Annotated in this window: 49 protein-coding genes and 1 tRNA gene (2 of these 50 cut by a window edge); 25 read left to right on the plus strand and 25 right to left on the minus strand. The window is 45.9% G+C overall.

Translation table 11 applies throughout. The annotated features are described in order from the left end of the window. Together L0659_RS00490 and L0659_RS00495 are read right to left on the minus strand one after the other, a co-directional pair. Positions 1 to 2763, minus strand: partial view of an efflux RND transporter permease subunit gene (locus L0659_RS00490; RefSeq protein WP_310590674.1) — the 5' portion only. Its footprint begins 1596 nt before the window's first position; 2763 of the gene's 4359 nt are visible here — the first part of the coding sequence; the start codon lies at positions 2761 to 2763; its stop codon lies off the left edge, out of view. Positions 2764 to 2777: 14 nt separating this feature from the next. Continuing rightward, positions 2778 to 4232 carry a TolC family protein gene (locus L0659_RS00495; protein WP_235123552.1) on the minus strand — a complete coding sequence of 485 codons (1455 nt, stop codon included), beginning with the start codon at positions 4230 to 4232 and terminating at the stop codon, positions 2778 to 2780. Positions 4233 to 4395: 163 nt separating this feature from the next. On the opposite strand from L0659_RS00495, the gene L0659_RS00500 reads away from it, so the two are divergent. After that, on the plus strand, positions 4396 to 5073 hold the full coding sequence (locus tag L0659_RS00500) for a response regulator transcription factor (protein ID WP_233797495.1): 678 nt from the start codon (positions 4396 to 4398) through the stop codon (positions 5071 to 5073). Next, positions 5070 to 6329: a HAMP domain-containing sensor histidine kinase gene (locus tag L0659_RS00505; RefSeq protein WP_235123553.1), complete on the plus strand. Its 1260-nt coding sequence runs from the start codon at positions 5070 to 5072 to the stop codon at positions 6327 to 6329. Before L0659_RS00500 ends, L0659_RS00505 begins: the two co-directional genes overlap by 4 nt. 42 nt (positions 6330 to 6371) lie before the next feature. On the opposite strand, the gene L0659_RS00510 is transcribed toward L0659_RS00505, so the two are convergent. Then, a complete protein-coding gene (locus tag L0659_RS00510) occupies positions 6372 to 7829 on the minus strand; it encodes a hypothetical protein (RefSeq protein ID WP_235123554.1) in 1458 nt (485 codons plus the stop codon). Between the two features lie 123 nt (positions 7830 to 7952). Here L0659_RS00510 and L0659_RS00515 point away from each other — a divergent pair, with 123 nt between their 5' ends. Continuing rightward, on the plus strand, positions 7953 to 10934 hold the full coding sequence (locus tag L0659_RS00515; RefSeq protein ID WP_235123555.1) for an FAD-binding and (Fe-S)-binding domain-containing protein: 2982 nt from the start codon (positions 7953 to 7955) through the stop codon (positions 10932 to 10934). Between the two features lie 14 nt (positions 10935 to 10948). On the opposite strand, the gene L0659_RS00520 is transcribed toward L0659_RS00515, so the two are convergent. Then, positions 10949 to 11197 (minus strand): YrdB family protein, encoded by a 249-nt coding sequence (locus L0659_RS00520; RefSeq protein ID WP_235123556.1) that lies wholly within the window; start codon positions 11195 to 11197, stop codon positions 10949 to 10951. Positions 11198 to 11409: 212 nt separating this feature from the next. On the opposite strand from L0659_RS00520, the gene L0659_RS00525 reads away from it, so the two are divergent. The 5 genes from L0659_RS00525 (at position 11410) to L0659_RS00545 (ending at position 17149) form a co-directional block, all read left to right on the plus strand. Continuing rightward, positions 11410 to 12150, plus strand: a complete 741-nt coding sequence (locus tag L0659_RS00525) for a hypothetical protein (RefSeq protein ID WP_235123557.1) — start codon at positions 11410 to 11412, stop codon at positions 12148 to 12150. Between the two features lie 127 nt (positions 12151 to 12277). Beyond that, positions 12278 to 14734: a bifunctional aspartate kinase/homoserine dehydrogenase I gene (gene thrA / locus L0659_RS00530; RefSeq protein WP_235123558.1), complete on the plus strand. Its 2457-nt coding sequence runs from the start codon at positions 12278 to 12280 to the stop codon at positions 14732 to 14734. 18 nt (positions 14735 to 14752) lie between these two features. After that, positions 14753 to 15682, plus strand: a complete 930-nt coding sequence (locus L0659_RS00535; protein ID WP_235123559.1) for a homoserine kinase — start codon at positions 14753 to 14755, stop codon at positions 15680 to 15682. A gap of 119 nt (positions 15683 to 15801) precedes the next feature. Further along, on the plus strand, positions 15802 to 16128 hold the full coding sequence (locus L0659_RS00540) for an iron-sulfur cluster assembly accessory protein (protein ID WP_235123560.1): 327 nt from the start codon (positions 15802 to 15804) through the stop codon (positions 16126 to 16128). A 124-nt stretch (positions 16129 to 16252) separates the two neighbouring features. Continuing rightward, positions 16253 to 17149, plus strand: a complete 897-nt coding sequence (locus L0659_RS00545; protein ID WP_235123561.1) for a sugar phosphate nucleotidyltransferase — start codon at positions 16253 to 16255, stop codon at positions 17147 to 17149. 83 nt (positions 17150 to 17232) lie between these two features. Here the strand turns inward: L0659_RS00545 and L0659_RS00550 are convergent, their stop codons facing one another. From L0659_RS00550 to modA, 5 genes are all read right to left on the minus strand, one after another. Continuing rightward, the gene (locus L0659_RS00550) at positions 17233 to 21315 is read right to left on the minus strand and encodes an FG-GAP-like repeat-containing protein (RefSeq protein ID WP_235123562.1); all 4083 of its coding nucleotides are present in this window, start codon (positions 21313 to 21315) and stop codon (positions 17233 to 17235) included. 195 nt (positions 21316 to 21510) lie between these two features. Then, on the minus strand, positions 21511 to 22188 hold the full coding sequence (locus L0659_RS00555) for an SGNH/GDSL hydrolase family protein (RefSeq protein WP_235123563.1): 678 nt from the start codon (positions 22186 to 22188) through the stop codon (positions 21511 to 21513). A gap of 75 nt (positions 22189 to 22263) precedes the next feature. Continuing rightward, the gene (locus L0659_RS00560; protein WP_235123564.1) at positions 22264 to 23157 is read right to left on the minus strand and encodes a sulfate/molybdate ABC transporter ATP-binding protein; all 894 of its coding nucleotides are present in this window, start codon (positions 23155 to 23157) and stop codon (positions 22264 to 22266) included. Further along, positions 23138 to 23812, minus strand: a complete 675-nt coding sequence (gene modB, locus L0659_RS00565; protein WP_235123565.1) for a molybdate ABC transporter permease subunit — start codon at positions 23810 to 23812, stop codon at positions 23138 to 23140. Before modB ends, L0659_RS00560 begins: the two co-directional genes overlap by 20 nt. Positions 23813 to 23875: 63 nt before the next feature. Continuing rightward, a complete protein-coding gene (gene modA, locus L0659_RS00570; protein ID WP_235123566.1) occupies positions 23876 to 24628 on the minus strand; it encodes a molybdate ABC transporter substrate-binding protein in 753 nt (250 codons plus the stop codon). Positions 24629 to 24768: 140 nt separating this feature from the next. On the opposite strand from modA, the gene L0659_RS00575 reads away from it, so the two are divergent. The 3 genes from L0659_RS00575 to L0659_RS00585 all read left to right on the plus strand — a co-directional run bounded on the left by L0659_RS00575 (position 24769) and on the right by L0659_RS00585 (position 27764). Next, on the plus strand, positions 24769 to 25926 hold the full coding sequence (locus L0659_RS00575; RefSeq protein ID WP_235123567.1) for a pyridoxal phosphate-dependent aminotransferase: 1158 nt from the start codon (positions 24769 to 24771) through the stop codon (positions 25924 to 25926). 37 nt (positions 25927 to 25963) lie between these two features. Beyond that, positions 25964 to 26821 (plus strand): prephenate dehydrogenase, encoded by an 858-nt coding sequence (locus tag L0659_RS00580; protein WP_235123568.1) that lies wholly within the window; start codon positions 25964 to 25966, stop codon positions 26819 to 26821. A gap of 166 nt (positions 26822 to 26987) precedes the next feature. Next, the gene (locus L0659_RS00585) at positions 26988 to 27764 is read left to right on the plus strand and encodes a murein L,D-transpeptidase catalytic domain family protein (RefSeq protein ID WP_235123569.1); all 777 of its coding nucleotides are present in this window, start codon (positions 26988 to 26990) and stop codon (positions 27762 to 27764) included. On the opposite strand, the gene L0659_RS00590 is transcribed toward L0659_RS00585, so the two are convergent. From L0659_RS00590 to hflX, 3 genes are all read right to left on the minus strand, one after another. Further along, positions 27722 to 28918, minus strand: coding sequence for a L,D-transpeptidase family protein (locus L0659_RS00590; RefSeq protein ID WP_235123570.1), 1197 nt, complete (start codon positions 28916 to 28918; stop codon positions 27722 to 27724). The genes L0659_RS00585 and L0659_RS00590 overlap by 43 nt on opposite strands. A gap of 329 nt (positions 28919 to 29247) precedes the next feature. Beyond that, positions 29248 to 29319, minus strand: a tRNA-Arg gene (locus L0659_RS00595). Between the two features lie 183 nt (positions 29320 to 29502). Beyond that, positions 29503 to 30738 carry a GTPase HflX gene (hflX, locus tag L0659_RS00600; RefSeq protein ID WP_235123571.1) on the minus strand — a complete coding sequence of 412 codons (1236 nt, stop codon included), beginning with the start codon at positions 30736 to 30738 and terminating at the stop codon, positions 29503 to 29505. Positions 30739 to 31068: 330 nt separating this feature from the next. Between hflX and L0659_RS00605 the strand changes: the two genes are divergently transcribed. From L0659_RS00605 to L0659_RS00630, 6 genes are all read left to right on the plus strand, one after another. Next, on the plus strand, positions 31069 to 32454 hold the full coding sequence (locus tag L0659_RS00605) for an MATE family efflux transporter (protein WP_235123572.1): 1386 nt from the start codon (positions 31069 to 31071) through the stop codon (positions 32452 to 32454). A gap of 97 nt (positions 32455 to 32551) precedes the next feature. After that, complete coding sequence (locus L0659_RS00610; protein WP_235123573.1) at positions 32552 to 33943, plus strand: rhodanese-like domain-containing protein; 1392 nt, start codon at positions 32552 to 32554, stop codon at positions 33941 to 33943. A 45-nt stretch (positions 33944 to 33988) separates the two neighbouring features. Next, positions 33989 to 34198 (plus strand): hypothetical protein, encoded by a 210-nt coding sequence (locus tag L0659_RS00615; protein ID WP_235123574.1) that lies wholly within the window; start codon positions 33989 to 33991, stop codon positions 34196 to 34198. Next, positions 34183 to 34560 carry a type II toxin-antitoxin system VapC family toxin gene (locus tag L0659_RS00620; protein WP_235123575.1) on the plus strand — a complete coding sequence of 126 codons (378 nt, stop codon included), beginning with the start codon at positions 34183 to 34185 and terminating at the stop codon, positions 34558 to 34560. Before L0659_RS00615 ends, L0659_RS00620 begins: the two co-directional genes overlap by 16 nt. A gap of 60 nt (positions 34561 to 34620) precedes the next feature. After that, on the plus strand, positions 34621 to 35196 hold the full coding sequence (locus L0659_RS00625; RefSeq protein ID WP_235123576.1) for a YeeE/YedE family protein: 576 nt from the start codon (positions 34621 to 34623) through the stop codon (positions 35194 to 35196). A gap of 13 nt (positions 35197 to 35209) precedes the next feature. Continuing rightward, on the plus strand, positions 35210 to 35701 hold the full coding sequence (locus tag L0659_RS00630) for a DUF6691 family protein (RefSeq protein ID WP_235123577.1): 492 nt from the start codon (positions 35210 to 35212) through the stop codon (positions 35699 to 35701). 1 nt (position 35702) lies between these two features. On the opposite strand, the gene L0659_RS00635 is transcribed toward L0659_RS00630, so the two are convergent. The 8 genes from L0659_RS00635 to L0659_RS00670 all read right to left on the minus strand — a co-directional run bounded on the left by L0659_RS00635 (position 35703) and on the right by L0659_RS00670 (position 42210). After that, entirely contained in the window at positions 35703 to 36446 is a 744-nt protein-coding gene (locus L0659_RS00635) for a class I SAM-dependent methyltransferase (protein ID WP_235123578.1), read from the minus strand. A gap of 93 nt (positions 36447 to 36539) precedes the next feature. Beyond that, entirely contained in the window at positions 36540 to 37976 is a 1437-nt protein-coding gene (locus tag L0659_RS00640) for a hypothetical protein (protein WP_235123579.1), read from the minus strand. A 17-nt stretch (positions 37977 to 37993) separates the two neighbouring features. Continuing rightward, positions 37994 to 38335, minus strand: a complete 342-nt coding sequence (locus tag L0659_RS00645; protein WP_235123580.1) for a heavy-metal-associated domain-containing protein — start codon at positions 38333 to 38335, stop codon at positions 37994 to 37996. 20 nt (positions 38336 to 38355) lie between these two features. Then, a complete protein-coding gene (locus L0659_RS00650; RefSeq protein WP_235123581.1) occupies positions 38356 to 38586 on the minus strand; it encodes a heavy metal-binding domain-containing protein in 231 nt (76 codons plus the stop codon). Positions 38587 to 38616: 30 nt separating this feature from the next. Continuing rightward, positions 38617 to 39186 carry a response regulator transcription factor gene (locus L0659_RS00655; RefSeq protein WP_235123582.1) on the minus strand — a complete coding sequence of 190 codons (570 nt, stop codon included), beginning with the start codon at positions 39184 to 39186 and terminating at the stop codon, positions 38617 to 38619. Between the two features lie 12 nt (positions 39187 to 39198). Continuing rightward, a complete protein-coding gene (locus tag L0659_RS00660; RefSeq protein WP_235123583.1) occupies positions 39199 to 41424 on the minus strand; it encodes a TonB-dependent receptor in 2226 nt (741 codons plus the stop codon). A gap of 90 nt (positions 41425 to 41514) precedes the next feature. Beyond that, on the minus strand, positions 41515 to 41979 hold the full coding sequence (locus L0659_RS00665; protein WP_235123584.1) for an HYC_CC_PP family protein: 465 nt from the start codon (positions 41977 to 41979) through the stop codon (positions 41515 to 41517). A gap of 21 nt (positions 41980 to 42000) precedes the next feature. Then, positions 42001 to 42210, minus strand: a complete 210-nt coding sequence (locus L0659_RS00670) for a heavy-metal-associated domain-containing protein (protein ID WP_235123585.1) — start codon at positions 42208 to 42210, stop codon at positions 42001 to 42003. A 237-nt stretch (positions 42211 to 42447) separates the two neighbouring features. On the opposite strand from L0659_RS00670, the gene L0659_RS00675 reads away from it, so the two are divergent. Further along, on the plus strand, positions 42448 to 43551 hold the full coding sequence (locus tag L0659_RS00675; RefSeq protein ID WP_235123586.1) for a lactonase family protein: 1104 nt from the start codon (positions 42448 to 42450) through the stop codon (positions 43549 to 43551). Here the strand turns inward: L0659_RS00675 and L0659_RS00680 are convergent. Continuing rightward, positions 43546 to 44949, minus strand: coding sequence for a TlpA family protein disulfide reductase (locus tag L0659_RS00680; RefSeq protein ID WP_235123587.1), 1404 nt, complete (start codon positions 44947 to 44949; stop codon positions 43546 to 43548). The two genes, L0659_RS00675 and L0659_RS00680, sit on opposite strands and share 6 nt — an antisense overlap. 107 nt (positions 44950 to 45056) lie before the next feature. Here L0659_RS00680 and L0659_RS00685 point away from each other — a divergent pair, with 107 nt between their 5' ends. Next, complete coding sequence (locus L0659_RS00685; protein WP_235123588.1) at positions 45057 to 45830, plus strand: YdcF family protein; 774 nt, start codon at positions 45057 to 45059, stop codon at positions 45828 to 45830. Between the two features lie 13 nt (positions 45831 to 45843). On the opposite strand, the gene pfkA is transcribed toward L0659_RS00685, so the two are convergent. Continuing rightward, positions 45844 to 46818, minus strand: coding sequence for a 6-phosphofructokinase (gene pfkA, locus L0659_RS00690; protein WP_234615831.1), 975 nt, complete (start codon positions 46816 to 46818; stop codon positions 45844 to 45846). Positions 46819 to 47034: 216 nt separating this feature from the next. On the opposite strand from pfkA, the gene L0659_RS00695 reads away from it, so the two are divergent. The 5 genes from L0659_RS00695 (at position 47035) to L0659_RS00715 (ending at position 54666) form a co-directional block, all read left to right on the plus strand. Further along, complete coding sequence (locus tag L0659_RS00695; protein ID WP_235123589.1) at positions 47035 to 49533, plus strand: YfhO family protein; 2499 nt, start codon at positions 47035 to 47037, stop codon at positions 49531 to 49533. Positions 49534 to 49535: 2 nt separating this feature from the next. Next, on the plus strand, positions 49536 to 50057 hold the full coding sequence (locus L0659_RS00700; RefSeq protein WP_235123590.1) for a DinB family protein: 522 nt from the start codon (positions 49536 to 49538) through the stop codon (positions 50055 to 50057). Between the two features lie 45 nt (positions 50058 to 50102). Further along, positions 50103 to 50771 (plus strand): hypothetical protein, encoded by a 669-nt coding sequence (locus tag L0659_RS00705; protein WP_235123591.1) that lies wholly within the window; start codon positions 50103 to 50105, stop codon positions 50769 to 50771. An 89-nt stretch (positions 50772 to 50860) separates the two neighbouring features. Then, entirely contained in the window at positions 50861 to 52456 is a 1596-nt protein-coding gene (locus L0659_RS00710; RefSeq protein ID WP_235123592.1) for an McrB family protein, read from the plus strand. Next, positions 52456 to 54666 (plus strand): DUF2357 domain-containing protein, encoded by a 2211-nt coding sequence (locus L0659_RS00715; RefSeq protein WP_235123593.1) that lies wholly within the window; start codon positions 52456 to 52458, stop codon positions 54664 to 54666. Before L0659_RS00710 ends, L0659_RS00715 begins: the two co-directional genes overlap by 1 nt. Positions 54667 to 54675: 9 nt before the next feature. On the opposite strand, the gene L0659_RS00720 is transcribed toward L0659_RS00715, so the two are convergent. Genes L0659_RS00720 through L0659_RS00730 form a run of 3 tightly spaced genes read right to left on the minus strand, consistent with a single transcriptional unit; the run spans position 54676 to position 56666 of the window. Beyond that, the gene (locus L0659_RS00720; protein ID WP_235123594.1) at positions 54676 to 55038 is read right to left on the minus strand and encodes a DUF983 domain-containing protein; all 363 of its coding nucleotides are present in this window, start codon (positions 55036 to 55038) and stop codon (positions 54676 to 54678) included. Between the two features lie 15 nt (positions 55039 to 55053). Next, entirely contained in the window at positions 55054 to 55554 is a 501-nt protein-coding gene (locus L0659_RS00725) for a hypothetical protein (protein ID WP_235123595.1), read from the minus strand. Next, a complete protein-coding gene (locus L0659_RS00730) occupies positions 55551 to 56666 on the minus strand; it encodes a Fic family protein (protein WP_235123596.1) in 1116 nt (371 codons plus the stop codon). Before L0659_RS00730 ends, L0659_RS00725 begins: the two co-directional genes overlap by 4 nt. 229 nt (positions 56667 to 56895) lie before the next feature. Between L0659_RS00730 and L0659_RS00735 the strand changes: the two genes are divergently transcribed. Continuing rightward, positions 56896 to 57671, plus strand: the 5' portion of a protein-coding gene (locus tag L0659_RS00735; protein ID WP_235123597.1) for an EamA family transporter. 181 nt of this gene lie beyond the right edge of the window; the window shows 776 of its 957 coding nt (coding positions 1-776); it begins with the start codon at positions 56896 to 56898; its stop codon lies beyond the right edge, outside the window.

Consider the following 57671-nt stretch of genomic DNA (forward strand, 5'->3'; position numbering starts at 1 on the left):
TGAAAGTACAACAAGTGACAATTTGAAGGATTGGTAAGTCGCAGAAAGCAACAAGAACATGATGACAATGGCGATCACCAAACCCACCTGCAAGCTGCCCAATGTCTCGGTAAGCAAATCAGATTGCCCTTTCAGCTCAACCAAAACACCACGCGGAGGTTCACCGGCATTTTTAATAGCAGTTTGAACGGCTTTCGTAGCTGCACCCAGATCTTTTTTGTGAATGTTCGCGGTTACAGTCACCAGTCGGTTCGGACCGGCGCGGTCGTATTCTCCAGGCGCTGTTTTTTGTGAGAATGTTGCCACATCGGCCAATAGGGGATTGCTAACGCCGGTTTTTAATGGAATTGTCCCAATGTCTTCCACGGAAGTCATCTGATACTCAGGAATCTGAACCTGGACCTGATATGCCAATCCTTTCGCATCGTCCAGCCATAGGTTTTTATCTGTAAAACGGCTTGATGAAGTGGCAGCAACCATGGATCTGGCAACCTGCGTCGACGTTATACCAAGTTGACCCGCTCTCTCACGGTTAATCTCAACATTGAGCACCGGATATTCCAGCGGCTGCGCGATTTGAACATCCCTCAGAAACGCAATGTGCTGCATTTCTTTCTGGATCTTTTTCGCAAATCTTCCTGCTTCTTCCACATCCTTCGCAGCAACACTCACCTCGATCGGCGTGGAAGCGCCCTGGCTCATGATCTTATCCACCAGTTCAATCGGCTCAAATGAAATCTTTAATGCGGGAATTTCCTTACCAATCCGCTCACGCAGTTTTTCCTTTAAAGCATCCATTTTTACCGGAAAATCTTCATGCAAGGAAACCTGCAAAACGGCTTCATGCGGCCCGCTGTTGAACACGAAAATGTTGGAAGTTCCATAACTGGAAGGCACCGTGCCGACATACGCCGACGAGATCTCGACATGTTCCTTACCCACTTCCGACTTGATCAGATTGAGGACTTTTAATGTGGCCTCCTCGGTGCGTTCTACGCGCGTTCCGTCTGCAATGCGCAGGCGCATCTGAAACTGGTGACTGTTGGCTTTGGGTAGAATATCAGTCCCGATCAGGAAAAATCCGCCAACGATCAATGCAACCGCACCAACGAGATAAACCGGAACCACCAGTTTCCCTTTCCGCATAATGCCACTCAGGAAATCAATGTATTTTAATTTAAATTTTTCAAAACCCTTCGGTGGCAATGATGGATGCACACCTTCTTCAATTACGTCCTTAACTTCCTGATCGTCCAATGCTAATGTTGGCGCCTCATGTTTCGGGTGGTCTTTCAAAAGCCAGTTGGCCAAAACCGGAACCAATGTTTGGGATAATAAAAATGACGCGATCATAGCAAAACCAACGGCTAGCGACAGCGGCAAAAACATTGATCTGGGAATGCCGCTCATGACGAATGACGGTGCGAAAACGGCCAGAATCGCTAGTAGGATCAGGAATTCAGGGAAAGCAATCTCCTTACAGGCATCCCAAATGGCCTGTTCCTTCGGTTTGCCCATCTCCTGATGCTGGTGAATATTCTCAATCGTAACCGTCGCCTGATCCACCAAAACACCGATGGCTAATGCTAGGCCGCTCAATGTCATAATGTTAATGGTTTGACCAAATAAATTCATCAGGATCACAGCAGACAGAATCGAAATTGGAATGGTAACAATCACAATGATCACACTTCGCCAGTCGCGAAGGAATAGGAGCACCATTAAACCGGTTAGTAACGCACCTAAAATCCCTTCTGTGATCAAGCTTTTCAGCGAGTTGGTCACATAAACCGATTGGTCAAACTCATAGGAGATCTTCACGTCCTCCGGAACAGCATTCCGTAATTGCGGCAATGCTGCGCGGATATTATTGACTACGTCCAATGTAGACGCATCTGATTTTTTTACAACAGGAATATAAACTGCCCTGCGACCATTGATCAACGCATAACTCACCGTCACGTCGGCGCCATCCTCCACCGTTCCCACATCGCGGACGAAAACGGTCGGTCCTGCGCCAATGCGGATTGGAATGTTAAGAAAGTCTTCCGGTTTCTTAATCAATGAGTTAACCGGTGTCATAAGGGTTTTGTCGCCCATGCGGATGTTACCCGCGGGTGACGGCTGGTTGTTGGTAATGATGGATTTAATGATTTCTTCCGGCGTCAAATGATAACTTCTGATGCGCTCAGGATCGACGCGGATTACGATGGTGCGCTGGTTCCCACCAAACGGCGGCGGACTGGAAACGCCTTCAATGCGGCTGAACATGGGCCGTACACGCGAAGAGGCAAAATCCTGGATCTCATTTAACGACCGCGATGAGCTTTCAAAAACCATTTGCCCAATGGGAACTGAACTGGCATCAAAACGCACAACCTGCGGCGGAACCGTTCCTTCGGGCATGTACGCTTTTGCCCGCGAAACATTGTTGGCGACTTCGGCGGCGGCTTGCGCCATATCAGTTCCGGGATAAAAAGAAAGCTTGATCAGAGAAAGCCCCTGAATGGTCTTCACATCCACATCCCGTATCCCGGAAACATACAGAAAGTGGTCCTGGTAACGCGTCGCAATGAAGCCGTCCATCTGATCGGGAGCCATACCACCGTATGGCTGCACCACGTAAATTGTGGGCAAATCAAGGTTTGGGAAAATGTCGACAGGGATGCTGCGAATGGAGAGAACGGAAAAAAACAGGATCCCGATCACCACCACCACAATGGAAATTGGCTGTCGCAGCGCAGTTCTAATGAGTTGATACATAATGAATTGATTATTTACTTAGCCACTTGATTAAGGAAAATAGACAGGTCTCCGGCAGCCGCAGCCTGCATAAGCAATGCGCGCCAGACATTGCCGTTTGTAACGAATTTGTCGACCTCGGCGCGGTTCAATGCATTGACGCTTTGGGCCAATGTGAAAAGGTCGGTTAGGCCGCTTTGGTAACGGGCTTGTGCCTGATTGAAAGCACGTTGCGCTGCATTTAACTGAACCGGAGTAAGCCGGGCCTGTTCCATGGAAAGCTGGAATTGCATATCCGCCTCGCGCGATTGGCGGTCCAGCTGCAATTTTTGTGTTTGATAAAGTTCTTTGAAACGCTCAACCTGAAACTGCTCGGTTTTGTAATCGTTCCGGACACGCAAAATGTTGGTCAGGTTCCAGCGTGTTGAAACACCGAATAGATAATTGTAAACCTGGTAACCAACCCCGCTTGAAAAGCCGGTGTGAAACGAATCGTCTTTATTAGAAACCCCTGAACCACGCGCCCATCCCGAGCCGATAATGGAGATTGACGGCAGGTAAGATTTACGAACAGCGGCGCTTCGGGCATAGGAAGCGTCAATCTGGGTTTGGGAAAAACGCAATGCAGGATTTTTCAAAAACGAATCTGTTGATGCTGTCCCGACGGGCAATTGTGAATAAAATTGCATCGTATCCACCTGAATGCTGTCGCGCAACTGGCCGGTAAGTTCTGCCAGGCGTAATGCCTGGGCTTTGGTAGAACGCTGGCTTTCGAGCACCAACAATTTTGCTTTGGCATATTCGGCACTTGCGAGCGAGCTATCCACGCCCGGCCGCATTCCCGAACCTACTGCCGCATCCGTTACCCGCTTGAAAATCGAAGCTCTTTCCAGATTTTGCTGCTGTGCTTCAACCAGTTTTTGATTGATTAACAGAACAAGATATGCGTCGACAATGCGGATCTGATGCTGGAATAATTCATTTTCAAAATCCGCCTGACTTCGTGTGAGCTCGGCTTTGGCTGTGTTGACATTGGCCTTCACCTTACCGAAATTGAAAACCCGCCAATCCACCAGCGCGCTTGTAAAGCTTCCGAATGTCCCGGTGTAAATGTTATCCGGCCGGATGCCGCCTGAGGGAGAAATCACACTTCCTTCATTGCCCCAAAACGAGCCAGCAACGCTGTTATTGGTTGAAAACGTGTATTGATCCTGCACCACAAGCGTCGGGAGATAATCGGTTTTTACAGATTTTACCCTGCTTTCTGCGCCCCGGATTTCAGCTTGTTTTGATTTGAGAAATGGATAATTCTCAGTGCCTTCCTGCAATATTTCCTGCAAATTCACTTGTTGGGCAAACAAGCTGCCAGCCGGAGCAAGCAGGAACAATGCAAACAGCAATGCATATTTTTTAGAAACCAATGACCGTCTGGCCGGGTCCGGAGTCTTATGCTTTATGGGAAAAAGCGATTTTACGATGGTTATAAACATGGAATGACTATTTGATCCAACAATATTTTGGGACGAAACTAGGAGCCAATTCTGGAAACATTTGGGAGAAATGTCCATTTCAAGCCATTGGAGGACAAAATATTATCTCCTAAATTTTTCCAGATTCACCCTTTACCTTTGTCCGTTATCTTGCAGCCTATCCATGAAAGTATTAGTAGTAGAAGATGAAAAGGGCCTCGCAGAAAGCATCGTTGAATATCTGACGCGCGAGGGATTTATATGTGAAGTAGCCAACACATTCTGGCAAGCCGATGAAAAAATCAGCTTGTACCAATATGATTGCACCATTGTGGACCTTACATTGCCTGATGGCGATGGGTTTGACATTGTTCAGACATTGAAAAAGATAGCCGCAGCCACGGGAATTATTATTATATCAGCTCGTAACACGCTGGAAGACAAGATTAAGGGTCTCGAAATCGGTTCGGATGATTATATGACCAAACCATTTCACCTTTCCGAGTTGAATGCGCGGGTAAAGTCGCTCATTCGCCGACGTAGTTTTGGGGGGAACAATGATATGATCTGGAAGGAAATCCGCGTGCAATTGCAATCCAGGAAGGTTTTTATTGGTGAAAAAGAGGCGATCTTATCCAAAAAAGAATACGATCTTTTGCTTTATTTCCTGGCAAATACGGACGTGGCCCTGACCAAAGAATCCATTGCGGAACATCTCTGGGGCGATCATATGGATTCTTACGATTCGCTGGACATGGTTTATTCACACATTAAAAACCTCCGGAAAAAAATCCTGGAAAGGGGAGGGAAGGACTACATTCAATCCATTTACGGCATTGGCTATAAATTCACAGCACCTTGAAATTACTCCAAAAAACCAGCCGGATTTACCTTTTTGCATCACTCACAATCTATGTGGCTGTGGGCATTGCTTTCTTCTGGAGTATCAAATACATGATCTACGATGAAGTCGAAAGCAGGCTTAAAGTCGAGAAGCGTGATTTTGAAGCCTATGTAGAGGAGCACGACGAGTGGCTCGATGATGCGTATTTTGTAGAAAATAAAATCGAAGTAACTCCCACCCATGGCAACATTTCGGATGAGGTGATTTTCAAGGATACAGTGATCCTGAATCGGTATGAAGGAACACTTGATCCGTTCAGGCAGGTCACTTTTTACGCTTCGATAGACGGGGATCCGCATCGGGTTGTGATCAGGAAGTCGATGATCCAGTCCTATAAGCTAATTGAGGCGATCTCAGGGATTATGATTGCTTTTCTCGCTTTGTTAATGGTGGGAATGTTCTTTTTCCAGCGGCGATTGTCGGGTAAAATATGGCAGCCGTTTTATGAATCGCTGGCCAATATCAAGGATTTTGACTGGACAAAAAATAAGAAGCTGGAACTGCCTAAAAGTGAGATTACTGAATTTAATGAGCTGGAAGACGTCATGGTGAAAATGGCCTCAAAAATGCAGCACGACTACAAAAGCCTCAAAGAATTCACCGAAAATGCTTCCCACGAAATGCAGACGCCGCTGGCCCTCATCAATGCGCGTGTTGAGCAGTTCATTCAAACGGGCGATTTAGGCAAAGAGCAAACTTATTGGATTGAAGAAATTTACCATGCATCCAGAAGGATTTCAAGGCTAAATCAAGGTCTGTTACTTCTTGCCAAAATTGAAAATCAACAATTTACGGACCATGAAAATACAGATCTTTCGGAACTGGCCGCGGCAAAGCTGAAAGATTTCGAAGACATTATCTCTCACCGCAATATCCAGGTGAATCTGCATTGCGATGAAAAATTCATTGTAAATATGTCGCCTGCCCTGGCGGAGATCCTGATCGTTAACCTGGTTAATAATGCCATTCGTCACAACCATCAAAATGGGGAGCTCAGCATCAAAACCGGGACTGGTTTTTTGGAAGTAAGTAACACAGGAAATGCGCTTAGGGCCGATCCTGCGAGCCTTTTTAATCGCTTTAAGAAAGAGTCAGCAAGCGGCGAATCGCTCGGATTAGGGCTAGCGATTGTAAAGCAGATCTGCGATAATTACGGCTTGCAGATTGCGTATCATAACCACGAATCGCTTCATAAGATCCAAATCAGCGTTTAGTTGATTCGGATCTTATGAAGCGATTTTACGCGCCAATATGCGTTAGCGAGCTACTTTATCTAATTCGGCTGCCAGGGTTTTGTTATCAGGGAATTCCTGCGGGATCCAGCGGTTTACGATTTTGCCGGATGCATCTGTAACCAGGAATGGATAGCGGATATCGATCGCATATTTTTCCTTCAGGATTTCGATGTTGTCGTCAGAAGCCCAAAGGTGCTTCGCATTCGGTCTGTCCTTCGCATACTGCTTCCAGGTGCCGAACGGGATCCCAGGTGCAACGGAAACATAAACGAATGTTGCTTTCTCACCTAATTTGTCTTCCAATGCCTTCATACCAGGCTCATGCTGGCCAATGCTGAATGAAAATACCATACAAACAGGCTTTCCTGTAAGCGAAGACACCGTAACCGCAGTGCTATCCACATTCAATAAGGTCACATCTGCAAGCGCAGCGCCCGGCTGCAATGTTTCTTTCGTTGCTATAAGCTTTGAAATGTATTCTGAATTTGGTGATTGCGGGAATGTTGCTTTATAATCTTCCAAAAGCGCCTTGCTGGTTTCAATGCCAGGAATGGCCGTAGCGGCGTAGTTGAGCCAGTAAGTCAATAAATATTCTTTTTGTTTGGGATAATTGGCCAGCTTTTCCTTGCTGAATGCATACACATCCTTCAATGCTTCCGGACTGATCTCATATCTCGATTCGGACGCCAACGGGAATTTTCTGGTCGCAGGAATCAATGCCCAGTTCCGGAGCTCATCGCGATACGACTGGCTTAGTAATGCTTCGTCGGACATGATTTTGAAATCGGCCAATGTAACTTCTTCAAGTTCCTTCCGTTGCGCATCGTCCAGCTTCATAACGCGGTTGCCCCGCATAATTTTTTCCTGGATTAAACGCCTCATTAAGGAAGGCTCCGTTGCCGTTGTGGCCAGCACATAGGCCTCAAAACCTGGAACAACCGGATTGGCTGCCTTAAATTTTGCAAAACCATCCAAACGTGCTTTCTCCAAGCTATCGCTCTGTTGGACAACGGCTTTATTATCAATTTGCGATGGTTTATAACCGAATACAGGTAAATACTGAAACTGGTTTTCGAGGAAATAATTTTTCAGGAATGTCTGATAATTGGCATTCTTTCCTGAGAATGTTACGTCACCATTATCGGCGAATGCAATGGTCAGATCGTCGCCCGGCTGGACAAACAGCATCCAGGTTTTATTCACGCTTCCGCCGCCATATTGCAGGCGCATCATGCGTGGTTCCGGCAGTTGGATTACCGCTTTTTCAGTCGTTTTATCTTTAAAATCAGTTGATGCGACGGGTTCCAGTTTTACATCGGCAAGGCCAATGCCCAGATTGGGGTGGAAGTGAACATCTTCCTGAACCAAAGTTACGGTTACGGGGCCTTGTTTTGAGTTAGTGAGCGTTATAGTGGCAGTATTTTGGGCTTTTACCAATATGCTGGTAAATAATAGTATCAGTAGTGTTACTTTTTTCATTTTGTGTATAATAAGATTTTGAGGTCACTTTCCAAGTGTAAAAAGTGTGCCAATATACGTAAGATCGTGCGGCATTTGCCCCGTACTTCCTTTAACTTAGCTTCTTAATTCCTGATTCTCCGAATGAGCCTTGTTTCAATCTTACAATTCAATGACCTCCGTTCCCGGTTTGAAGGGGAGCTTTATTTTGACAATTCAACATTGCATGCGGCCCAAAAGTCCATCTATGCAACGGACGCTTCCGTTTACCAGGAAATGCCGCTGGCCGTCGCTTTGCCGCGAACGGTGCAAGATACTCGCAGCCTGATTGAATTTGCAGTGAAAAATAAAGTAACGCTCATTCCACGCGCAGCCGGCACATCGCTGGCCGGACAAGTGGTCGGAAGCGGGATCGTAGTGGATATTTCAAAGCATTTTGGAAAGATAATTGAGGTAAATGAAGCTGAAAAGTGGGTTCGGGTGCAGCCCGGCGTGATCCGGGACGATCTCAACAAGCATTTGGCACAGTATGGCCTCCTTTTTGGGCCGGAAACGTCCACTGCAAGCCGTGCTATGATCGGTGGAATGATCGGTAATAATTCATGCGGTTTGCATTCGATCACCTGGGGAGCGACGCGGGATCATTTGCTGGAAGTGAAAGCATTGCTTTCGGATGGCTCGGAAACGACATTTACTAACCAGTCTGTTTCTGATTTTACGAATGTTATCATCGGCAAAAAGGCCAACAGCCCGAGGGAACAGTCCATTCTTGCAGGAATGATGGGGCTGGTTTCCAATCCTGTGGATCAGGAATTGATCAAAAAGCAATTTGCCAAACCAACCGTAACACGCAGAAATTCAGGTTATGCATTGGATGCATTGGTTAGGGGCTTCGAAAAGAATGAAATCAATCTCTGTAACCTGATTGCGGGTTCAGAGGGAACATTATGCTTTGTTACTGAGGCGAAACTGGCTTTGGTGGATGCGCCGCCAGCCTCCGTGGGCGTCGTTTGCGTTCATGCCGACTCGCTCGCCGAATCGCTGCATGCGAACCGCGTGGCCATGCAGTTCGATCCAAAAGCCTCGGAGCTTGTGGACCGCTATATCATGGATTTTACCAAAGACCACACCGTTTATTCACAGAACAGGTTCTTCATGCAAGGCGATCCTGCGGCTTTGTTGCTGGTCGAATTTTGGGGAAATACAAATGCAGAGGTTGAATTTCAGGCGGCTCGGCTCGTTGATGCGCTCAAAGCAGAAAACCTGGGTTATGCCTATCCGCTTTTGTTTGGAGAAGATGCAAATAAGGCTTGGGACATCAGAAAGGCCGGTTTAGGTCTGATCCGAAACTTGCCGGGAGACACGCAGCCCGTTAACCTGATCGAAGACTGCGCTGTGGCAGTGGAAGATCTACCGGAATACATTGCTGAACTGGAAATCCTCCTGAAAAATCATGGCTTGCATGCGTCCTATTATGCGCATGCCGGTGCGGGGGAATTGCACGTAGAGCCAATGATCAATCTAAAAACGGAAGCAGGCAAGCAGCTTTTCAGGCAGGTTTTGGCGGATACGGCTGTATTAGTAAAAAAATACAACGGTTCGCTGTCCGGAGAACATGGCGACGGGCGGTTAAGGGGTGAATTTATTCCTTATATGATGGGCAGCGAGGTGTATGAAATGTTCCGGCAAGTGAAGCGTATTTGGGATCCTGATGGGATTTTTAATGCCAATAAAATCGTCGATACGCCGCCGATGAACGAATTCCTGCGCTATGAGCAGGATAAGCCGCAGCCTGAAATCAAGACAATTTTTGATTTTTCAAAACAGGAAGGAATGCTTCGCCTGGCCGAAAAATGCAGTGGTTCAGGAGATTGCAGGAAAACAGAATTGACCGGCGGCACCATGTGCCCCAGTTATATGGCAACCCGCAGGGAACGCGATACAACTCGCGCACGCGCCAACATTCTGAGGCAATATCTGACGCCTGTAAATAACAAGCAATATAATGGTGCGGCACCCGTCGGTGCGGCACCCGTTGGTGCGACACAAGAGATGGTGAAGGAAGTGCTGGACCTTTGTCTGTCGTGCAAAGGCTGCAAGTCAGAATGTCCATCCAGTGTTGATGTAGGCAAGATGAAAGCGGAATTTACGCAGCAATATTACGAGACGCACGGAATTCCGATGCGGAGCAAGCTGATCGCCAATTTTTCTAAACAAATGAAACTGGCTTCTATCGCTCCCTGGGCGTTTAATGGTGTTTTTGCAACCCCTTCACTGAGAAAAATAGCCAATAAGATGGTCGGTTTTCATCCCGAACGTTCCATGCCGCACCTGCATGCGGAGACATTGGAAAAGTGGTGGAAAAAAAGGCCGAAGTCTAAACCAGGCAATGCCCGCAAGGTTTATTTGTTCTGTGACGAATTTACAAATTATAATGATGTAGAGGTCGGTAAGAAAGCAATTGAGCTGTTAGAAGCGATTGGTTATGAAGTGGTTATTCCAAAACACGACGAATCCGGCCGTTCTTATTTGTCCAAAGGTTTTGTAAAGGAAGCGCAAAAACTGGCCATTAAAAATGTGGCCCAACTAAAAGACCTGATCACCTATGAAACGCCGCTAATCGGCATCGAGCCATCTGCAATTCTGTCATTCAGGGATGAATACATTGATCTGGTTCCGGCGGAGCAGCGGGAAGACGCTGTGAGGATATCGGAGCATGCATTGCTTTTTGAAGAATTCATCGCTCGGGAAATTGATGCGAAAAGGCTTAATAAGAGTGTATTTACACAAAAAAAGCAACTGATCAAGTTGCATGGGCATTGTCATCAAAAAGCATTATCCACATTATCTGCTTCTAAAAAAGCATTGTCGCTTCCGGAAAATTATCATGTTCAGCTTATTCCCTCGGGATGTTGCGGGATGGCAGGATCATTCGGTTATGAAGAGGAACATTATGCAGTCTCGATGCAAATCGGTGAGCTTGTGCTTTTTCCAACCGTCCGCCAGCAGCCTGATGAAGTGTTGGTTGCTGCTGCCGGAACCAGTTGCCGCCATCAGATAAAAGACGGAACAGGACGTCGTTCCCAACATCCTGCCGAAATTTTATGGGATGCACTTGTTAAATAGTATCCTCAGGAGTCCTACTTGTTATCGCGGACGCTTTCCATAATGGTGTCTGCATTGGTTTTAGAGTCCGTTGCAATCGTGTCTGTATTTTGCGTGGCAGTTTCGGTTGCGTTTTCAGACTCGGTGAAATTTTCGTTGTGGTTAAAAAATCCACCCCAAAATGCGATTGCCATCAATACAATTCCGACACCCAAAATCCATTTCCATACATTCTTGGTATTTTTCGTTGCTTTGGCTTCCTTATCAGTTTCTCGCCTGTCCATGGTTCAATGATTTAGTTTGAAAATATCAGTACCAAAGTTGTACCAACCCCTCAAAAATGGATTTTAAAGCCATTTATATAACATTGTGTTGATAAAATTTCCCCAAACAAAGTCATTTGTTAAAAATGTAATAAAACTGGTATGTTTGATGTTAGTTTAAATGAAAAATAGATACTCAGACAACGAACTTATTACAATACTCAGCCATTTTTATGAAAATTTCCCTCAATTACTTTGCTTCTCTGATTGTACTTTTCTTATTATGCAGCATGGAGAGCCAGGCGCAGAACACCCGGAGTTTTTTCTCAATTGCAGGTGGATATAGCTTGCCGGTGGGGGAACTTGCACGTGAAAAGCTCGACGATCCATTTGCAGGATTAACGGGCTCAGGCGTTTTTGGGCAGGCTAACTATGATTTCCGGATTGCGCGCTGGATTGGGCTCCGGGCCTCGGGAAGTATGAACATTAACAGGACGAATTCCCAGCCTATTTTGGACAAAGCCAATAGCTATGCAACATTCCTGAATGAGCGGTTCACTTGGCAAAGTGATGTTTCAAACTGGAAACTGAATGCCTTAATGATTGGCCCGGCTTTGTACATTAACATGAATAGGGTGCAGCTCGAACTTCACGCACAAGCGGGGAAAGTCTGGGCAAATTCGCCAACGGTTGATCTTATAGGAACCTCAGAACTGGGCGGGGAGCCGATCACTGTGAACCTGAAACCGGCTTCAACCACTGCTTTCGGGCTTGCTGGCGGTGCAAGTTTGCGCCTGCCGTTATCGGGAGCCTTGTTTTTTCAGCTCAGTGCGGATGTGATCGGTGCAGAGGCGGAAATTAATGATGTTACTATTCGCGCCGTTCGCGGGTCGTTTGATTTTTCTGAAAAGGTCAGCGAAAAACGTTTCATAGGCGTTGTGAATGTGGGTGCGGGCTTTGGGGTAGCGTTCTAAATCGCTTACGTATATCTCATTTCGGGGTGTAGTTGAAGTATAGGGCGTCTGAATTGTTATATTTGCACCGGTTCAAACCCGGTGGCAGCGAACTATTGATCATCTGCGTATTCGAATATAGCTTTAAATGAAGGTTCTTAAATTTGGCGGCACCTCTGTCGGTTCGGTAGACAGCATTAAAACAGTAATCAGTATCCTTGAAAAAAACCTGGCAGAAGGGGAGCGTATTGCGGTCGTTTTTTCTGCCATGGGCGGTGTTACCAACAGGCTGATCGAGATCGGTAAAATGGCTGCGGCAGGAAATCCTGAATATATGGAATTCCTGAAAGTGGTCGAAGAAAGGCACTTTGCAGTAGTACGCGGGCTGATCCCGGTTAAGAACCAAAGCAGCACATTTGCAGCAGTAAGGGGACTTTTTAATGAACTGGAAGATATATTAAGAGGCGTTTCCTGGATCAAAGAGCTTTCCGAACGTACACTCGACCTGATCATGAGCTTCGGCGAACGTCTATCCACACTGGTGATCACCGAAATCCTGAAAAGCAAAGGCATAACAGCCGAATTCTGCGACGCCCGGCAGATCATTCATACCAATGCCACCTACGGAATGGGCGATGTGAACTTTGAGATCACAAACCGCCAGATCCTCGAATATTTTGCTAAAACATCCGCTTTACAATGTGTAACGGGCTTTATTGCCTCTACAGCGGAGGGCGTTACGACTACATTGGGACGTGGTGGTTCCGATTATACAGCTTCCATCATTGCCGCAGCATTGGATGCCAATTCCATCGAAATATGGACGGACGTGGACGGCATGATGACCGCCGACCCGCGTAAGGTTGCTAATGCATTTACCATTCCTTCCATATCTTATTCGGAGGCCATGGAGCTTTCTCATTTCGGTGCGAAGGTCATTTACCCTCCAAGTTTGCAGCCAGCATTTGCCAAGAATATTACATTGAAAGTGTTGAACACATTCAATGTTGATTTTGAAGGGACTTATGTGCAAAAAGCCGCGAATGGAAAAGATTACGCAATAACCGGGATTTCGTCGATTGACGAGATTGCTTTGGTAAACATTCAGGGAAGCGGAATGATAGGCGTTGCAGGGATTTCCGGACGACTTTTTACAGCGCTCTCCAACAATGCAATCAGCGTAATCCTGATCTCACAGGCATCGTCCGAACATTCGATCTGTTTTTCCATTGATCCAAAAAATGCGCAGCGCGCAACGGAAGTTCTTGAAAGAGAGTTTGCAACAGAAATTTCATTGGGTCATATCGACAGCATTGCCATTGAAAAAAGCCTGTCCATCATCGCCATTGTGGGAGAAGGAATGAAAAAAAGCACGGGTGTCTCCGGGAAGCTTTTTTCTGTTTTAGGTAAAAATGGTATCAATGTTGTGGCCACCGCGCAGGGCTCTTCGGAGCTGAATATTTCTGTGGTAATCGCCAAAAGTGACCTTTCCAAAGCACTTAATGCCATCCACGGCGTGTTTTTCCAATCAGAAACGCGCTCGCTTAATTTGTTTATTGTAGGAATGGGATTGATCGGCGGGACTTTATTAAACCAGATCAAAAACCAGACAAAATATTTAAGAGAAGAAAAATTATTAAACCTGAACATAGCAGGTTTGACCAATACAAAAAAAATGCTGCTTGACCCGGATGGGATCAGCCCGGAGAACTGGCGTGATCGCGTGATGGATGAGGGCGTGAAAACGAGTCTGCCTGCATTCGTGCAACGCATGATCGAGCTCAACTTGCCAAACAGCGTTTTTGTGGACTGCACGTCGGACAAGGACATTGTTCAGTATTATCATATGTTGCTGGATGCAAGCATCTCCGTGGTGACGCCTAACAAGGTGGCCAATTCCGGCACTTACTCGGAGTATGTTTCGTTGCAGCGGACCGCATTGCAGCGGGGGGTTAAGTTTTTGTATGAGACCAATGTAGGCGCAGGTTTGCCGATCATTAACACCATTCAGGGCTTAATGGCCAGCGGCGACAAGTTTCTGAAAATCGAGGCGATCCTTTCGGGAACGCTATCTTACATTTTCAACAATTTTGGTCCGGGAATACGTTTCGCGGATGTGGTTAGGGAAGCCAAAGTTAAAGGTTTTACAGAACCCGATCCGCGTGAAGATTTGAGCGGAGCGGATGTGGGCCGTAAGATATTAATTCTTGCAAGGGAAGTAGGTGTGCCGTTGGAAGCCGAGGAAATTACCATCAAAGCCATTCTGCCAGGAAACTGCCTGAACGCGCCCACGGTAGACGCCTTTTTCCAGGAGCTCGAAATCTCAGACAATTTCTTCGCAAGCATGCAGGCGGCGGCAGAAGCAAAGCAGGAAAAGCTGCGTTTCATCGCTACACTGGAAAACGGAAAAGCCAGCATTGAGCTCAAAACCGTTGACGCCCAGCATCCATTTTATACATTATCAGGAAGCGACAACATCGTTTCCTTCACCACCGAACGTTACAAAGACCGCCCGCTCGTCATCAAAGGCCCGGGCGCCGGCGCCGAAGTAACCGCCTCCGGCGTATTTGCGGATATCATGAGTATTAGTAGTTATTTAGGGTAAGCAAAACAATCATTTACAGTGAATTCAATAAGAGCTTTTGCGCCGGCTACGGTGGCTAATGTTGCGTGTGGTTTTGATATTTTTGGGTTTGCTATTGAGGCGCCGGGGGATGTGGTGGAGATCAGGAAGCGGGACGAGCCGGGCGTTGTGATCACTGAAATTACGGGAGATGAGGGCCGGTTGCCGCGTAATGCTGAAAAAAATGCAGTAACGGTTGTTATGCTGCATTTATTGAAACATTTGGGCATCAAAGACTTTGGTTGTGAGGTTGTTTTGCACAAAAATATGCCCTTAGGCAGCGGAATGGGTTCCAGCGCAGCAAGCGCCGTGGCGGGTGTTGTAGCTATGAATGAATTGCTTGGTAACCCGTTAACGCGCCAGGAATTGCTACCTTTTGCGATGGAAGGTGAAAAAATTGCTTCCGGTTCGGCGCATGCGGATAATGTCGGGCCGTCGCTTTTGGGCGGTTTTGTGGTGATCAGAAGTTATAATCCGCTGGACATTTTTACGATTCCAATCCCGGACGACTTATACTGCACATTGGTTCACCCTGATATTGAGATTAATACAAAAGATGCGCGTTTTATTCTCCGTAACGAAGTTTCGCTCAAAAACACAATTGCACAAATGGGCAACGTTGCCGGGCTGGTGGCTGGTTTGATGAAATCGGATTATGAGTTGATCGGGAGGTCTATGGTCGATGTCATTATTGAGCCGGTGAGGTCTATCCTGATCCCTGAATTCAAAGAAGTTAAAAAAGCGGCCATTGCAAACGGAGCATTGGGATGCAGCATTTCGGGGTCGGGACCATCCATGTTTGCTTTGAGTAAAGGAAAGGCGCATGCCGAAATTGCCGGACTGGCCATGCAGCAGAAATTTGCAGATGTCGGAATTGAGGCCAGCATGCATGTTTCTGCCATCAATAAAAATGGCGCAACCATCTTATAACGTTTCCAAAACCCGATCAAAGGCAGATTGCCAGATTTGAAAAGAACTCTGAGAAATTAGTGAACTTTATTATTTGTTTCAGACGTTAAATATTCACGAATACAAAACTTAGAAATAGCATGGTTACTGTAAGTGATACCGCCAAAGATAAAATTGTTGAGCTCCGCAATGCTGACGGGCATATTGAGGATTATCAGATCCGCGTTGGTGTTTTGGGAGGAGGCTGTTCGGGCTTGACGTATAATCTGGAATTCAACTCCGAAACCAAGCCTACTGACATGGTTTTTGAGGATAAAGGGGTCAAAATTATAGTGGATAAAAAGAGCATTCTTTACCTGGCCGGGACAGTACTTGATTTCTCGGATGGCTTAAATGGGAAAGGCTTTCAATTTGTAAACCCCAATGCAACGCGCACCTGTGGATGCGGCGAAAGCTTTGCGGTATAACAATATTCTTAAAATATTTTATTTTCAAAACGCGCTCCGAAAATTCCGGGCGCGTTTTTTTTTAGTCCTGAATGGCCTTAATTTGCCGCTTCAAGAAGCAGACATACACATTAAAACAATTTGAATGAAACCAACTCTTTTGATTTTAGCTGCCGGGATTGGCAGCCGTTACGGAGGCATCAAGCAGCTAGACCAGTTTGGGCCAAATGGGGAGACAATCATCGATTATTCACTATATGACGCAATTCGCAGCGGTTTTGGTAAAGTAGTTTTTATCGTTCGGCAGGAAATTAAAGACAGTGCGGAAGCGATTTTTGCGCCAAAACTGAAAGGTAAAATTGATTACGATTTCGCTATTCAGGGGATTCAGTCATATGTTCCTGAGGATTTGGGGAGAGTGGAACGCGTAAAACCGTGGGGAACCGGACATGCCACATTATGCGCCTGGCCACAGACCGAAACACCCTTTGCAGTAATCAATGCAGATGATTTTTACGGTCGCGATGCTTTCGCCACCATGGCCGATTTCCTGACCAACGACACCAATGACAAGCAGCACGCCATGATCGGTTATGAGCTGAAACGCACATTATCCGAAAATGGCACCGTTTCCCGCGGCATTTGCGTAGAAAGGGCTGATCACAACCTTGAATCGGTTGTGGAACGCACCAAAATTTTCGAAGAAGGCAGAACAATTTATTTCGAAGAAAATGATATCAAAACAGAAGTGGCACCGGAAACCCCCGTTTCCATGAACTTCTGGGGTTTCAAACCAGGCATGTTCCCGATCACGAAAGACTTGTTTGAAACATATGCAAGGGAGAATATCAACACCCCCAAAGCCGAGTTTTACATCCCGACCGTTATGACCCACATCATCAAAAACGGCCTGGGCGACTGCCGCGTCTTCCGCATCGCCTCCGACTGGTTCGGCGTCACTTACCCGGAAGACAAGCCGCTGGTTCAGGCTTCGCTGCATGCGTTGCACGAGTCGGGGGTTTATCCTGAGAAGCTCTGGTAATTTAGTTTTTGACCAGTTTGATAAGCAAAAAAGACCTCTTTGAAGGTCTTTATTGCTTATATACATTTGACAGAAATCTCTATTTAGTTCTTGATAGCAACTTTTTGAGAAGTCTGGGAGCCATCTTTTCGGCTGATAACAAGAATGTAAATTCCAGGCTCAATGCCCCTAACATTCATACTGTTTTTGACCGATTTGATAATAAGCTTGCCATTTGCTGTGAAGAGCTGCAGATGACTTATCGCATCAGGATTCTTTGTGTCAATAAATAGTTGCTCAGAGACCGGATTGGGATAAATGCGAACATCAGCATCTCTGGATAACTCGGAAAATGCCATTTTTCTTTTCACCGTCTCCGACATATCATCCACCACATCCTCCGGCGCAGGAGCACTGCTATTGCCTAGAAGATAGGCCGGCAAGTAACGCCAAGGACCATAAAGCTGACCAGTCAAAGCCAACGCAGGATCATACTTCACCCGAACCCGGACTTTCGTAGAAGGTCCCTGCTTAGCAATAACACTCTTCAACTCAGTCCCAGTCAGCCCCAGACTCGCATAAGCATTCTGAGAACCAGATGACATCGTGCTATTCGTAATCACATTATTAGCCCCCTTCGAAAACCCCTGCCCCTTAGCCTTCGTCTCCCAAACCATTTTCCCCTTATTTTTCCCGAGAAATGACTTTGCATAAAGCCCGGCACCAAAGTCATTTTTTGCTTTTTGGGTTTGGTTGATGGGGGTTGTGAGGTTGGAGTTGTAGAGGCGGAGGTTGTTTTGGAGGTTTTTGTTGCCTGCGTTTCCGTAGCATACGTATACGGATCCCTTATACCTTGGAGCCCCAATAAGCACGTCAGCAAAACCGTCACCATTGATATCACCCGCACCGGCTGCTTTTCCAAAGTAGCTATCTAATTGCCCAGGTGGGCTTTTTAGGATATTGCCTGCAACTGAACCCGTCGAAATTCCAAATTTTGAACCATACCAGATATATGTAGCTCCATCAAAATTTAGGTCTTCTATATCTCCGGGAGCCCCAACGACAATTTCGCCATAGCCATCCCCATTGATATCGCCCCCAGCGCTCACTGTCCAACCCATTAGGGAATTTATTTTGTTGCTTTCTAAAATCTCGGGTTTCGTAATAATTCCATTTAGCGAACCATAAAATAAAAAGACAGCACCTTCCTTTGTTTCCCCATTAGTATAATGTGGTGCGCCAGCAATAATATCGCCGAATCCATCCCCATTAACATCCCCAGCCGACGAAATCGGGCTACCCATCCTCATTGAATCAACATTACTTTGAAGAATAGCGGAAGGTGACGCATTTATACCTAGTATGGAGCCATAATAGACGTAAACTGCACCTTCATACTCCTCTCCTTCGGAAAAGAAAGAATTCCCCAATACAAGATCTGCGAAGCCATCTCCATTTATGTCACCTGCGTAACTAACAGCGCTTCCAAAATACATACCATTATCAGCCCCGTCAATAATGACATTTGGTACTAACCCAATGCCATTTGTAGATCCGTGAAAAATCAAAACTCTACCTTCGTAATTGTTGTCTACATCCCCAGCATCATAGCCAAAAGAACCGACAACAACATCACCAAATCCATCACCATTAAGATCCCCCGCTTCGGAAACTGAAAATCCCAACCATTCTTCGTGCTGCTGTCCATAATAAATTGAATTTGCCACAGTACTTATTCCTTGAGCCGACCCATGAAAGATGAAAAACGCACCTACATCCTCCTCAGCTTTATCATAGAAATCCGCGCCGACGACTACATCATGGTAACCGTCTCCATTTACATCTCCTGCTCCTGACACGGAAAATCCAAAATTAGCTCCGGCTTGGTTGACTTCAAGTAAAACTGAGGCTGAACTTAAACCTGATAATGAGCCAAAATAGATAAAGGCTGCTCCTTCGTACGGCTGACCATTATCGAATTGATTGGATCCTACGATGATGTCTTCAAAGCCATCCCCGTTTAAATCTCCTGCGCTTGACAAGGAATAACCAAACCAGCCTTTGTCTTTCTTTCCTTGAATAGCCGCTGCCGCAACAGCTGAAATCCCATCAGCCATCCCCAACCAAACAAACGCCGCCCCCTCATCCACCTGCCCCTTATCATACAGTATCGCCCCAACCAGCACATCACTATAACCATCCCCATTCACATCCCCCGCGCTGCTGACGTTGCTGCCAAATTGGGCGCCGGCTTGGTTGCCTTCTAATGTTGATACAGGTGTCGCTGATAGACCCGTTGCTGACCCTTGGTAAATGAATCCAGCACCTTCATTGTTTTGGCCATTATCATAAAACATGGCACCAACGATCACGTCTGCGTAGCCGTCGCCATTTACATCACCTGCGCTGGCTACCGAGTAGCCCATTTGCGCTTCGGCCTGGTTCTTTTCCAGGACAATGGCTGCGGCAATATTTACACCTTGTGCCGAACCATAATGGACAAATGCAGCACCTTCATTGGTTTGCCCTTTGTCATACATGCTGGCCCCGACAATAATGTCGCTATAACCATCACCATTTACATCGCCCGCGGAAGCCACTGAATGTCCTAGGTATGCATTGGACTGATTACTTTCGAGCACCATTGCCACAGCGCCGGAGCTAATGCCTAATGCTGAGCCGTGGTAAATGAAAACTGCGCCTTCGTCAGGTTGTCCCTTGTCAAATAAGCGGGCCCCTACCAGGATATCACTGTAACCGTCACCGTTTACGTCTCCCGCCCCGGTGGCGCAGAAGCCGAACATGGCATTGGGCTGGTTTTGTTCGATGAGCACTGGGGTTGTATTCAGCCCGGCTGCCGAGCCGTGGTAGACAAACACAACCCCTTCCTTGGACTGTCCATTGCTGTATGCCCTGGCGCTGACGACCACATCGCTGTAACCATCGCCATTGACATCCCCGGCCAGGCCGACGGCATTGCCCATGTTTGCTTCCGGCTGGTTGCTTTCCAGCACAAGCGATGCTGCCTTGCTGACGCCTTGCGCTGAACCATAATAGACAAATGCAGCGCCCTCATTGTTTTGCCCATTTTTAAACATATGTGCGCCAATGATAATGTCGCTGAAACCGTCCTTGTTAATGTCGCCGGCAGAAGACACGAACGCGCCGAAGCGTGCGTCTTTCTGGTCGGCTTCCAGAATAACAGGCGCTGCTGTGTTGATGCCCGAAGCGCTTCCATTGTAGAGAAAAACCACCCCTTCATTCGATTCACCATTGTCATACATGGATGCAGCAACCATTACATCGCTATAACCATCGCCATTCACATCGCCCGCACTGGCCACAACGCCGCCCATCCAGGCATTCAACTGGTTGCTCTCAACCATTGCATTGGCATTGGCCGGGTTCCCATTCACTACAATGGGATCAATGGTTACCGGGTAAGCGGCTTGCCGGACATTGACACTCAGCATGACCAGGCCATCTTCGTATTCCAGTGAAGCTGGCAGCGTCTTACCGTCTGCATCCCAGCATTTAATGTCTTTGTAAATTAGACTGCTCGTAACCTGGCCTTTCTTATTTTCAGAATAAAATTGCAGCTCATTATTTTGAAGGTCTTTAACTTTTAAACCCTTCGCCGACAGCCTTACCTGCAATTCCTTAGTGGCTTTTGGTGCAGCCTTTATGATGAAGTTCTGACGGACGCCTTCTTCATTATTGACAAATTCTTCTGTGAAGCCCTTATGCTTAATTTGAAGCTTGTTATCTGCGTGGTCAAATGCTGCTTCAGGCTGTGGCGAGAGGAGTTTTTTGCCATCCGCATAAATGCCTTCGTTGGTCAGCTTTAAGGAAAAGTTATAGCCTGCCGAATCGACACGGTTGTTAACAGTCAGCTGGCCTGGCTTGTAGTAAGCCCTCAGGCCCTGCTTACGGTTCGGGCTTTGCAGTGTTTTCTTTTCATCATCATAGGAAATATTGTATTCCCGTTTGGCCAGGCTTTGCTGGATGCTGCCTATGGTGCTGTCGTGGACGACGCTTTTTTTATTTTGAACATTTATCCCTTTAACTGCGCCATGCCGGTCCGGGATGTGTTTGCCGGATGCTTGCTCCTTTATTTTCACTATATAGGCCGCAGCCAATAGTAGAAAGACAATCCCGTAAATGCCTCTTTTGTAATGCTGTTTCATGGTCTGAATTTTAGGGTTATTAAAGTTTTGTAGAATGGCATGGAGCCATTTGGACAAATCTTAATATTTGACAAATTCAGATCACTAAGCAATGAATAAACGGTTACCTGGATTGACCAGGCGGTAAAAAAAATTGGCTGACAAAATTTTGTCAGCCAATGTAAGAAGTCAATAAATGATATGAAGAGTATGCAATCACTTCTGAACCAACGCCTCCATCATCCGCTCCGCCAGAAACTTATTCCCTTCATCAGTCAAATGCACTCTATCTGATGTTAAAATGCCTTTTTCCTTATTTTCAGGATTGTTTTGGGCCAGATAATCCTGGAAGGATTTTCTCAAATCACACAGCTGTAAGCTGTTGCGGGTTGCTATTTCGCGGATGAGTTTGGAATATTGGTTCAGGTCGCCGTCCTGGGGGTTGGAAGCGTCATTTCTTTCGCCGATAACCGTTGGCGTACAAACGATTACGCGGATATTTTGGGCTTTCAATTTTTTGATCAAAGCTTCGTAGAACTTTACATATTTGTCTGGGTCGGTTCCGGTTCCTGAGGATGTTTTGTGCCATACGTCGTTGATTCCCACGTAAATGAAAACTATATCCGGTTTCTTGGAAAGTACGTCGTCTTCAAGCCTCAAATAAAGGTCATACACCTTATTTCCGCCGATTCCGGCTCCCATGAGCTCATATTGGCTGTCCTGACCTTTGGATTTGAGCATTTCGGTCATTTTAGTAATGTAGCCTGTCGGGCCTACGCCGGCCTGTGTAATGGAATCTCCAAAAAATACGACGCGCAACGGCTTGTCCTGGCGCATGGCGATGAGGGGCAGCACAAAAATGGCAACCTGCAAAAATTTAAAAATGACCCGCATATAAAATCGATAAAATGGTTTTTGGGGAAAAAGACCGGCTCCTTTTAAAATTACCCGTAGCAGCATTTGGATTCTTTAATGCCTGATCAGCATTACACGCGCAGAATCCATCGGGTAATGCAATGTAAATGTGTTACCCGGGATCATTTCAGGGGCAAGATCCAGCGGTAATGTGAGTTGGCGGACCTTATTTTCGACCAATGCGCTTACCAAAAGCTGATCGGCATGCCTTACGCAGCTCAGCACTTCACCAAAAATTACAAAATCGCCGGTATGTGATGGCTCATTGGCGTAAACTTCCGCTGGCGTGCCTTGACGGGCAATTTTGCCGTTTTCAATGATCGCAACCTGGTCGGCCAGCCGGAATATTTCGCCTATGTCGTGCGTGACGATGATCATGGTGAGCTGATGTTGCCGGTGGAATTTTAGCAGCATATCCTGCAAATGATAGCGCATGTCATAATCCAGCGCTGCAAATGGCTCATCAAGCAACATTAAGGCGGGTTTTCTAACCATTGCGCGGGCCAATGCAACGCGTTGCTGCTGACCGCCGGAAAGTTGATTGGGCTTACGGTTTGCGAGATTGGAAAGTTCTGTGGCTTTTAGTAATTCACCAACAATGTTCTTCTCGCGTCCCTTTTTTAGTCCAAAAAGCAAATTCTCTTCAACTGTCAAATGTGGAAACAATGCATAATCCTGGAAAACAAAACCGATTTTCCTGAGCTGTGGAGACATCATTTTTTGCTCAGCACTTGCAAACCAGACTTCGCTGCCGAATGCTATTTTGCCGTTTTCCGGGGTCAATAATCCGGCGATTTGTCTTAATAATGTTGTTTTTCCCGCTCCGGAGGGGCCTGTAATCGCTAATATTTGTCCTTTTGGAAGCGACAATTCTATTTCCATCGGCATTTTGCCCTGGACCGTTTGCAAAGTATGCTTGATATGGACTTCAAGAAGGCTGTCGGACACGGAGCAGGCGGTTGTTAATAGAGTAGACCAACAGCAAAATAACGAATGTAATCGCAAAAAGCACCATTGCATAATCATTCGCGGCACCATAATTCAGCGCTTCCACCTCATTGTAAATGGCCACAGACGCTACTTTTGTAACGCCGGGAATGTTGCCGCCGATCATGAGCACAACGCCAAATTCGCCGACCGTATGCGCAAATGTGATCACAAATGCGGTTAGTATGGCCGGTTTGCAATTTGGCAAAAGCACTTTAAAGAATGTCTCCCACTCATTTTTGCCTAATGTATAGGATGCCTCACGCAAGGATGCCGGAAGCGATTGCAGGCCTGCGCGAATGGGATAGACCATAAAGGGTAAACTGTATAAAACAGAGGCGATTACCAGTCCGGGAAAGCTGAAAACCAGCCGTAACCCGAACAAACTCTCAATCCACGCGCCGAACCAGTAGGAGGGACTGAATGCCAGAAGCAGGTAAAATCCAATCACAGACGGCGGCAGCACAAGCGGCATGCCAATCAGCGATTCAATGATCCCACGCCCTTTGAACTTCCCAAAAGCCAGCCAGTAGGCCAATGGCAATGCAAGCATCAGCAAGATTACCGATGTGATCGTTGCCAGTTTGAATGTCAGCCAGAGGGGTTCGAGGTTCAATTTTAATTTTGAATGACCGGGTCGCCGGTGCGATGAATGACTGAATGAGCGAATGATTGAATGTTATTTATAGCCGTATTTCTGAAAAATGGCCTTTGCTTTTTGTGAGTAAAGAAATTTATAAAACTGCTCGCTGGTTTCTTTTTTGGGAGAATCATCGCTGTGATTCAGTAAGATAGCGGCTTGTTCTATGGGCTTGTAAGCTGTTGAATCCAGGATAATGTAGTTGCCCTGATCTTTCATTTCAGGCGAAAGGACGATGGATAGTGCATTAAAACCGGCTTCAACATTGCCGGATGTGATGTATTGCGCAGTTTGAGCGATGCTTTCTCCGAAAACGAGTTTCTTTTCTATTTTTTCAAACACTTTTCTTGACCTAAGAACCTGAATAGCAGCTTCTCCATAAGGCGCCGTTTCCGGGTTAGGAATGGCGATTTTCTTTACCTTATCGTTTGCAAGTGAGTCAATGTTCAGGTCGGCTTTCGGAATGTCTTTGGACCATAAAACCAATGTCCCTAATGCATAAATCTTTGGTTTTTCTGCCGAACCGCCGTTTTTGAAGATCTCCTGCGGGTATTTTGTATCTGCTGAAACAAAGACATCAAATGGTGCGCCTTCACGGATCTGCGTGGTGAGCTTGCCGGAGGAGCCAACGACAATGTCAATTTCTTTGCCTGTTTCTTTTTCGAATTCTGCCTTGATTTCCTTCATCACATATTGCACATTGGCCGCGGTGGCAATCACAATTTTATCCGAAGGTTTGGAGCAACCCGCCAGAAACACCGATAAAAACAGAAAAAAACGCTGAATGTTCATGTCGCAATTTAATGTATAAACCCCAAATGACCATTGCTTCCCATTGCGTTAAAAATCGTAAATTGCGCGCCATTTCGAGCGCAGGTTCTGAAATTACAGTCGGACAGCCGACTTTTTGAAGTGTAATTAATAACAATGTAATGATTATAGAAACTGCCCAGCGCACCAAGCAGACTTCCGAATACTACTTTTCGGTGAAGCTCGCAGAGGTGCGCAAATTGATTGCAGAAGGCCACGATGTCATTAATATGGGGATTGGAAACCCGGATATGATGCCTTCAACTGAAACATTAACAGCCTTGTCAGAAGCAGCCCAGAAGCCGCAAGCGCATGGTTATCAGCCTTATGTGGGAACGCCTGCATATCGGAACGCAATCGCAGATTTCTATTATCATACTTACGACGTTAAACTCGATCCTGCAACGGAAATCCTGCCATTAATTGGCTCAAAAGAAGGCATTACACACATTTCCCTGACTTTTCTGGATCCGGGTGACGAAGTGCTGGTGCCTGAACTGGGTTATCCAGCTTACCGTGCTGTTAGTCAGATGGTTGGTGCTGTTGTGAAGGAATATCCTTTACGTGAAGATTTTGGCTGGCAGCCGGATTGGCGTGCTATGGAAGCTTTGGTAACACCCAAAACCAAAATTATGTGGCTAAACTATCCGCATATGCCCACGGGAGCGCCTGCAACGCGCGAACTTTTCGAAGAAGCGGTTGCATTTGCAACGAAGCACAAGATTTTGCTTTGTCATGACAATCCTTATAGTTTGGTTTTAAATAAAAAAGCGCCGATCAGCTTATTGTCCATTGAAGGGGCAAAGGAAGTTGCTATTGAGCTTAATTCCATGAGTAAGTCGCATAACATGGCGGGCTGGCGAATGGGTTGGCTATCAGCATCTAAGCCTTACATTAATGCGGTGCTGACGATCAAAAGCAATGTGGATTCGGGTATGTTCTGGGCGATGCAGGAAGCGGCTGTGGCGGCTTTGCATAATTCAGACGAGTGGCATCAGGAGCGTAATGCTGTATATCAAGGCCGTTTGGAGGCTGCTGAGGCTATTTTGGAGACAATTGGCTGTACGTGGGACCGCAATCAGGAAGGAATGTTCCTGTGGGGCAAATTACCGGATTCTGTGCAGTCGGCTGAATCGCTGGTGAATAGTCTTTTGGTTGAAAAAGATGTGTTCATTGCACCCGGCTTTATCTTCGGCCCGAAAGGACAGCGTTACATCCGCTTATCACTTTGTATGCCAAAAGAGCGTATCTGGCAAGCAGTTGACCGGATAAAGGCCTAATCCTCAGTTTATTGGTGTTTATTTATTTTGAATTGAAATGATACTTAGTATAATAGGAGTAGGCTTGCTGGGCGGATCTTTCGCTTTAAGCCTGCGTGAAAAATACCCGAATGTAAAGTTTGTAGGCGTTGATAATTCTTTGGTTAACCAAAAAATTGCATTGGCCAAAGGCATTGTCGATGAGATCGTTACGCTTGATGTTGCGTTGCAGATTTCTGAACTGAATGTGCTGGCAACCCCTGTCGACGCTATTAACAAGCTTTTGCCTTACATGCTTGACCATTTGCCAGAAGGACGGACTATCATGGATCTTGGCTCTACAAAAGAGGCGATTTGCCAGATTGCGGATGCGCATGCGAAACGCGCGCAATTCGTTGCCGTGCATCCTATGGCGGGAACCGAGAATTCCGGCCCGGGCGCTGCATTTAAAGAGTTGCTTACGGATAAGTACGTCATTATTTGTGATAAGGATAAAAGCAATGCTGAGTCACTCGGACTGGTTGAAACTTTCCTGCGCGATGTTGGCATGAAGATCTACTATATGCAGCCGACAGAACATGATTTGCACTTGGCTTACGTGTCACATTTAAGCCATATCAGCTCTTTTGCACTCGGTTTGACGGTTTTGGACAAAGAAAAAGATGAGAAAGCGATTTTTGCAATGGCAAGCACCGGCTTTTCATCCACGGTACGGCTTGCCAAAAGCTCACCGCAAATGTGGGCGCCCATTTTTGATCAGAACAAAACCAACGTGTCAAAAGCATTGGGTGACTACATTGAGCTGCTGAAAAAGTTTAAGGATGCCATTGATCAGCATGATCTGGAAACAAGTCTGGACTTCATGAGTAAGGCAAATGACATCAGACGGGTTTTAGCCGGAATTGAGAAAAAATAAAAAATATAAGTTTTTTAACTTATTGAAAGACAGCTAATTATGAGCTGTTTTTCTTTTTTTAGGAACCATTAACATTGCCCGGGCTGTTAAACATGCACCCTTCAAGGGATTAATTTACCTCCTCTCTCAATCGATAATATTAGATTTTCCAATAAAACGATTAGAAATGACAAAAGCTCAGGCAGTATTAGTAGCAGTAATGATTGCGCTTAGTGTTTCCTTCGGGTTCCAAAAATTTGATTCACTTACCGATTCTACAACTTCCAGTTCAATAAAAGTTAAGTCTGATTCCGTTGCCAGGCCGCAATGGGCGAGTCTTTATGACTCCTTAGGCTTGAAAAAACAAGGGCTTTCGGAAGCGGCGTTTTACTATGCCTGGTATGGTTTCCAGAAAATGAACTTGGCTAACCCAATCCTGGCGATCGCTGATTTCAGCCAGTCTTCACGTAATAAGAGGCTTTATGTGATTGATCTGATCAAAAGAAAAGTGTTGCTTAATACATATGTTGCCCACGGCAGAAATTCCGGTGATGAGTTTGCAAAGCGTTTTTCAAATGATAATTCTTCTTTTCAGTCTAGCTTAGGTTTTTATAAGACATTAGGGACTTATAATGGTAAGCATGGTCTGTCTCTGCGGCTTGAAGGCCTGGAAAAAGGCATTAACGACCGCGCTTTGGAAAGGGCGATCGTTATGCACGGAGCGGATTATGTGAGTGAGTCTTTTATCAAAAATACAGGGAGACTGGGCAGAAGCCTGGGTTGTCCGGCCGTATCGATTCTAGATTCCAAGAAATTGATCACTATGCTTTGCAATGGCGCAGGATTATTTATCTATTCTGGTGACCAGCAGTATGTTAAGATTTCTCCGCTTTTATCGGGGCTGAAACTTGATAAATTGGATCACACTTTTGGCGATCCTTTTTTATACACATCTTCAAAGTAAAGCAAATCCCCTTTTTCATTACAATCCGCACCCAGATAGAGCAGGAATACAGGAATTCTTGCTTTTAATTTGTGCCATTTCGGAGGCGTCGAAACCGTATCCGGCTCGGTCATGAAATCGTTGTCAAGCAGCTTGGTGCCAGCCATGTAGTTGGCGAGGTCCGTCGGTTGCTGCACGCGCACACAGCCATGGCTTCTCCATCTAGAATTGCTTTTGAACAGATATCTTGCATTGGTGTCGTGCAGGTAAATTGCCAGCGGATTCTTGATCTCCACTTTCAGTAAGCCCAGCGAGTTATCCTCACCCGTTTCCTGGCGGAACCGATAAGGGAATTTTTCAGCCGTAAGTTCTTCCCAATCAATTTCTTCCGGGTTTACAGCCTGGCCTTTGTTGTCAATTATTTCAATTCTGTTTCTGGATAAATATTCTGGATCGCTCGCCGCCTTCGGGAACATTTCTTTAATCGCAATGCTCTTTGGCACATTCCAGTAAGGGTGTGTCACAATGCTTGTAGCGTACGTATCCATCGTGGGCGTCTGCGTATCGCTTTTTCCAACCACCGTCCGCATACGGAGCACATTCTGCCCGGCTGAATCCATTGCAGTAAGGTAAGCGCCTCTAATGTTCACCATAACAACTCGCGGTGCGCCCTTGGACTGTCTTTTGATCCAACGATAAGCATTCAACGTTTCAGCGACAACTGCCGCGCTATCTTGTTTATTTTCTTTCACTAACCTTGCGTAATGCACTTTAAGGTTATTATAAACTGGATAAACAGGCTCTAATTTTGCCATCACCTTCTCTACCGACTCACCTTTCACGAGCTCTTCCGCAACTTCCCGAAGAAGCGTTGTATCAGCTTTAATTTTCTTTTCTGTGTAGCGCAGGTCGGGTTTATGCCCAAATCCGGCCTCTTCAAGTAGTGCAAAAACGGGTGCTTTTTCGCCTGTTGCAGCGAATTTTTCCACATTTATACCAGCAGCTTTACTGATTTCCAGCAACTTACTGTAGTGTTTCTCCGCACTTAAATGGCTTTCCAGTTCTTCCCTGGACATTTCCTTGGGATTTTTCTTACAAGACTGAAGAATGGCAAGCGTAAATAGAATAACGAGAGGAACGTATCGGGTGCGGCCCAAGCCTGAAAGCATTTGCATTGTGTTGTATTTTGGTTAATACTGACTATACAATTGCCATGCTAAGAATTACAGATGCCTTGAACTATAAAAAGTCCAACGATTTGCGGATTTAAGTGATGTTTTTCTGTGTTGAGTAGTATTCATGATTTACTGCTTGGGGAAATTAAGAAACAACAGCCGGTGACAAATTGGGCGTAAAAAAGCCAGACATAAGCATGGCTTTTCGTAACCGCGACGGGAATCGGTCGAACGCGACCCCGGACCCATATCTAGAGTTTAGGCTGGGGTCGCATTCGACAACTCCTATTCTATCAACAAAAAAAAGCCAGACATAAGCCTGGCTTTCGTGACCACGACGGGAATCGAACCCATATCTAGAGTTTAGGAAACTCCTATTCTATCCGTTGAACTACGCAGTCTTGCATTGCTACTAGTTGTGACCGCGACGGGAAACGAATTCGAGCGTGAACCCGGCCATATCTAGAGTTTAGTTGGAGTCGCATTCGACAAACTCCTATCGGGCGGCGATCCGCTCTATCCGTTGAACTACGCAGTCGAATTGGGGTGCAAAACTGGCAAAAAATCATTTGAATTACAAATGATTATTCCTCCGCTTCTACTGCAGTGTATCCCAAATCGAGCCAGTTTGGATAAATTGAGAAGTGTTTTTCCTTTACCATGGAAAACAATGTGTTCCTCAATTCCTCGATATTTTCCTTCTTTTCAGCCGAAATAAACACCACGCGGTCTGCTTTGTCGGCGATGTAGCTCTTTTTCAGCTGCTCCAAAACACTTTCCGTCTGCTCAATTTCCTGACCCTCATCATTATCCGCATTGAATGTCGGGTTGTAAAGGTCGATTTTGTTGAAAACCAGAATGGTTGGCTTATTAGCAGCACCGATATCTTCCAATGTCTTGTTTACCACATCCAGATGCTCCTCAAACGAAGGATGCGAAATGTCGACCACATGAAGCAAAATATCCGCTTCCCGGACTTCATCCAAAGTTGATTTAAAGGATTCGATAAGCAGCGTAGGCAATTTGCGTATGAAACCGACAGTATCCGTCAGTAGAAACGGAATATTTTCCATATTCACCTTTCTTACGGTTGAATCAACCGTCGCAAACAGCTTATTTTCAGCAAAAACATCCGCTTTCGAAAGCCCGCGCATCAATGTCGATTTTCCAACATTGGTATAACCTACAATCGCAACCCGAACGAGCCGGTCTCTTTCTTTCCGGCGTGTAGTGCTCTGGCGGTCAACCTTTTCCAGTTTTTCTTTTAGGAAAGCGATCCGGTCTTTCACCAGACGTCTATCCGTTTCCAATTCCGTTTCACCAGGCCCGCGCATACCCACGCCAACACCGGATTGACGACTTAAGTGGGTCCATAAGCGCGTCAATCTTGGATACATATATTGATACTGCGCCAGCTCAACCTGTAATTTTGATTGCGCGGTTTGTGCCCGCATGGCAAAAATATCCAGGATCAGCAAGCTCCTGTCGATCACTTTAATGTCTTTGAAAACAGCTTCAAGGTTTCGTACCTGCGATGGCGTAAGATCATCATCATAAAGGATCATATCCACCGGATTCGCAGTTACATAAATCAGAATTTCTTCGAGCTTTCCTTTCCCGGTATAAGTGCGGATATCGGCTCTTTCCAGATTTTGTGTAAATGTTTTAACCGTCTCAACGCCTAATGTCGTAGCCAGAAAAGCAAGCTCGTCCAGATATTCTTTCGTCTTTTCGGCCGGTTGTTTTTGGGTGCTAACAGCCACTAGAACAGCAGTTTCCTGCTTTTCGGCTGTTGAGTATAACTTCTTTTTATCAATCATGCAGTGTTTTTTAATTGTATTTTTCTTCCCGTCGGGTGCATCAAGTTTAGACCAAAATTCACAGGAAAGGGTAGAAAGGCAACGGTTAAGCGCAAGCAAAAGTTCACCCCGCCCAAGCCGTGAAATTACACTTACATCTGAATTAATCCATTATTTTGTTTGAATAATAGAAAAACACTTTTGTATATTTGCCCAAATTCCTCGAAATATGTTGGTGATCATCCCCGGTTTACAATAACCACAAGTCTTTTCCTGGTCCGTCCACCGGACAGCTTTCCGTGACTTTCGCTAGTCACACATTTCTTACTATTATTTCAATTCATTTCATCCATGAAAAAGTGGTTTCAACTGCTTCGTCAGGCTATTCGTGGCTCCGAAGAAAGTTTTACCGAAGGAAGCATCAACCGCGCTATTTTTTTACTATCCGTCCCTATGATCCTGGAAATGGTCATGGAGTCGCTTTTTGCCGTCGTTGACATTTTTTTCGTTTCAAAAGTGAGTACAGAAGCCGTGGCGGTCGTCGGGCTTACTGAGTCTGTGATTACGTTGGTTTATTCTGTGGCCATTGGTCTCAGTACGGCAGCAACGGCTACCATTGCACGTCGCGTTGGCGAAGGTAATACGAATGGTGCCAGGCATGCCGTCGGGCAGGTCATTGTCATTTCGCTGGCTATTTCGGCTGTTACTGCAACAGTAGGAACCTGGTTTGCGAGTGACATTCTGCGCATGATGGGTGCAGATGCGAAGGTGATTGAGTTAGGGACTGATTTTGCGAGAATCCAGTTTCTCAGCAGCCCCGTCGTGATTTTGCTTTATTCCCTGAGCGGTGCCTTGCGCGGAGCGGGCGCTGCGGCGACGGCCATGCGGTCATTAATCGTTGCCAATTGCTTCAATATGGTCCTGGGGCCGCTGCTAATCTTCGGACTTGGGCCCTTACCCGAGCTGGGCGTCACAGGCGCAGCCCTTGCAACTGCATTAGGGCGCTCGATAGGTGTTGGTTATCAGTTATTTTCACTGACAAAAGCACAAAAGTCATTAGGCTTGCTATGGGCAGATCTGCGTCCTAATCCGGAAACAATTGCGGGCATCGTAAAAGTGGCGACAGGCGGCACCGTGCAGTTTTTGATCGGTTCTGCAAGCTGGATTTTCCTGACGCGTATCCTGTCCGAATTCGGGAGCGACGTGGTTGCGGGTTATACCATAGCCATCCGCGTGATCATGTTCACATTGCTGCCAGCCTGGGGCCTCGCCAATGCTGCCGCAACGCTTGTAGGACAGAATCTGGGCGCCGGTAAGCCCGATAGGGCGGAAAAATCTGTCTGGAAATGTGCTTCATATAACTTTATATTCCTGCTGGGCCTGGCTATTCTCATGTTTATAGGCGCTGAGGAAATTATTGGCTTATTCAGCCCCAATCCACAAGTGATTGACACGGGCAAAATGGCGTTGCGCGTGTTGTGCCTGGGTTACGCCGCCTATGCATACGGAATGGTCGTCATTCAGTCGCTGAATGGGGCAGGGGATACTAAAACGCCCACTGTCCTGAACCTGATCTGCTTCTGGGCGATTGAAATTCCCGTTGCGTATGTGCTTGCCGTTATGATGAATTTCGGCCCGATCGGTGTTTTTATCTCCGTTCCTTTTGCCGAATCTATCCTGGCATTGCTGGGAATCTGGCGGTTCCGGCTGGGTAAATGGAAGCTGGTGAAGGTTTGATAAACTGTCGGGGATGGTTTCATTCCATCCCCGTTCAGAAACGAAAAGAAGTGGGTTTTGGTTAACTTCGTATCAATAAACTGAAAACTTATCCTTCATGAAAATAGAACAGATATATACCGGATGCCTGGCACAGGGCGCTTATTTTATTGTTTCAAACGGCGAAGCGGCGGTTATCGACCCTTTGCGTGAAGTTGAGCCTTACATTCAAAAGGCTAATAAAATCGGCGCGAAAATCAAGTATGTATTTGAAACCCATTTTCATGCGGACTTCGTTTCCGGACATCTCGACCTTGCTGAAAAAACGGGTGCTGAGATTGTTTACGGACCAAATGCGAATCCTGCATTCAATGCGCACATTGCTGCTGATAATGAGATATTTAAGTTGGGAGACATTACAATAAAAGCATTGCACACGCCAGGTCACACGCTGGAATCCACGAGTTATTTACTGTTTGATAAAAATCAGCAACCTACTGCGCTTTTCAGCGGCGACACGCTTTTTATCGGCGACGTAGGTCGTCCCGATCTGGCACAAAAAGGTGATCTTACGATGGAGGATCTCGCCGGAATGCTGTTTGAGAGCTTGCGTACAAAGATCATGACATTGCCCGACGACCTTATCGTTTACCCGGCGCATGGGGCAGGATCTGCTTGCGGGAAAAATATGAGTAAGGAAACTTCCGACACGCTGGGCAATCAGAAGCGGTTTAATTACGCATTGCGTGCCGATATGACCCGGGACGAGTTTATCAAAGAAGTAACAGCCAATCTGCCTGAACCACCGAAATATTTCCCCGAGAATGTGAAGATGAACCGCGATGGCTACGAAAGTATTGACGATGTGCTTGAACGCGGCGATCAGGCGTTATCTGCGGAAGCATTCGAAGCAAAAGCCAATAACACGGGTGCGCTTATTCTGGATACCCGAAAACCGGAAGATTTTGCAAAAGGATTTATTCCGAACTCCATTAACATCGGCATCCAGGGCGGTTTTGCACCGTGGGTAGGCGCTCTGATCCCGGATTTGAAGCAAAATTTGCTGATCGTGACAGAGCCTGGCAAGGAAGAAGAAGTGGTCACGCGTTTGGCAAGGGTTGGTTATGATCATACGATTGGATTTTTGAACGGCGGTTTTGAAACCTGGGTTGCGGCTGGAAAAGAAATGGATTCTGTCGACAATGTTTCTGCCAATGCATTCGCAGAACTTTATAACAGCCAGAGTCCCGAAGTGATCGATGTTCGCAAGCCCGACGAATTCACAGCTGGTCACATTGAAGGAGCCAAAAACCTGCCATTGGACTACATTAACGACCACATGGCCGATTTCCCGAAAGACAAAACCCTTTACGTGCACTGCGCAGGAGGCTACCGCTCCATGATCGCCGCCTCGATCCTAAAATCACGCGGCATCGATAACGTCGTCAACATCGAAGGAGGCTTCGCAGCCGTAGAGAAAACGAAAGTGCCTGTTTTGCAAGGGGTTTAGTTTTCACGCTGATTATTTGTATTATTAATCAAAAAATGATGCATTATGGAAACAATGATCGTTGAGCTGACGCATAAGCGTGCCTTGCAATTACTAAGAGATCTCGAAGCATTGGACATTATCAAACTGCACGACAATTCCGGGGTTCAAAAACCAAAACTATCGGAAAAATACAAGGGGATTCTTTCCAAAGAAGAAAGCCGGGATCTTAGCTTGCACATCAGCCAAATGCGTAATGAATGGACCAATATTTAATTGATACCAACGCAGTTTCACACTATTTGTCGGCCATGTTGACACAACAGGGAATTGATTTCATGGATGCTGTCATCGATGCAACTCCCAACTTGTCTGTGATTAGCCAAATAGAGTTACTCTCATGGAAAACGTCCAAGAGTAGCCATATAAGCGATTTTATAAATGATAGTTTGATTTTCAACATTACTCCCGAAGTTGTAGCAATTTGTGTGAATATTCGGAAGAACCGGAAAATGAAAACGCCTGATGCAATTATTGCAGCCACCGCAATTGCAAATGATTTTACGCTCATTACGGATAACGAAAAGGACTTTGAGAATATACCAAAGTTAAAAGTTGTCAATCCGAAGAAGCTCTAATCCCTTAACTCTCAACGGATTTTGATCTGGCGATTATTGATCTATCAATCAACCTTATACATGAATATCATCGAACTGCTTCGGAAACCTTGGCCTTGGTATGTGGCGGGGCCTTTGATTGGGTTGACTGTGCCGGCTTTGTTGCTGCTGGGGAATAAGTCTTTCGGGATTTCTTCTGCCTTGCGGCATATTTGTGCGGCGGTGATTCCGGCGAATATTTCCTTTTTCAAATATGATTGGAAGAAAGGGATATGGAATTTGTTTTTTGTAGCCGGCATTGTAATTGGAGGTCTTATCGCCACTTTTTTTCTTGCCAATCCAGATGAAATAGTGATCGCAGAGGCGACGCAGCAGACGTTAAGGGGCTTTGGACTGACCAGTTTTGCAGGATTAATGCCTGCGGAAATTTTTGGAACTCAGAACATTCTATCTCTCAAAGGACTTATTTTCCTTGTTTTCGGCGGTTTTCTGGTTGGTTTTGGGACCCGATATGCAGGAGGTTGCACGTCCGGACATGCGATCACTGGCTTAGCTACATTGCAATGGCCGTCACTGATTGCGACCGTAAGCTTCATGATCGGCGGGCTGGTTTGCACGCATTTGCTCCTGCCATTTTTGTTCAAACTCGTTTTTTAATTGAAATACAAACATGGAAAAGCCTGAAAATGCAACCGCGCTTTTAGAGGAAGATAAGGACGGGAGCAACACCCAAACGTCGGCCGAAGGGTTTGCAGCCAACTCCAAATATCTGATTATTGGCTTACTCTTCGGGATTGTTTTTGTGAAAGCGGAGATCGTTTCCTGGTTTCGGATCCAGGAAATGTTCCGGTTTGATTCGTTTCACATGTATGGTGTAATTGGCTCTGCAGTGCTGGTGGGGCTAATTTCTGTGCAGATTATCAAGCGATTTAACATAACAACCACTTCGGGCGAAGAAGTGATCATTCCTGAAAAAACATTCAGTAAGGGCCAGATTTATGGCGGACTGCTTTTCGGGTTTGGCTGGGCCATCACCGGCGCGTGTCCCGGACCATTGTTTGCGCAGATCGGAAGCGGTTATTTGGCGGTGATCATTACCTTGCTCAGCGCCATTGCGGGCACCTGGACTTACGGCTTATTAAGGCCTAAACTGCCGCATTAATTTACAGCTTACGGGCAACCAGATAAAGCTGTTCATCTCCTAATGTGAAAGGATCAGCTTCCAGGTTTCCGAAGGTTCCCACAACCTTCAAACCTGCGGATTCAAACATATAAGTGATTTCAGAAAGTGTAAAAATGTGCTGACGAACCGTGTGCGTCACTTTTTCGGAACCTGAGATAAAGGTTTGTTCCGCCTCAATGTAACCTTCCTCTGGCTTGTAATCGTTTTCCGCCAGATAGATAATGTCCTCTTTTACAGGCATCCAGTTGCGCGTCTGGAAATTGGGCAGAATGCTTTCGGCGAGGTTCTCCGTATGGATCGCAATGTGACCGCCTTGTTTTACAGCATCGGCCATTTTTGAAATAAACTGCAGCATTTCAGCCCTCGGGAAGAAGCTGAAACTGTTTCCAACGCAGTAAGCCGCGTCAAAAGTATTTTCTTCGATACTACATTGCAGCACATCGTCACAGATAACGGTAAGAGGCAGTTTCTGCTTTTTGGCAACCGCTTTTAGTTCATCACAATATTCACTGGAAATATCAATACAGGTCATTTCAGCACCTTCCTCTGCAAGCGGGACAGCGTGGCGACCGTAACCGGCCAGCATGTCCAGAACTTTGCTGCCTTCTTTTATTTCGAGCACATCCCGCAGAAAATCAACTTCATAATCGGTGTATTCTTCGTCCTGATGCAGTTTCCAGGCGCGTTGCGGAAGTCCTTTAAAATAATTGTGATACCAGGCCACGGGAGGGTTTTGATTTTTAATGAAGCGTAAAACTACAAAAAGCCGCCAGGATGACTGACAGCTTTTTTGAAATAAAGCATGAGCCGCATAACATTACATGCGCATCAGGCCTGGCGTTATCCGCAGGTAAACTTGTCCGGACAGCGGCGTGTCGCCGTAAACGGATTTGAGCGAATTTTCAATAGAGTAAATTCCCATTTGAGCTCCTGCTTGTAAAAGGGTGTTTTGGAAGGAGGTAATCTGGCGGTTGAGTCCAAGGGAAAACAGGGAAACTGGAAATTTATCTTTACCAATGTCATCATATCGGGTGATTCCCAGTTCATTAATGCTCTTCTCAACCCGTTCATAACGACCATAAACAGCCCATTTGTCCAGCTGCAGATTCGATTCCAGCAAAATAGCATGTTCCTTATGATGTCCTCCGGCCTCATTTAGCCCCCAAACCGCGGAAGTTGAAATCCACTTGTTTTTTCCACTCAAATTGGCTGAATGTTGTACAGAAGCCGTTGTCCGGTCCACATTTTCGCCGCCGTGCAACGGTTCAGGATTTTTGATAAAACCCCTGCTCACCTGCAACGCCCAATTGGTGGAAGGATTGAACAACAAGCGGTAACTATACGAATCAAAACGCGGCTTATCGAAGTCAAACCGGTTCTCGTTCGGCTCACGACCGGTAAAGGACGAACCTTCCAGTTTGAATTTCCAAAGCCGGATTCCCGCCGTTACAACTCCAAATGTAATGTGCGTCGCATCTTGCCAGTGATGGCCCAGAACAGCGTCCGGATTGTTGAAAGCCGACATTCGGTGCATAAATGCAGTTGGCCCCAGTGCAGGCTCGCCCGGATAACCTGCGTAAAGTGTCAGGTCAATGTTCTCGTTAAGTCTTTGGGTATAAGCAATGGAAAGCTCGGAAATGAGGTCGTGCGGATGTTGCTTATCGATCAGCGGCTCACCTTTCCAGGTCTCGCCGGATTGGAACAAAAGTGGGTAACCTGCGCCGCCGTCAAACAACCGGTCCAGCGAAACCATTGCCCGGACATTCAGCAAACCATTTTTGCCAACCTGCCGCTGTGCCATTCCCATGAACCAGTTTGGCACGCTAATCTTCGATTTTGAGCCTTTCAGGCCATCATTATTAAAATTTTGAGCAGTATAGCGGAGGAAAACGCTTCCGTGGAGCATGTAATTCCACTTGTTGGAATGCTTCATATAGGCATACATGGGCGTCGCGTCCGGCTGCCAGCCTGTGCCCGAGCCATTGCGTGTCATAGGGAGGCTTAGGGAAAAGCTGTGCGTCATATGCCCGGCATCATGTTTCATATTCCCGTGATCCATTTGGCTGTGGTCCATCTTGCTGTGATCCACAGTGTCGGCCTTCATGCGGTTATGATCCATGCCCTTCATGTCATGCCCGGCTGGCTTGGCTGTATCTTTTTTGGGTTCCTGATGGTGCTCGTGCTGCGCCAGGACTGGGGAAAAGGCGGTCATTATGCCGGCTAATGCCAGCATTTTAAGGTTATGATTTTTCATAGCGAAGTGAGTTAAAGTCAGTGAGCAGCGGCAGTCTTCCGGCAGCAGTCTGGTAACTTGTCGTGTGCTTTCTGGTTTGCCACTTGCGTATCGGCGTCGTAACCTGTGTTGATGATCGTCGCTTTAATGGCTTCCGGAGTGGTTTTGTTTGGATTGTATGTCACGGTAACCACTTTGTCTTTCAGGTCCAAATTGGATTCTCTCACACCTTTGGAAAGGCCGAGGTTACGCTCAATTCGTTCTTTGCACATGGTGCAAATCGCAGAAGTTTTGATTTTAATCTGCTTGTCACCGTCTGCCTGGGCAATGTTGATCCCTGCAAAAAGTGCTATTAATATGGATAGGATGGTCTTTTTCATGATTTCTGATTTTTTAATGATCAATGGTCGTGTCCCGCTGAATCTGTTTCTGCCATGGCTACTTCTTGTAAATCCATTTTGCAGACCGGACATTTTCCTGCTTCTGCGTACGTTTTTTCTCCCTCGCATTGCATAGGGCAAGCGAATTTCTTCCCGGCAGTTGCCTCGCTCTTAGCCTGTTCTGTTTTTGCATTATCTGTTCCGCAAGCAGTGAAAAAGAGCATTAGTGCAACAAAAAGGATATTTTTCATGATGATTGAAGGTTTTGTTTAATATCTGATTTAATGACCCACTTTATCAAGTGTTATTCTCGCCAATGTGCTTTTCTTGAACTCTCCCGGCGTCATGCCCGTCACTTTTTTGAACTGATTACTCAAATGCGCAGGGCTGCTATACGACAATCGCCACGCCATTTCGCTCAATGTCAATTCATTATAGGAAAGCCATTCTTTAACTTTTTCCGTTTTTTGCGCGATAATGTATTGTTCAATGGTCTGCCCTGTTTCAGAGGAAAAAAGATTGCTCAAATACGAATATTCATAACCGATCTTTTCAGACAAATAGTCCGAAAAGTTCTGCTGCTCAGGCTTGTGGCCTTTTAAATATTGCACTTCCTCAATGATCAATGTCTTTATGTGCTCCACAATTGCCAGCCGGCGGTCATCGAGTAATTCAAACCCGCTCGCTTCAAGCACAGTTTTTACTTTTAAAAGAAGCTCAGGATCAATGTCCTTTTCGGTTTCTACTTCCCCTAATGTGATAGCATGCAGCGTAACACCCAGGTTTTCCAGTTCTTCCCGGACCACCCGCTTGCAGCGATCGCAAACCATATTTTTGATATGCAGTTTCATAAGGCTCTTCAATTATCTCACTATTTTATAACGTATTCCTGCATAAATCATTCGTCCTACGACCGGTCCCCAGGCCATTCCCGCATCAAAGTTTTGTCCAAAAGGATCGTTAGCACCCATAATCGGGTTTTTCTGACGGAAATTGGCCAGGTTTTCACCTCCCAGATAAATGTCCCATTTTGGAAATGTACGGGTAACTTGTGCATTAAAATTATAAAATGATGGTGACATGGTGGAAGTGAGGTTGCCGGGAACGTGGTGCTCGTCAACGTGGCCCATGTAAGGGATGCGGCGCTTTCCGTTCCATTGCACCGTCGCGTCAAACTTCCATTTGTCGTAAGGCAGCGCATATCCCGCATTGAAAAGCACTCGGTCGCGGCTCACCATCATTCTTGGCAACAGCACGTTTTCGTCGTAAACATTGCGAAGGGTTTGCTTTACATCAAAAAGCCTGTAAGCAAGTTTCAATTCAAAACGTTTCAATGGGGTTAAATTCGCCTCGGCCTGGAAACTGTTCGCATAAGCACTGCCTTCCAGATTGTAAAAACGAATGTAACGCGGATCTTCCATATCGGCCACGAGCTGGTTTTCGAAAATGGTCCGGTAAAAATCCATGATGAAATTTCCACTCATATTGCCCAGCTTGAACTCCTGCGTAATACTCGCACCATAATTCCACGAAACCTCGGGACGGATGCTCTCCCGGAATTGCACCGTGCGCGAGCTCACCAGATTTCCATAATATTCAGCCAGCGGATTCGAAACCCTGAACCCTTTTCCTGCCGAAGCCCGAAGTGTCGTTTGGTCGGTCAGGCTGTATTTCAGATGCAATCGCGGCGTCCATTGCGTTCCGTAAAGGTTATGGAAATCGACGCGGCCGCCTGCTACAAGGACAAACTTATCCAGGTTATTGTAAGTATATTCAAAAAACGCCCCCGGAACCGACTCGTTTCTGGCTAGTCGAATGTCTTTGTAAAGCTCATTGTAATTGTCGAGCAAGTAACTCAAACCGGTTTTGTAAGAGTGGTTTGTATTGCCAATGATGGACTGATAAATAAGATTTCCGTACAAAGTTTTTTGTGTTCCATCATAATTATTCAGTCCAAAATAAGACCTGGAATCATGTAACGATGCATTTACAATAAAACCCAATCCCTTGTAGGGCTTATCCGGGAACAACCTTGCGATCTTGGAAAAGAACTCATAACGGTTGACTTTGGCACCAAAACCATAGACATTATCAGAGCCTTTCATTTCTTTTTCAAAGCCGTTTTGCCCGCCCAGCCGATCTTCGTGCAATGCTTTCACGCCAAACTGCGCCATCACTTTTTCACTTTGGTATTTCCACCTGTTCACTACATTATACTGCGTATAAAGTGGCATATCCAGGAATCCGTCGTCATTTTTATCAACGCGGTTGCGCAATGTGCTGGCATGCGTGAGGAGGCCCGTGCTCCACTTTTTGTTCAATTGTGTGGCCAGGTTCAGATTCACTTCCGCGCGACCGAAGTTATTGAGATAAGTGTTCAAATAAAGCTTTTCACGACTATCGGGTTTCTGCATTTCAACATTGATCTGCCCCGTCATGGATTCATAACCATTCACAACAGACCCCGCACCTTTACCCACATCAATCGACTGAATCCAGGTTCCGGGCACAAAATTGAGACCGAAAGTAGACGCCAGACCGCGGATGGAAGGGATGTTTTCAATGTTGGTCTGAATGTAAGTTCCGTTCAATCCCAGCATTTGAATTTGCTTGGAGCCGGTAACTGCGTCGGCATAGGAAACGGAAACCGATGCATTGGTCTCAAAGCTTTCAGACAAATTACAGCAAGCCGCTTTGGCCAGTGCGCGGGTCGTTATGATTTCGGTCTGGTGCGGCGAGAGCCTGTCGATCGTTGACGTATTACCGCGAACTACGACTTCATTTAATGTTTGATCGCTTTGCAGAACCACTTGCAGGTCGTTTTCCGCACCGATTTTAACTGTATCGTTTCGGAAGCCTACAAAGCTGATCACTAGCAAATTGGACTGTGCCGAGCGGGGAATGTTGAAACGTCCGCTGGCGTCCGTAGCCGTGGCCTGCGTTGTGCCGGACCAGTAAACATTAGCGCCTGTGATCGGTTTAAGATCTTTACTATCAGGCGCCTGCTCGTTCACTGAGCCGGTTATACGTTGGGCGTAAAGCGAGGAAGAAAGAAGAAAAAATAGTCCTCCCGTCAGATATTTAAGCATGATTTATTTAATTCATTGAAACAAAAGAGAAGCAATGCAAGATGTGCCTGTAAGCAAAGCAATGCACGTAAACTATTGAAAATCAATGTATCAAATCAGAAGGGATTGGATTGCATAGCGCATAGCTTTCCCATGCAACCGGGAGGAGAAGGATATATCAGGAATCGGCGGCGCATTGGCCGCTATTTCCTGTTCAATAAAAGATAAAAAGCCGGTAGGGGTAAAAAACAGCTGATCCGCGCTCCATGTTTTCAGCAATTTCGTCAACTCGTGGGCGCTGGAAGTTGTGACTTGCAGCTTTTCGAAAGTCTGGCTTTCCTTACAGCAATCGGTTTTTTTGAAAAAAGTCCCTTTCGCTTCTTTTAGTTTTTTGCTTTTGGCACAACACGAAGAGCCGGCCTTATCTGCGGAAGAATCCTTTTTAAGATCCGTAACAACCTGTACCGACTTGCCGCGTACCAAGCATTCATGCTCGATAAAGGCAAATCCCGTACTGCTCATCAAGACCAGAAAGGCCATGAAAACAGTGATGGATCGGTGTAAGTTGCTTTTCATATCATTCAAAGATATTAATTATCAGGCTATTTCTTCTGCATTATAACCCGCCTTTTTCATCAGTTCCGCAATTTCCTGGGGTGTTTTGCTCGTTTCCACTTTCAAAATCCGTTCCGGACTCCTCAGATCCACATTCCAGTTTTCAACCGCATTATCCTCATTCAAAAAAGGCGTAACAGTCGCCACACAGGCGCCACATTTAATATTGGTCTTAAATTTCAAAGTTTCCATTGTCTTGTTTACTATCAAAAATTACAAATTCCGTTCTGCAAATATCACCCCAACATCCCCCAAAGTTGTTACAGAATTATACAAATGAATTACAGAGTTTTTGGTTTTGCACTTTCAAGCCAGCCTTGTCCCATTCGGGACTTCGAAGCGGTCTCTTTTTATATTATTCAAGATAACATTAAAAATGCCTTTCGGCCTGCTTTCCCTTTCAAGTTGCCTTTACAAAATCAAAAATTCATGAAAAAGCTATTTACAGTCTTTGCCTTGTTGCTGGCCGGTTTGGTAAGCATATCATTTCAGGATAAAACGGTTGCATTCTACATTGGGACAGCAGACAAAGGCGCGAATTCTTCGGTTTCTCTTTGCGAACTGAACATGTCGACGGGGCAGGTCACATTGATTGATACATTCAACAATTGCGTGGGCCCGGGATATGTGGCGATTTCACCAAATAAGAAAAATTTGTTTGCCGTTGGAGGCGATAAAATCGTTGCATTCGCAATCGGCGGAGATAAAAAACTGACTTATCTGAACAGCGAATCATCCGCAGGCGCGGGGCCGTGTCACGTGTCCGTGCATCCATCCGGGAAGGCCGCTTATGTATCTAATTATGGCGGTGGAAGTTTTTCTGCATACGATTTGCAGCCCGGTGGCAAAGTGACAGCAGCAACTTATAAAGAGCAATACACCGGAACAGGCCCTAATGAAAAGCGCCAGGATAAAGCACATGCCCACTTTGCAACGGCGTCTCCAGACGGGAAATATGTTTACGTAACAGATCTGGGATCAGACAAAATCATGAATTATGTGGCTGATAGCAAAGGCGGAGCGCTGAAACCCAATCCGGCGCAGCCATTTTTCTCAGGCAAACCTGGCGCAGGGCCGCGGCATTTGATCATTCACCCTTCCGGTAAATCGCTTTTCCTGTTGAATGAGCTGGAAGCAACGCTTACTTCGTGCACAATCGATAAAAATGGGGTGATTAAGGCTGTTAACACCTATCCGACGATCCCGGCGGATTATTCAGGGCCGACGAACACAAGCTCGGCGATCCATTTACACCCTAATGGCAAATTCGTGTACGTTTCCAACCGTGGGCACAATTCCATCAGCGCATTTAAAATCGGCGCCAATGGTGCTTTGGAAATGGTGGATCAGCAGACGAAATCAATTGCTATCCCGCGTGATTTTAACATTGATCCCAGCGGGAAATTTATGATTGTGGCTAATCAATCGACTGATAATCTGGTAATTTATGATGTGGATGCCGCTACCGGGAAGTTCACTTTCAAGCAGGAGAGCATTGGTGTAAAAGCTCCTATTTGTGTCGCGTTCTTATAGTTTTCTGGCTACTTTGTTTTGATAGTAGTTCAGGAAATCTTCAAGTTGTTCCACCGGCATTTTGCGGGCGATAATCTTTTTGTTTTTATCCAAAATATAAATCATCGGCGTTGTGACGACATCGAATTTCTTGATGAAATCGATCTGGTTCAATGCGTCGAAGCCGTTTGGGACCTCTTCCAGATGGAATGTCTTGATGAATGTTTTCCATTCTTCCATATTATGATCCGTGGAAACGGTCATGATCTTGATCCCGTTGGCTTTGTTCTTGTCGTAAAAAGCTTTCAGTTTCGGAGCGGCTTCCTTGCAGTGTCCGCAGGTTGGTGAGTAGAAGAAAATGACGCTATAATTGGCATCCAAGGCCTGCACACTCACTTTTTTGCCTGCCGGATCGGTTAATGTGAGCGCCGGAAAAGTTTTATCAACCAGCAGGTCTTTTAATGTGTTCACCTTTTCGGCAATGCGTTTTTTAACGTCCTCGGAAGTGCCCATTTCGCCTGACAGATAATATTTCTGAGCCATATGCACCCAAACCGCTTCGGTACCAACCGTTTTTGGGTTTTCGTATTGGTTGGTAATGTATAAAACAACCTGCGACTTCACATCTTTATTGGCTGATGCCTTTTTAGCAAGCATATCCGCATCTTTAATCAGCGAATCAGGTCTTTGAACGACCAGGTTTTTGATGTAACGGTCCAGTTTCGGTTCCAGGAACGGCGTGTTAATGATCCGGGCATCGGAAAAGTCGAAATTATCCCAGTAATGTGCTTTGTAATAATTAAAAACCCAGATCGAATCCGGTTTGCCATTAGCCAGTTTTGGAGCAGCCGGAATTTCCGGGTCGGCCGACATTTTTAGCAATTTTACAGTAAAGGACTGTGCATTATCAGCCAGCGTTTTCAAACGATATGCATTAAAACTATCCTGCAAAGCCCTGATCTTGGTTCCGGCATCTGCGCCGCCGCCTTTTTTCAAAGCTTCAATTTCGAGCGCGCCGGCTTTCAGTTTCTTTTGGTAAGTATAAAAAAGCTCGTTTTCCGCTGAGCCCGTTACTTTCATATTGCCAATGGCGTCAATAGTATCCGTCTCAATCGAAAAATCCGGCTCTTTTCCCGAGTAAACCAACTCCACCCAGCTGCGGTTACCAGGAAAAAGGATCACGTATAAGCCTCCCGGAAGATCGGTTTTCCCTTCAAAAATTACTTTCCCGGTTGCATCCGCCTTCGCTGTGTCTTTTGGGACAAATGTCGTGTTGTTCCGACTGTAATGTCCGATTACCAATGACGAATCCGCAAGTCCTTTAATGGTTGCCTGAATGCGATAGCCTTGTGAAAAGACCGTTTGGGAAGCTGCAAAAAGCACCAGTATGAGAAGTAAAGTGCGGTTATAATTTTTCATCAAGGTAAATGTTGTTAGCTTATGAATGTTATATTTGGCTGGATCAAACTCTGCGAAAGCCACAAAATTAACTTCAAAACGATAACTTCTATCAGCATCTTATCCAAATGTTTTATTTTCTGTCCAAAGCAATAGATTTTGTAGCAATGCCGCTCAGCATTGTGTTCTTTCTGCTGCTTTTCAGTTTGTTGACCAGCAGACGCAATGGAAGCAAAGTGGCCGCGATATCTGCGTTTTTGCTGCTGTATCTCATATCAAATACTTTCCTGGTCAACGCCGTGCTGAACTGGTGGGAACCAAAGCAGGTTAACCTGCGCGATATACATGAAGTTTATGATGTTGGCGTGCTGCTTTCAGGCGGTTTGATGGATTCCAATCATCCGGATGAAGACCATCCCGTTTTAGGACAGCGGGGCGACAGGGTTCTGCAGACATTTCTGCTTTATAAGGCTGGTAAAATCAAAAAGATCCTGATCACCGGAACAAGTTCGGACCAGCGGATAGTGGTAGGAAAGGGAGAAACGAGGCTTGCTGCCCAACTTATGGTCAAATGGGGCGTGCCGACCGAAGATATTATTTTTGAAGAAAAAGCCCGTAATACGCGTGAAAATGCAAAATTTTCAGCGGCGATCTTGAAACAACGATTTCCTTCCGGTAAATACGTGCTGATCACCTCAGCATTCCATATGCGCCGGTCGGCCGGATGTTTTAACAAAGTGGGCATTCAGGCTGCCACTTTTCCGGCCGACTTCTATGGTGGGTATTATCAATTAAGATTGCAGGATTTCCTGATCCCTGATCCCGACGCGATCGCCGCTTTCAGCATGCTATGGCATGAGTGGATTGGAAACATTGTTTACAAACTGGTGGGCTACACCTGATCTGCAATCTTAACTACACACTCAGTATTTTTACCATTCTCAACAGATCTTCATTGATAGGCTTAGGAAGACGGATTGTGTCTTCAAATGGCGTATAAACTAGCTCGTTATTAATAATTCCGGCCATTACATTCTTTTGCCCGCCCATCAAACCTTCCAAAGCACCAAGACCCAGACGGCTCGCCAAAATGCGGTCATATGCAGAAGGAGGGCCTCCGCGTTGCGTGTGGCCTAATGTTGTTACGCGTATATCGGCATTTTCATCCACCTGGCCTTTGATCTTTTCCGCCACTTCCTGCGCGCTTCCTTCATCGTCGCCTTCCGCAACGATAATGATCGATGAAGATTTGGAACGGCTCCAGCCTTGTTTTAAAGTTTCTACAACCTCGGAGATTGGCGTCAGCACTTCCGGCACCATTACCAGCTCAGCGCCGCCCGCGATCCCGGATTGCACCGCAATGTAACCAGAGTCACGGCCCATTACTTCGATGAAAAATATCCGGTCGTGCGAGCTGGCCGTGTCGCGGATCCTGTCGATAGCATCCAATGCAGTGTTAACAGCCGTATCAAATCCGATCGTATAATCGGTTCCGTACAAGTCATTATCGATTGTTCCCGGTGCGCCTACGGTTGGAATGCCGTATTCGTTTCCAAAGATCATCGCGCCTGTGAATGTTCCGTTTCCGCCGATTGCTACCAGGCCTTCAATGCCGGCTGCCTGAAGGTTATCATACGCAGTTTTACGTCCTTCCGGAGTCATGAACTCCTTGCTTCTCGCCGATTTGAGGATTGTGCCTCCTCTTTGTACTATATTGCTAACCGAGTGGGACTCCATTTTATAGAGATCACCGGCAATCATTCCGCTATATCCTCGTCTTATTCCATAAACTTCGATCCCATGGTAGCAGGCTCCGCGCACCACCGCCCTAATGCAGGCGTTCATACCCGGGGCATCTCCTCCTGAGGTAAATACTCCAATTCGTTTCATTTAATTTCGGGTTACTTCTTTCGTTCTGTGTTCAGCTCCTTTAAAATCTTAAAGGCACAATTTCCGCAAATTTATCCGGTATTTTCTTAAAATATACGACCTGATTCCGAATTCTGTTAAAAAAATGCCGGATGAAGATTCAAATTTTACACCTCAAACATATATCATTACTTATATATTTGCGGCTGTTAATAGAAATTTAATATGCATTAACGAATGAAAAATTTGATTTCATGGCAGCGTTCCTGGCCGCATCTCGTCGCAGTCGTTGGGTTTATGATTCTTTCCATCGCGTACAATTCCCCTGTTTTACAGGGCAAAAAACTCACTGCGCAGGATGATGTCCAGGCCAAGGGAGCTGCACGGGAAGTTTTGGATTATCAACAACAAACCGGTGTATGGTCTGGCTGGACAAACGGGATGTTCTCGGGCATGCCCGCTTACCTCGTTGCCGCCGATTATCCCACGAGCGTGTCCACCAAGCTAGGTCAGGCTATTAACAGGCTTTTACCAGCGCCAGCCAATTATTTCCTTATTGGCATGGTGAGTGCATATATTCTTTTTCTGGTACTGGGGGCAGGAAGCTGGCTTGCCGCCATCGGCGGCGTTGCTTTCGCTTTTTCAGCATTTAATGTCATTAATCTCGAAGCCGGGCACGTTTCTCAGGTCATCGCGATCATGTATGCGCCGGGTGTTTTGGCAGGTGTGATTTTGGCTTTCAGGAAAAACTGGCTTGCAGGAGCAGCATTAACAGGCCTTTTCCTATCACTAGAACTTTACGCCAACCACGTCCAGATCACCTATTATCTGGGGATCGGGATCATTATATTAGTCATTGCAGAGAGTGTTTCGTATATCAAAAAGGGTTTGATCAAAGACCTTACATTGATCCTGGCCGGTCTTGCCTTTGCCGCCGTTGTGGCCGTTGGGACGCATACGACGCGACTTTGGAATGCATTTGATTATACCAAAGAAACCATCCGAGGCAAATCGGAGCTGACGCCCAGGGCAACGCCGGGCGGTGTGGCAAGCGACAACGGAACAGGCTTGGATAAAGATTATGCATTTACATATAGTTACGGCTTCGGAGAATTGCTCACATTGGTTATTCCCAATGCTTATGGCGGCACGTCTTATGGTCCGCTTACGAACAATTCAGAATCCTATAAAACATTGGTTGCGCGTGGTATAGACCCTGCATCTGCATTAAGTGTGGTCCAGCAACTGCCACTATACTGGGGCGATCAGCCGATTATGGGCGGGCCGAATTATGTCGGGATCATTGTCTTTTTCCTTTTTGTCCTGGGTTTATTTATTGTCAAAAATCCGATCAAATACTGGGCTGGCGGGGTCATCCTGCTTTACATTATATGGGCTTTGGGTAAAAGTTTTGCAGGGATCAATTACCTGTTTTTTGATTATTTCCCGATGTTCAACAAGTTCAGGGCGATGACCATGGTCGTTTCTCTTGCGCAACTTTTAATGGTTCTGGTAGGCGTGCTTGCGCTGATTGAGATTGCTCAAAAACGTGTGGAATGGAAAGAATTTCAGAAATCATTCCTCATTACATTAGGCATTACGGGCGGCGTGACGCTTATCCTGGCCCTTATGCCAGGCGTGTTTTTCAATTTTCAGGCAGCTGGCGATGCGCAGTATCTTGAACAATATCTGATGCCTCAGATGCGGGACCAGGCGTTTGCCCAGCAATTCATGAACTCCATTGTTCAGGACCGCGCCAGTCTGATGAAAAACGATGCCATCAGGAGCCTGATATTCCTTTTGCTAGCCGCCGGACTGGTTTGGTTTGCGATGAAGGATAAAGTAAAACCCGTTCTGTTCCACGGAACATTGCTGATCCTTGTGATTTTCGACCTTTTTGGAATTGATAAAAGATATTTAAATGATGAAGACTTTTTGAGCAGCTACGCTGCCCAGGGTGTGACCACGCCTTCGCCTGCTGATGAACAAATTTTACGTGATCCGGACCCGAATTACCGTGTTTACGATCTTTCATCGCGGCAGGGACCAACCAACAGCGCCGACGCTTCGTATTTTCACAAATCGCTGGGTGGTTACCACGGTGCCAAACTGCGCCGTTACCAGGAGCTGTTTGAGCGACAACTCGCTACGCAGAAGCCTAATTCCAACATTATCAACATGCTGAACACCAAGTATATCCTTTTCCCGGATCAGCAGGGTAATAAGGTGGCTCAAACTAACCCCGATGCTTTGGGCAATGCCTGGTTTGTGAAAAGTTATAAAGTGGTGCCCAATGCCGATGCTGAAATGGCTGCCCTCGATTCATTAAAACCGAAACAGGAAGCGGTTCTTGACCAGAAGTTTGCATCCAAGCTAACCGGGCTGACATTGCAGCCCGACTCAACGGATAAGATCAGCCTCACCAGCTACAAACCCAATGAACTGATCTATGAAAGCAACTCCAAAAGCGAAGGATTAGCTGTTTTTTCAGAAATCTATTACAATGTCCGTAACGAATGGAAGGTGACTATTGATGATAAACCGGCTGATATGTTACGTGCAAATTATGTTTTGCGAGCATTAAGGGTTCCCGCCGGCAAGCATACCATTAAATTCAGCTTCGAGCCCGTTTCCGTTGCCGTAGGAAGCAAAATCGATCTGGTAAGCTCCATATTATTGGTCGCGCTGATTGCCGGGGCTATATTTGTCCAAACCAAAAAGGAGAAAACCGCATAGCCATGACCGACCGCCAGTTTCCTATAGGCCGCTTCATCCTGCAAGAAGATTATTCAAAACCAGACATTGAGGGTTTTTTAGACATCATAAACACAAGTGCCTCAAAGTACCGGGAACTGGTTCAAGGGCTTGGAGATGAAGACCTTGCCAAGACCTACCGCGAGGGAAGCTGGAACATTCGCCAGCTGATCCATCATGTGGCTGACATTGCATTGCTACATTATTTCAGGATGAAAAAAGCGATCACCGAACCGGATTACACCGCGCCTACGATGATCAATATGGACGCCTGGGCAGCAACTCCCGACTCACTGGAAATGCCTGTTGCGGATTCGCTTCACATCCTCGCGGGTACTAACCAGCGCTATGTTTATTTTGCAGCGGGCCTGGATGAAGAAAAATTATCGAAGGCTTACTTCCACGCTGTCAGGCAAATTTGGCTGAGCCAAAAAGCGGCTCTGGCAATGTCTGCCTGGCATTTGCAGCATCATTTAGCGCATATTAAGCTGGCTTTGGGAGAGTAGCTGATAGCCTGCTAGTATTGATTTAAATAGCAATTTTTTACGTGCATGGACAGTGATATTCTCTTTGGGGCTGTTGTTGTGTATGCAGTTGGCGCGTTCTATTTTGCAACAGGTAAATCAACCAGGATTTTAGGTGTTTTAATTCTTTATACCCTTTTTCAGTCGCTGCTAGGGTTGTTTGATTTTTACAAAGCGGAGTCAGCTATTCCACCGCGATTGATACTGTTGATCGGTCCGGGATTCCTGTTTGCAGGATATCTTTGTTTATCCACTCGGGGGAAGCATTTTTTGGATAGTCTTGATCTCAAATTCCTGACATTGCTGCACGTCGTTCGGTTGCCGGTTGAAATTGTCCTTTATTATGTGTTTGCAGCAGGTTTTATCCCGGAACTAATGACTTTCGAAGGAAATAATTTCGATATTTTTTCCGGCGTTTCAGCGATTATCATTTTCTATTTCGTTTTTGTGACCAAACAAGTTGGTTACAAATTACTGCTTATCTGGAATGTGATCTGTTTGATATTCCTTATCAATGTAGTTGGCATTGCAATGTTGTCGGCAAAAACGCCTTTTCAGCAACTATCTTTTGATCAGCCGAATATCGGCATAACATATTTTCCACTTGTATTGCTTCCTGCTGTAGTAGTCCCTCTTGTTTTAATAGCCCACATTGCCGCAATCCGTCAGCTTTTTATTAATAGACTTGAAAACTGACAAGTATTTCCATTGAATAGAAATAAAAATTCAGCATCTTTAAAACCTCAACGGGGATGAATTTTAAAGACCTCTGAACACACTATTTCATGGAATACTTTGACGAACTTTCCAGGTTTCTGGAACAGTCGCAGGGCGATAGCCTCAAAACTGCGCATTTTGCTGACCAACTAAACGGCTTAAAAGTCAAGCTGAGTTTTGGAAAAGGGAACCCGGCAAGGGTTACCTGGATCGCTTTTCTGGCAGAAGGGCAAACGATCACCAACGGCATTTATCCCTTTTATCTATATTACAAAAAGCAAAACCTGCTCGTGCTGAGTTACGGGTTGAGCGAAACCATTCCACCGAATACGAGTTGGAAGCTTGCTGATCCGGTCAGGATCACAGATTATTTTAAAGAACACAATCTTGGAAAACCTGCCCGATACGGTGCTTCACTGGTTTTTAAAGCCTATGAGCCCGAAAAGCTGAATAGAGCGGAGATTGAGGAAGATCTTGCAGAAATTATCAGCATTTATAAGGGAACAGTGGGCGAAAAGCGAATTCCGCCCCGAAAGAAGTCAAGTTTCAGAATGGAATTTGACTACAAAGCATTTCAAAGGAGCATTGCGGAATGTAATCTGCACATTAACCCCAATTTCACATTACGCTTCGTCGCTTCACTGCTTGCCAAGCCGTTTGTAATCCTGACGGGACTTTCCGGGTCGGGGAAGACGAAACTTGCGCAGGCGTTTGCAAAATGGATTTGTGAAAGAGAAGATCAGGTTTCGCTAGTCGCCGTTGGGGCTGATTGGACCAACCGCGAACCCCTCTTGGGCTATCCTAACGCGTTAGAAGAAGGCAAATACGTGAGGCCGGACAGCGGCGTGCTGGATTTGATCTTACTGGCCGACAAAAATCCGGCAAAGCCATATTTCCTCATTCTCGACGAAATGAACCTGAGCCACGTGGAGCGCTACTTCGCTGATTTCCTGAGCGCAATGGAGTCAGGCGGCGACATTAAACTGCATCCTGAATTTAATAATAAACACGACAATGTGCCTTCCAAAATCAGGCTTCCCAAAAACCTGTTTATCATTGGAACTGTCAACATTGATGAAACCACTTATATGTTCAGTCCCAAGGTTTTGGACCGTGCCAATGTGATCGAGTTTAGGGTGATACAAGAGGAAATGGAGCATTTCTTAAATCTTGACTGCACATTAAACCTGGATTTGGTAAACGGGTCCGGTTCCTTGATGGCGGCAAGTTTCGTGGAGCTGGCCTTGAACAAGCAAATAGCGACGAATGACAAAGCGCTGGTTAGTGACGCATTATTAGGCTTTTTTGGACAACTTCAAAAGGTAGGCGCGGAGTTTGGCTATCGTAGCGCCGCTGAAATTGTGCGTTTTGCAGCCATCGCCCATAAAATTGAGCCCGAGTGGAAGGCAAGTGGGATCATTGATGCAGCCATCGTCCAGAAGTTGCTGCCAAAAGTGCATGGATCAAGGCGCCGGTTGGAACCTGTTTTAAAAACATTAGCCACATTATGCGTGGCAGATGCGAACAAAATCGAGGATTATTTAAATGCGGGAAAAGGGCTTGCTGAAACCGGGGAAGTACATTATCCTATCACATTGGAAAAGCTTGGAAGAATGTATAAAGGTCTCATTGATAATGGATTTACCAGCTTTGCGGAAGCTTGATGGAAAATGGACTTTCGATTCGCATTCAATCTGGCCTGCATTATATTGAGCTAACAATTATTGGTGAGGACATTGATCAGGAGACGATTTTCAGGGTCGATCCGGTGGAGGCATCGGAAAACGGTGAGGCTCAAATCCAGTTGATAGAAGGGCATTTTTATGAGTATAGTGTTTCTGGCGGTTATCGTTTGAAGGCTTCCGAAATTGTTTTCCCGTCTAAAATCAACCCAAGCTCGGGCAGGCTGGCGCCAAACATTTACACGGGAACGGCGACTTTTGAAATATTGACGAACAATCAGGAGCAGAAATGTGCAGACTTTAAAGTCGAGATCCGTTCCAAAAAGGTCAGTTACCGACAGGATTACCGCTTGATGCTTGAAAATATCACAATGCATTGCGCGGATTTGTTGCTCGCACACAATGCACCGGTGACACACAATTTCACGGTTGATTTCAATCAGGACTCGCGGACATTATACCAGCGCTTTGCCTTTATCAGGTCCATTTTGCAAGCGGATGACTTCGTCGGCGCAGTCCAGAAAATTATTGGCGTTCCGGTCACAAAATGGTCGGAGCGTGAGGAAATGAAGGATATTCGCCGCATTAGGCGCGTCGACGGCCGGATTATCCGGCACATTGCTGGCTCCGGTAATCGAATGCGCCTACCTGCTTCGCATTCACTTTTCGAAACGCTGGGGACCATTCCGGCACGTGTTACCATTTTATCCAAAACAGAATCGCTGGACACGCCGGAAAACAGGTTTGTAAAACATGCCCTAACCCATTTTGCGGCACTGGTGAGTGATTTCAGATCACATGCGAAAGCTGACAGCAGGCTTTTTGACGAAGCCGTTATTCTTGAAAATGAGCTCAATTCAATCCTTTCAAATCCATTTTTTCAGCAGGTAAGTCATCCGTTGATATTATCGCTGAATAGTCCGGTTTTGCAAAGGAAATCGGGTTACAAGGAGATTTTTAGAGTTTGGCTGATGTTTGACCTGGCTGCAAAGCTGGTCTGGCGCGGTGGGGACGACGTTTATGGGGCAGGAAAGAAGGATGTCGCAGTCCTTTATGAATATTGGCTGTTTTTCCAGCTTCTGGATCTGATGAAGGCCGTTTTCGACATTACTCCCGCGAGCATTGAGAGTTTGATTAAACCGACAGCCGACGGTTTAGGTCTACAACTGAAACGGGGCAGGCATGTGGCGGTTCAAGGTATTTTCAATGGTCATTCGCGGAGACTTCATGTTGAATTCAGCTTCAATCGCTCGTTTTCAGGCAAGAATGATTACCCTAATCCCGGCAGCTGGACTACGGGAATGCGTCCCGATTTTACGCTTTCGATATGGCCTGTGGGAATCAGTCAAGCCCAAGCCGAAACGGAGGAACTGATCGTGCACATTCATTTTGATGCCAAATACCGGGTCGAGTCTTTTACGGAATATAAGCGGGATGATCTTTTGAAAATGCATTCTTATAAAGATGCAATTCGCAGAACAGCAGGCGCTTATGTTTTGTATCCGGGTGAAGGGGACAAGCCCTTCAAGTGGAAAGGATTCAATGAGCTCATTCCCGGTTTGGGTGCCTTTGCCGTGCGGCCGTCCCGGAGCGATAGCGGCATTTCTGCTTTGCGGAATTTTCTGAACGATGTAACCCAGCATTTTTTAAACCGCGCGTCGCAGCGCGAAAAAGCTGCTTTCCGCAGTTATGACATCTATAAGCACAAGACAAATGAGGCAGTTACGGAGCAATTGCCCGAAACAGTCGGAAAGAACCGGAGCCTGATTCCGGACGAAACATTTGTGATCATTGGTTTTTATAAAAATGCGGAACAGCTTGCCTGGATCGAGAAAAACCGGCTTTACAATTTCAGGACGGGCACGGATAGCGGCTCACTTCCGCTCGGGGCGAAGCAGGCTGAGGCCAAGTATCTCCTGCTGCACGGGCCACGGGAAACGATTTCCGGGAGGTTATGCACGCTTCAAAATGACGGTCCAAGGATTTTTTCCAAACAGGATTTAATAAAAAAGCATTATCCCAAACCAAAAGGAGCATTGTATCTCGTATACAACATTGATTTAAAGGTCGAGCGCGAATTTGAAAACCAAAAATGGGACATTACGAAACTGGCTGGTTACAAGCCTAACAGGGCTTCCGGCGTTCCGTTCGTGGTAAGTTTGTCAGAATTATCAAAAGCGTTGGTGAAGTGAAGGAGCGGTCTACTTTTCTTTCTCAAAATCAACAAAAACGTTGATCCATATGGCTCTGCCGAGCCGGATAATGATGGGTTGGAGCAAGAAAAGTATTGCCGTAATGGTGACAAAAAACCAGTTCAGGTCCATTTTGAAATAAATCAAAAGTACAATGGACAGGATCGCCATGATGAATATCACGATCGGGAAGCTTGTCCACAATGCACCAATGTAAAATCCCGGCTCGATCTGAAAATCCTGGTTGCATACCGGGCACCGGTCGGGCATTTGCATGGCGTTTTTGAAACTATAAGGATTTTTATGGACGAAAAGGTCGCCTTTATGACAACGCGGACATTTCAACCGGAGCACACTATATAATTTTGACATGGTCGCTGGTTTCGGTTATTTCCTAACCGGCGCCAAACCTTTCATCGCTTTTTGGCCGATAGCAGGCATTTTCGCGACAGGCGCAAGTAATTTAGCCTCTTTTTCTGGCTCCAAATATTCGAGGGCTCCTGATAAATAACGCTCGACAATGAATTCCTCCTCTTTCACAAACTGGATTGAAGTCTCGCCGGTTAGATGCGAAATGTCATAGAGCTTTTTGTGAAAAATAGCTGCTTCAAGGTTTCCATTGAAATGATAATCATTTTGAAAACCATGATCAAATTTGAAGACGATCGGTGTTCCGGCATTTGCAATGAGGCTTTGCGGCGTGCCGGTTAGCGTAATCGGAATGTAAGTTTTCTTATCGTAAATAAATCCGCCGTGGTTGTTCTTAATATGTTCCCGCATTTTACGCGGCGTATCACCCACGAAAAGCACATCCACAAGCAAAATAAGCTTCGCCGCATTGAATTGCGCGGCGTCCTGGATGAGGGGGAGTTTTGAAATTTGTATCATCGTTCTAAAATCCTTATCAAATCTTCATTAATGTAATATATTTCTTTACCATCCCGCTTGGGTGTCAGGATTTTAGCATTAACCAAGTCATCCATATATTTTGCCAGCGTGGTACGGGAGGTTTTGCCGATTGCTTCACCCAGTGTTTTCGGTTTACTATATGGTTGGCTAAAAAGAGCTTCATTCACTTCTTTGTTGTACCATTTGATATGTTTTTTTCCATGAATGAAGGTCTCCGACATCTGACCCAATATGTCGTCTATAAGTTCGCTGGTGAATAACGATGTTTTTTCCACAGCATCGAGCATGTATAAAATCCAGTTTTTCCATTCGCCTCGTTGCGTTACACCGGCCAAATTATAATAGTAGTCATCTTTATGTCTGATAATGTATTGTGATAAATATAAAACTGGCAGCGACAGGAGTTTTTTATTTACCATATACAACAGATTCAGTACGCGTCCCGTTCTCCCATTGCCATCTTGAAACGGGTGAATGGCTTCAAATTGATAATGTGCAATGCACATTTTAAGAAGTGGGTCAACCGGATATCTTTGATCGTCGTTTAAGTATTCGGTTAAATTAGCCATCAGATTCTCAATGATTCCCGACCCTCTCGGCGGCGTGTAAATCGTTTCGCCAGCCCTAAACTCACTTTCACCTCTTTTTATGACAATGACGGCCTGCGGAACACGCAGCTCAGATTTGGTATCCTTAATCTGCTGAAAAATGCTGATAATTAAGTCTGTGCTTATTTCGCCATTTTTTAGCAGTTCGTGATAACCCGCCCAAAGTGCTTCTCTGTAACGAAGCACTTCTTTGGTCGCAATATTAGTCCGGTCCTCTTTCGCGGTATCGGAGACCGCCTTATAAAGATCATCTTCCGTTGTGAAAATATTTTCGATTTCTGTGGAGGTTCTGGCTTCCTGCAATGCAATGGTGTTAATCAACATTAGTGGATTAGGAATGCGTAAAACCGTAGCATTAACCGCTGCAAGTGCGCGGGATGCTGAGACCAGTTTTTTCAATACATCAATATCATCTTCAATGCCGGATTGAGGAGGCAGCGGTGGCAACGTGTTATATGGCTTATTGCGATCGTATTTTTCCATTCACATAACATGTCCATTTTTAGGCATAAATTGGACATGATGCAAATATATGTCCATTTTCTGGACACATTATTAGTACATGTTCATTTTTTGGCTAAAATTGGACACGTAATTTGCATTTATGGTCTGATTTTTAAGGAACATCCTAAATATCACACATTTTGAAATCGAATAGCCAATCGGTTAGCCAATTGATTATCACCGCATTAAAGACAAAAAACGTCGTTTTATGGAAAGCAAAGACATTGCGCAATGGAAAGTGGCACTTGCCTTTTTTGCTATTTATGTCGTTTGGGGCACTACCTACATTGCGATTACATTTGGCCTGGAAAGCTTTCCGCCGTTTCTCTTTTGTGCTTTTCGCTATTTTACGGCTGGGATTTTATTGTTTCTGATTGCTAAAGCGCAAGGTCATCAAATCCCGCCCACAAAAATTATCACGACAGCTTCCATCGGCGGCACAATTGCGCTGGTGGGTGGTTCGGGACTGGTTACCTGGGCGGAGCAGTACATTGGTTCTGGCCATGCGGCGACGGTGATCGCCACGGAACCGTTCATGTTTATCCTGTTTGATCGTAAGTTGTGGCGGTTCTATTTTTCTCAAAAAACCATCATCGCCGGGCTTCTTTTGGGATTTGTCGGCCTTGTGCTATTTTCTTACGCTGCTGTTCCCAAAGCAGGAACGGAAAACATGCAGCTCATCGGAAACATTGTTTTAATATTAAGCGCAGCCTTGTGGGTGGCCGGTTCGCTGTTCAGCAAAAGGGCAGACACCGCAGGTTATTCCAATGTTATGCTAGCTGGAATTCAGTTGATGGCGGCGGGGATTGCGAGTGCGATTTTTTCTGGATTAGCGGGTGAATACTCGCGCTTTTCCCTGGTGAATGTCACTTTCGAAGCTTGGAGCAGCCTTGTTTACATGATTACGATGGGTTCGATGGTCGCTTTTCTGGCCTTTACCTGGCTCATGACCATTCGCCCGCCAGCGCTTGTGAGCACGCACAC

This window comes from Dyadobacter sp. CY347 (assembly GCF_021502655.1).
Taxonomy (GTDB): Bacteria; Bacteroidota; Bacteroidia; order Cytophagales; family Spirosomataceae; genus Dyadobacter.

Bases quoted from the DNA above. Each gene is read 5' to 3' on its own strand.
- L0659_RS00495 (WP_235123552.1), bottom strand. From the start codon at position 4,232: ATGTTTATAACCATCGTAAAATCGCTTTTTCCCATAAAGCATAAGACT.
- L0659_RS00500 (WP_233797495.1), top strand. From the start codon at position 4,396: ATGAAAGTATTAGTAGTAGAAGATGAAAAGGGCCTCGCAGAAAGCATC.
- L0659_RS00510 (WP_235123554.1), bottom strand. From the start codon at position 7,829: ATGAAAAAAGTAACACTACTGATACTATTATTTACCAGCATATTGGTA.
- L0659_RS00515 (WP_235123555.1), top strand. From the start codon at position 7,953: ATGAGCCTTGTTTCAATCTTACAATTCAATGACCTCCGTTCCCGGTTT.
- L0659_RS00520 (WP_235123556.1), bottom strand. From the start codon at position 11,197: ATGGACAGGCGAGAAACTGATAAGGAAGCCAAAGCAACGAAAAATACC.
- L0659_RS00525 (WP_235123557.1), top strand. From the start codon at position 11,410: ATGAAAATTTCCCTCAATTACTTTGCTTCTCTGATTGTACTTTTCTTA.
- thrA (WP_235123558.1), top strand. From the start codon at position 12,278: ATGAAGGTTCTTAAATTTGGCGGCACCTCTGTCGGTTCGGTAGACAGC.
- L0659_RS00540 (WP_235123560.1), top strand. From the start codon at position 15,802: ATGGTTACTGTAAGTGATACCGCCAAAGATAAAATTGTTGAGCTCCGC.
- L0659_RS00545 (WP_235123561.1), top strand. From the start codon at position 16,253: ATGAAACCAACTCTTTTGATTTTAGCTGCCGGGATTGGCAGCCGTTAC.
- L0659_RS00550 (WP_235123562.1), bottom strand. From the start codon at position 21,315: ATGAAACAGCATTACAAAAGAGGCATTTACGGGATTGTCTTTCTACTA.
- L0659_RS00555 (WP_235123563.1), bottom strand. From the start codon at position 22,188: ATGCGGGTCATTTTTAAATTTTTGCAGGTTGCCATTTTTGTGCTGCCC.
- modA (WP_235123566.1), bottom strand. From the start codon at position 24,628: ATGAACATTCAGCGTTTTTTTCTGTTTTTATCGGTGTTTCTGGCGGGT.
- L0659_RS00575 (WP_235123567.1), top strand. From the start codon at position 24,769: ATGATTATAGAAACTGCCCAGCGCACCAAGCAGACTTCCGAATACTAC.
- L0659_RS00580 (WP_235123568.1), top strand. From the start codon at position 25,964: ATGATACTTAGTATAATAGGAGTAGGCTTGCTGGGCGGATCTTTCGCT.
- L0659_RS00585 (WP_235123569.1), top strand. From the start codon at position 26,988: ATGACAAAAGCTCAGGCAGTATTAGTAGCAGTAATGATTGCGCTTAGT.
- L0659_RS00590 (WP_235123570.1), bottom strand. From the start codon at position 28,918: ATGCAAATGCTTTCAGGCTTGGGCCGCACCCGATACGTTCCTCTCGTT.
- hflX (WP_235123571.1), bottom strand. From the start codon at position 30,738: ATGATTGATAAAAAGAAGTTATACTCAACAGCCGAAAAGCAGGAAACT.
- L0659_RS00605 (WP_235123572.1), top strand. From the start codon at position 31,069: ATGAAAAAGTGGTTTCAACTGCTTCGTCAGGCTATTCGTGGCTCCGAA.
- L0659_RS00610 (WP_235123573.1), top strand. From the start codon at position 32,552: ATGAAAATAGAACAGATATATACCGGATGCCTGGCACAGGGCGCTTAT.
- L0659_RS00615 (WP_235123574.1), top strand. From the start codon at position 33,989: ATGGAAACAATGATCGTTGAGCTGACGCATAAGCGTGCCTTGCAATTA.
- L0659_RS00620 (WP_235123575.1), top strand. From the start codon at position 34,183: ATGGACCAATATTTAATTGATACCAACGCAGTTTCACACTATTTGTCG.
- L0659_RS00625 (WP_235123576.1), top strand. From the start codon at position 34,621: ATGAATATCATCGAACTGCTTCGGAAACCTTGGCCTTGGTATGTGGCG.
- L0659_RS00630 (WP_235123577.1), top strand. From the start codon at position 35,210: ATGGAAAAGCCTGAAAATGCAACCGCGCTTTTAGAGGAAGATAAGGAC.
- L0659_RS00640 (WP_235123579.1), bottom strand. From the start codon at position 37,976: ATGAAAAATCATAACCTTAAAATGCTGGCATTAGCCGGCATAATGACC.
- L0659_RS00645 (WP_235123580.1), bottom strand. From the start codon at position 38,335: ATGAAAAAGACCATCCTATCCATATTAATAGCACTTTTTGCAGGGATC.
- L0659_RS00650 (WP_235123581.1), bottom strand. From the start codon at position 38,586: ATGAAAAATATCCTTTTTGTTGCACTAATGCTCTTTTTCACTGCTTGC.
- L0659_RS00655 (WP_235123582.1), bottom strand. From the start codon at position 39,186: ATGAAACTGCATATCAAAAATATGGTTTGCGATCGCTGCAAGCGGGTG.
- L0659_RS00660 (WP_235123583.1), bottom strand. From the start codon at position 41,424: ATGCTTAAATATCTGACGGGAGGACTATTTTTTCTTCTTTCTTCCTCG.
- L0659_RS00665 (WP_235123584.1), bottom strand. From the start codon at position 41,979: ATGAAAAGCAACTTACACCGATCCATCACTGTTTTCATGGCCTTTCTG.
- L0659_RS00670 (WP_235123585.1), bottom strand. From the start codon at position 42,210: ATGGAAACTTTGAAATTTAAGACCAATATTAAATGTGGCGCCTGTGTG.
- L0659_RS00675 (WP_235123586.1), top strand. From the start codon at position 42,448: ATGAAAAAGCTATTTACAGTCTTTGCCTTGTTGCTGGCCGGTTTGGTA.
- L0659_RS00680 (WP_235123587.1), bottom strand. From the start codon at position 44,949: ATGAAAAATTATAACCGCACTTTACTTCTCATACTGGTGCTTTTTGCA.
- L0659_RS00685 (WP_235123588.1), top strand. From the start codon at position 45,057: ATGTTTTATTTTCTGTCCAAAGCAATAGATTTTGTAGCAATGCCGCTC.
- pfkA (WP_234615831.1), bottom strand. From the start codon at position 46,818: ATGAAACGAATTGGAGTATTTACCTCAGGAGGAGATGCCCCGGGTATG.
- L0659_RS00695 (WP_235123589.1), top strand. From the start codon at position 47,035: ATGAAAAATTTGATTTCATGGCAGCGTTCCTGGCCGCATCTCGTCGCA.
- L0659_RS00700 (WP_235123590.1), top strand. From the start codon at position 49,536: ATGACCGACCGCCAGTTTCCTATAGGCCGCTTCATCCTGCAAGAAGAT.
- L0659_RS00705 (WP_235123591.1), top strand. From the start codon at position 50,103: ATGGACAGTGATATTCTCTTTGGGGCTGTTGTTGTGTATGCAGTTGGC.
- L0659_RS00710 (WP_235123592.1), top strand. From the start codon at position 50,861: ATGGAATACTTTGACGAACTTTCCAGGTTTCTGGAACAGTCGCAGGGC.
- L0659_RS00715 (WP_235123593.1), top strand. From the start codon at position 52,456: ATGGAAAATGGACTTTCGATTCGCATTCAATCTGGCCTGCATTATATT.
- L0659_RS00720 (WP_235123594.1), bottom strand. From the start codon at position 55,038: ATGTCAAAATTATATAGTGTGCTCCGGTTGAAATGTCCGCGTTGTCAT.
- L0659_RS00725 (WP_235123595.1), bottom strand. From the start codon at position 55,554: ATGATACAAATTTCAAAACTCCCCCTCATCCAGGACGCCGCGCAATTC.
- L0659_RS00730 (WP_235123596.1), bottom strand. From the start codon at position 56,666: ATGGAAAAATACGATCGCAATAAGCCATATAACACGTTGCCACCGCTG.